The organism is Candidatus Competibacter denitrificans Run_A_D11, from assembly GCF_001051235.1.
Classification (GTDB): domain Bacteria; phylum Pseudomonadota; class Gammaproteobacteria; order Competibacterales; family Competibacteraceae; genus Competibacter_A; species Competibacter_A denitrificans.
This window is the reverse complement of the sequence record NZ_CBTJ020000024.1, coordinates 1-57,671: the sequence shown is the minus strand read 5'-3', so window position 1 is coordinate 57,671 and position 57,671 is coordinate 1. Positions and strand designations below refer to the sequence as shown.

Below are 57,671 nucleotides of genomic sequence, written 5' to 3'. Positions count from 1 at the left end.
TATGGGGAACTAGACTGATTGCTTACGCCGACGCAGCGCACCCAACCCAGCCAACCCTAATCCCAGCAGCGACATGGAAGCCGGTTCTGGCACGGCAGGGACAATCGTCGTTTTGGCATTATCGGTATCAAGGTTAAATTGGTATGCGTTTTGGGCCAATCCGTTGCCACCAAAATCTAGCTTAAACTTGGTGAACACATCACCAACAGGTGATGCGTTACCAATCGCTAACGCATCAAAGTAAGTTGCGGTAATAGCGATATTGGTGTTGCTGAATCCGCTGAAATTCAGCCCATTCGCCGAACCCGGTGTACCAGTGTTACCACCGCACCACTGATTATTATTACCACAGATATCGAATACGGTGTTACCAGGTACCCCATCAAAGAGCAGGCTTCTCAGAGATCCCCGGCCCGCCACATCAAAATTCAAGTTCCAAGCATTATTGAAAGAGTCGCCGAAAAGTTTGAGCGTAAAATCATTACCGTCTCCCCCTCCAGGCTGTGAGGCCAGGGTCACACCGCCGGAGCTGGCACCAATATCACTCCAGTTTCCACTGAGGGTTTGGAGCGCTGAGCCGTTAAAATAAGTGGCGGTGATCAACATTCCATCCATGTTGGCGCCGGTAGTTGTAAAACCTGTAAGACCACTTGTAGTCTGAATAGCGCCTAAGTTAGTGACCTGAGTGATAACAGCTGCGCTTGCAACGCCAGAGCCTAAGCCTAAGCCAAATATCGCAGCGAGCAGCACTGAATTTCTGATAGAAGTTGTCTGTTTCATAAAGTATCTCCTTACTCCAAACCCTAGTTAAAAACCCAAACCCTCTATAAATATCGAGGATGTACTTACATGAGCATTTTTTATGCCAAAAATTTAGATTAAAGAAGTATCTATTTTATTACAATAACTTAGATAATAAATTGCTTGTCGTTATTCTTCAAAATATGTAGGAACTGTAAAATTTCCTGACACCCTAACCGGCAGTGTTTTTCTTAAGATTACAAATTATGTTTTAGCTAAATTAAAATATGTTATTGATTTAAAATAAAATATACTGATATTAAGTAAAGAATTTAAGGGACGATTTACTTTAAATAACTGTAAAAAAAGCTGACACATCTTCCTGCCTATTATGTTATGTCGATGGCGCGGTCCGGATAGGTGGCATAAAGTTAGGAGTTACGCAGTTGGGTCTCTAACGCTCTGATTTTAAAAGAAATCGACCTGTGCAGCAGACAACAGAAATCTTCTATTAATCAATCACTTAGAATTTCAACTGCGTAACTCCTAAGCTGTAAAAAAAGCTGACAGTAATTTTATCCCTTGGGCTGGTTTGATAGCCGCAGAAGGATTCGCTGTATCAGCGCAGCGTGGCCACTAATAAAATCAAGATCACGCAAAACATCGGGGGCGGTCAAAGCCAGTGATAGGATTTGGACACCATCTGATTGAGTTAAGAAGCGTTTGACTGTGGAGCATTGACAGTATCGCCTAAGTCCGGCTCGCTGCAATGTTGCAGGATGCTAGCCCGTGCTGTATCGCGCAGCTGTATCACAGACTGCCAATCCTGACCTTCGGGGTATAGGGGGGGTTGTACGATCACCTCTAGCGGGTTGCAGCGTGGCAACCAGGAACCGGCGCGCAGCATGGAGCGGGTACCGCGAATGATCACCGGGATGACCGGTACTCCGGCTTGAGCAGCGGCCACGAAAGCGCCCAGGCGGAAACTGCGTAGACCCGGTATCCGAGTAAAGGTCCCTTCGGGAAAGAAGGCCAGTGATTGTCCTTTTTTTGCCGCTTCAGCGATCTGTAGCCCCTCCAGTGCGCTGCGCCGCGCGTCGAAACGTTCGACGAACAAAGTACCCATCCGCTGTAAGGGCTGGGCAAGCCAAGGATTATTCAATAATTCCCGCTTGGCGACGTAATGAAGGGAGCGCGGGATCATCGCGATCAGGACATAAGCATCCAGGTAACTGGCATGGTTAACGACCAGCACACAAGGTCCTGCGGGCAGATGAGCCAAACCGGAGATAGTCAGCGGCGTACCGGTCAGTCGTGCCAGGGTAAGAGCGATGAACCGGCTCAGTTTCCACCGCCACTCGCGCTTGGGCAGGGTCATGATCCCTAGCCAGGTGGCAGGCGCCAGCAGCCCAAATAGCAGCCAAGCATACGCGGCGTACAGATAAGCGCCTATGCGGTCTGCGCAGCGTCGCGCTTGTACCCAGCCGCTAGAGATCACCATGCGCGTGAGCTGCAACCACAGCGCTCGGCTACCATGATTGAGGGCGTTGCGCTCGTATAATTCTCGAACCCCAGAGCGACGAATTTTGCCGCTGGAGGTTTTCAAAACGGTATGGGGTCGAACCAGCGCGATATCATCTGGAGGTATGCCCAGTATCTCGACGCTGATGCCCTGGATCTTTTGGCGCAATTTGGCCAATTCATCCGCTTGGGTCACGCGAGTTTCAGCGACAACGATTAATCGTTCGCTGCCGATTTGTGGATCATTGCTGGCGAATGCGGCGACACAGCCTTTGCGAATGCCGTTGAGGTCGCCAACTGCCTGTTCCAGTTCGTAAGGATACAGATTACGCCCGCCACGGATAATCAAATCCTTCACTCGACCTGTCAGATACACGTCACCGCCCGCCACATAGGCGCGATCCCCCGAATCGAGCCAACCATCGCCATGGGGGAACAGCTTGCGGGTCGCGTCGGGGTTGCGGTAGTAGCCAGCCGTGGCCGAAGGCCCTTTAAACTCCAGTTGCCCTTCACATCGTTCCGGCAATTCTCGGCCCCGCTCGTCAACGATGCGGATTTGGTGGCCAGCAAGGGGTTGCCCACAGGCCGGAAACTGCAAGGCGGATGGATCGTCTGCACTTGCCAGTTCCGCCCGCCCATCGGTCAGCAACGCATCACGGCGTACCCGGTCGATCACCGGTCCCCGCCCCGGAGGCTGTAAGGCGAGTCCCACTGAGCATTCGGCCAAGCCATAGACTGGCGCCATGGCTTCCGGCCGGAAACCATAGGGGCCGAAGCGGGCGATGAACCGTTCGAGGGTGATGGGATTAACAGGTTCAGCGCCGTTGCACGCCATTCGCCAAGAGCTGAGATCAAGGCCGGCGATGTCGTGCTCCTCAATGGTGCGGGCACAAAGCTCGTAAGCGAAATTGGGCGCAGCCGATAAAGTGGCCCGATGGCGGTGGATGGCGCGCAGCCAATGTGCCGGCCGCGCTAGAAAGGTGAGCGGTGACATTACGATTAGCGGACAGCCGTGGTACAGGCTGCCCAGGCAGGCGCCGATCAAACCCATGTCGTGATACAGGGGCAACCAACTGACGAAGAGGTCGTTGGGGCTAACGGCGATATGTCGGCCCATGGCGCGCACGTTGGCCAGCAGATTGGCGTGACTAAGCATCACCCCTTTGGGATCGCCGGTACTGCCGGAGGTGTATTGTAGGAAAGCGAGGTCGTCGCTACCAATTGGCGGGGCATTCCAGGTGTCTTGGCTCTGCTGGAGTTCTGCCACCGTCACGACATGACGTAAGTCCTGGAGCTGTGTTTGCAACAGCCGCGCGACGATCTTCGCTTCTGGAACCGTGACCAGAATCATGGTTTGGGCATTGCCCAGTAGCCGGATATGGCGGCGCAAATGTTCCTCGATTTGCGTCGGGCGGGCCGGTGGGTAAATCGGTACCGGCACACCACCGGCCAGTAGGGTGCCGAAAAAACTCAAGAAGTAATCGCTGCCGGTGGGTAGCATGATCGCGGCGGTTTGTCGGGGTTGTAGCCCACGCTGACGCAGCCCAGCCGCCACGGCTTGCGCACCCTGCTGAAGTTCGGCATAGGTGAAGGCAGCCTCAATTTGCTCGTTGCTCCCCTGGATTTGAATTGCGCTCTGATTTGGGTGAGCCTGGGTGTGCCAGTCCAGCATATCAATGAGCGTTGCGACGCGCTCTGGGATACCAGCACTCGATAAACGCGGTACCACCTCCCGTTCCACCCTGGAATCCATACGCTCGGCTGGAGCGTCCTGCACGCCCGCTTCACTTTCGGCCTGGCGGATCAGCCTCACCAGATCGCGCGGGGTTTCCGCCAGAAGCAATCGCTCGCCCAAGACGATTTGAAAGGTCTGCTCAATCCGCCGCAGTAGCTCAGTCCGAGTTAGGCTATCTAGCGCCAAGTCTCGGTCGAGGTGGCTGTCGAGATCAATCGGGTCGGCTGTTCCACCTGATGGATGGGTTTCGCGCACTAGCTGCTGCAATAACGCCAATAGCCGCGCAGCCGTGCCGACAAGCGGTTCGATAGCTAGATTCGGCGGGCTGTCGGTTGGGTTAGGTGATGCATCCTGTTCGGCAATCATAGGGCTGATCCGGTGATTAGCGCGGGCGATGCCGTTCCTTTGAGAACGGCTAACGGGTGTTTGACCCGGCATTCTAGACACCCATTCGGCCTCACGTCATGCGAGCCAAAAGGGGGCTATAGTAAGATTTTGAAAAATATCGATATCGGTTTTTGCTGATCTGGTTGTAGCCAGGTCTCCGGCGGAAACTCCTGATAGACTATGGTTTCCAAAAGATACTGGTGGCGATAGAAGTGGTTTTTCTGTTCTTGATGCCTCCGCCTGATTCCGAGGGTCCGTTCATGTTCCGCAAACCGTTTCGCTTTTGGTTGATAACGCTGTTGTTGGGGCCGACATGCGCCCTGGCGCTGGAAATCGGCGAAATTCAGGTCCAATCCTCGCTTAATCAATTATTCGACGCGAGAATCCCTTTACCCAAGCTGACACCGGAGGATCTGGCTAAGGTTTCAGTCAAATTGGCGGCTTCGCCAATGTATAAGGAGTTTGGCCTCGACCGAACAGCGACTTTGGGCAAACTGGTATTTTCTATCGAATATAACGCAGCGGGAGAAGTTTACGTCAGAGTGGTTTCCACCGAGCCGATCCGTGAACCTTCCCTGGGTTTGTTGATGGAGTTTAGCTGGCCGCGCGGCAAAACCTTTCGGGAGTTCACCGTGTTTCTTGATCCTGTTCAGCGCTTGGCCAAGCGCCCGAATGACCGTACAAAAACGATTTTGGACGGACCTGCCCAGGCGGTACCACCTACTCCGGCTAGCGCTCCTGTGCCGGCTGTAGCGGCTGTTGCGGCTGAGCCGACACCCCTTCCGGTTTCACCGCTAGCGGCAGCTACGACTGTGGCGCCGCCGCCGGCCCCATCTGCCAGTGAGCCGGCCCCCACTCCTGCGCCGGTGGTTACTACCCCGGTATCGCCCGCCATGCCAGTACCCTCGCCAGCGCCTATGATAGCCTCGTCAACGCCAACGCCAACGCCAACGCCAACGCCAACGCCAGCGCCAGCGCCAGCGCCTATGATAGCCTCGCCACGCCAACGCCGAACGCCAACGCCAACGCCAACGCCAACGCCAACGCCAACGCCAACGCCAACGCCAACGCCAACGCCAACGCCAACGCCAACGCCAACGCCGGTTGCAGCCGTCACGCCGGCTGGCCCACTCCCGCCTCCTGTGCCGGTGGAAACGGTGGCTGCGCCCACTAAGGGTTATAAATCTGGAGGTACCTATGGCCCTGTAATGCCTGGTGAGAGACTTGGGAAAATCGCCCTTAAGGTGCGCCCCGATCCGAGCATTAGCTCAGAGCAGATGATGCAGGCCCTATTTAAAGCCAATCCCCAGGCATTCGCTAAATCTGGAATTAATGAACTTAAAGTTGGCTCTACGTTGCGTCTGCCCACTTTGCGGCAGATTGCCAAGTTTTCCGGTTCGGCGGCTGCTAGGAGCTTAGCGGAAGCGGAAGAGGCTCAAACTGCTGCTTTGGTTCAGGGTGGCAAACCGCCGCTGGATGTCTCAGTCACCAAGAGCAATGGGATAGGGTTGGCTGACGCTAGCGCCGGTGCTCCCCAAGCATTTGCCTTGGCACCACCTGATGTGTTGGAGCCGATGATGACAGAAGCGGCTCCTTCGCTCTCGGCGTTATTGGGGCCTAGCAAATCTGGGCTGGAGGCTGCCGACAAGTATGAACTACCAGGGCGTTCTCCTTCGGCTAAACGGGCAACAGTTACGCAGCCCACCAGTTCTGTGGGAAATGTTGCGCCCCCTATCTTGACGCCAGTTTCAGCAACACCACTGATGTATTTGGCGGTTGCCGAGGTGATCGGCGCAGCCGTTAAAATTCCAGGGTCTGTGATTCCAGCGCAAATCGCTCCTGGATCGATCATTGCCGATGCTTCATTAACCTCGGCTAGAAGAATCCCTAAACTAGGAACGATGCCAATCACCTTTACAGCGAAATCGGTTACAACGGCCGGTAATGGTTCTGGGGCGAGGACGATAGGGCCGGTCGTTGCAAACAAGTCAGTAAGGCTACCCAGCAGTGTTCCTTCGCCTTCATACTCTGTCAGCACCACGAATTTATTGGGTGTCTTGGAAGGACGGGTTGGCGAATTTACCGCCAGGCTGGATACAACGTCTGGCGTGACTGCGCCTGCCACAACACAGTCTGACAAGGTGGCCAAGGCGAAGGCGGAGCCGACCTACAAAGGAGGGGAGCAATACGGGCCGGTGGGTGCCAACGAGCGGCTTTGGGACATTGCGACGAAGGTGCGCCCCGATGCCGAGATTGGGAAGGATGTGATGATGAAGGCGTTATTCTTGGCCAACCCGCAGGCATTTTCCGGGCGGGAGATCGATCACATGAAGGAAGGGGCGCTGTTGCGGGTGCCGGCGCTGGAGGAAATCGTCAAATACACCGGTTCACCCGCCGCTAAAGAGCTGCTGGAACGACAGGTTGGATCTGTCACCTCTGCGGAAGTCAAACAGGAGACAGGCGCGCAATCGAATCGCCAGGAGGATACCAAGCTGGCGGTAAAGCCGACTCAATCCCCAACCCCGACACCGACCCCAACCCCGGCAACGAACGCGCAACCGGTCGGGGCTACGCCTTCAACGACCGTGGCGCCATCGACTGGAGAGGTTACTGCTCCTTCATCGGCTGATGCAGAGAAGAAGGCGAAGGCGGAGCCGACCTACAAAGGAGGGGAGCAATACGGGCCGGTGGGTGCCAACGAGCGGCTTTGGGACATTGCGACGAAGGTGCGCCCCGATGCCGAGATTGGGAAGGACGTGATGATGAAGGCGTTATTCTTGGCCAACCCGCAGGCATTTTCCGGGCGGGAGATCGATCACATGAAGGAAGGGGCGCTGTTGCGGGTGCCGACGCTGGAGGAAATCGTCAAATACACCGGTTCACCCGCCGCTAAAGAGCTGCTGGAGAAAGGGAGGAATGACACGGCTCAATCCGTTGATCCTCCTGCACCTGTCTCCAACCGTTAAACCAGGCGGTAAAGGCGGAGTAGCGATATCCCGCTTTTGCCCCCTGTTGACTGAGCAATAGGGGAACGAACAATCTGGTTAGCATTCACCTCAACGCCAGTAAAAATTTAACTGCGACTGGCGAGGGCCATCAATTCGGACGGATTGCTGTTGGGTGTGGTCAGCCGTGCTTACTGCGACGGTATAAGTGCCAGGTGGGATTTGAGCCAAGAAATATGGCCCTTTCGAGTTGGCGCTTAAAACCACTTCGCCGCGTGAATCGAGGATCTTCACCGCAGTATCCGCCAGATACTCGCCACCGCCTTGCATAGCAGACATTACACGCAAGTTGAATCGATCCGATATGGCGCGTAGCTCTTCACGTTCGCTCTCGCCAACGCCACCGGATGTATAGCGAATACCTTGATCAGTGGTTCTAACCTGAATCGAACCTCCCGGCGGTAGCCAGCCCTTGTCCTCCGATTCTGGTGGAGGCGGTGGCGGGGGTGGCGGATTACCGCTCGTTACCGTTCTTTCTTCGATCACCTCTTCTGTCTGCGAACGACCGAGGTAGACAGGTGCCAGTTGTTCAACTGGTGGCGATGAACGATAGAGTGGGGGAGGGGCTTGTTGGGCGACCACCGGGGTCGATAATGCGGTGCCGACTGCTAACCCCAAAGCGATTAAACTGAGGCGTGGGAAGTGTGCCATTGCTAAGGTCTCCTTACTAAGATGGATGAATGGGCGAGCCGATAACTTTTTTTCAGATGTCGGATCTCTTCCAGGTATCAAGAGCAAGTTTGATCTCCTGAACGCCCAATCATTTTATCCAATGACTGACAGAGCTTGCGCGTGCCGTTAGTCATGTTTTGCCAGGTGACTCTTAGTGAACTTTATCTTATTAAGATATTGAATTTAAAATAATTTTTAGAAATAACCGTTGTATGTCGTTCGTCATGTCGAGTCATTATCAACCGCCGGGATAATCACGCGATCTTCAGCCAGATGGGTTTCTCAGGCGGCATGTTGCGCGATAAACGCTTTGATCTGTGTCACATCCGCATCCATCAGGGTAAAACGCTGCGGCAGTGTTTCAAGCTGTTCGTAACCGGCTGGCCGCTCTGGCGCGCGATTCAGGGCTTGAAAGATCGATTCTTCAAACTTGGTTGGTAGGGCCGTCTCGGCGCAAATCAATGGGATGCCCTCCTCGCGAAACTCCAGCCCAACCTTGATGCCATCGGCGGTATGGGTGTCAACGATGATCCCAGAATCCTGATAAATCCGCCGGATGGTGGCAATCCGGTCTTGATGCGTGCTGGAGCCGGAGACGAATCCCGAATCGCGAATCGCTTGAAAGTGGACACTACCCGATAGGTCAAAGAAGCCCTGGGTCTCGATTTGCTGCCACAGCATCCGTACCCGCTCCGGATCGCGGTCAACCAGATCGAAAATGAAGCGCTCGAAGTTTGATGCTTTGGAAATATCCATGGATGGGCTGCTGGTATGCAGTACCTGGTCAGTGGCCCGCACCCGATAAATGCCGGTACGGAAGAATTCATCAAGGACGTTGTTTTCGTTGGTGGCCAGGATCAAGCGGTGGATCGGCAAGCCCATCCGCTTGGCGATATAACCGGCGCAGATATTGCCGAAATTTCCTGAGGGGATCGCAAACGAGACGGGTTGATCATCGCGGTCTGTAATCGCCAGCCAGCCTTTAAAGTAGTAGACGATCTGTGCGGCAACCCGTGCCCAGTTGATGGAATTGACCGTGCCGATACAGTAACGTGCTTTGAACTCAGCGTCGTTGCTGGCAGCCTTGACCGCATCCTGACAATCGTCAAACACCCCGCGTATCGCAATATTGAAGATGTTCGAATCCTGTAAGGAGAACATTTGTGCGGTCTGAAACCGGCTCATCTTCTGATGGGGCGACAACATAAACACGCGAATACCGCGTTTGCCGCGCATGGCGTATTCGGCGCTGGAGCCTGTATCGCCCGATGTCGCGCCGAGGATGTTGAGGTGGCCGCCGGTTTTCAGCAAAGCGTATTCGAAGAGATTGCCCAGCAATTGCAAGGCGATATCTTTGAACGCTAGGGTCGGGCCATTCGATAGTCCTAATAGCCATACCCCGTCTCCGAGAGAGGTAACGGGGGTGATGGCCTCACTGTGGAAAATATCGGCGGTGTAGGTTTTGTCGATGAGCGCGCGTAGATCGCCAGCTGGGATATCGTCGATGAACTTGCGCAAAATAGCCCAGGCCAAGCCCGCATAGGAAAGGCCACGCCAGCCGGCGAGTTCACCAGGTGCCAGTACCGGGTATGCGTCCGGAATGGTCAAGCCGCCATCGGGTGCCAAACCGCCTAGCAGAATGTCTGAAAACGGCGCGGGGGCCATGCCGCCTCGGGTGCTGATGTAGCGCATGAGAGGTCCTCGGCAATCGCACGGAAAATGAGATCAGTGAGAGATAACGACAGGTTAGGCTTGAGCCGGCCAAGTTGACGCGCCGGCTATCCCGCCTAGCGGTTGGTTTTATAGCTGTAGCGCCGTATCGTCGCTCGATACCGGGAGTAACCGGTTGGTGATTTCCTGCGCCCACGGGTTAATTTGACCGTACACTTTGACCAGCCGACCTTTTGAAGCACGAAATAGGAGCTTGGCGCGAGCGTTGTCGATGGAGTTATCGTACACGTAGGTTCGATCAGCGAGCCAGGCGACCACAGAGCAGTAGGCCAGTGACTTGGTGTAACGGCCGATGATCTTCGGAATGGGCACATCGTGGCCACCTTCCATGACCCGCATGGCGACCCGCTTGGCATTGATGGAGGGATCATCGGTACCGACGAAGAATAGCCGGATAAAAAACCCCGCCTCCCTGGCACGACGGAGAAAATCCATCTTATCGGGTGCAGACAGGACGGTTTCAAAAGCGAGGCTGCGACCTTCGACTAGGCAGCCTTCGCGGATTTCGGCCGCCCGGCGGGCTGCACGAAAAACCGCGTCAGGCGCGTTCCAGTCACCGAACTCATCGCGGGCGATAAAATCCGGGTTGACGTAAACACATCCGTCCATCCACTCGTGCATCAGAAGCTGCTGGGTAATCGAGGTTTTTCCGGAGCCGTTAGGTCCGGCGACCACGATCAAGCGCGGTTTTCCCCCCTCGCTCATGCCCGCACGCGCAACCCATCAACGGCCATAATCTCGGCACGTAAGCGATTCAATAAGTGTGTGCGAGCCGTTTCAGCGTGCTTGCGTGCTTCGGTGACGACGGCTTCCATCAAGGCGTCGAGCTGTTCGTCAGAGGGTTCGTGGGCGATGTCGTTTAAGTTGAACCGGGCGTGTGGCGTCATCAAGCAAATCCTCCAAGAACATGCAAAATCCGGCAAAAAATCGGCTAGAAAAAGAAAGCCGTTGTATTTTACACGCTGTTGCGGTCGATGCCCAATATGGCCAGTTTTATTGAGCTAATCGACGGCACGCCGCAGTCAATTGCAGCGTGCCGGTCGAGCCGCAAAACCAATGCTCAGTTAGGCTTGGGCTTGGAGAGGCAGGTTGATTGCTCTGATTTCAGCCCGCAACCGGACCATCAGTTGTTCGCGCGCTCGTTGGGCGTGCTTGCGCGCTTCGGTAGCTACCGCTTCCATCAAGGCGTCAAGCTGCTCGTCAGAGGGTTCGTGAATAATGTCGTTCAAGTCGAAGGATTGTAATTTCATTGTTGTATACCTCAACCTCTATAGTCCTCGTAGGCTGTCACCGGCCCACTGGTGGTCTTTATAGTTATTATAGCTCAAGCCGTTGCACAAAGGTTGCAGCTTGCGAGCAATTCGCGCCAGCCTATCGGCCACACCCAATGTTAATCGAGCAAACTTGGTGACTGGGTTGTTGTCTTTTAACGGCTCGCCTTAGCAATCTCCGTTGCAATGAGCTGTGTCCAGGCGCCGGAACCGGGTAAATTTTGGCCACCGTCGGCAACGATCACCGTGCCGGTGATATACGAGGCTAAAGGGGATGCCAGGAACACGCTCAATTGCCCGATGTCGTCGGGGGTACCGAACCGGCCTAGCGGAATTGCCTTGCGCAATAGGTCGCCGCTACCCTCTGGGACTAAGCGGCGCACACCTTCGGTACCTTCAATGGGGCCAGGCACGATGCTGTTGCAGCGGATACCAAACGGCCCCCATTCCAGCGCCAGGTTGCGCATGAGGTTGTCAATGCCTGCTTTGGCCGCGCCGACGTGGGCTTGGAAGGCATAAGGCATAAAAGCCATGCCAGCCGAGATGAAGATGATATTGCCCTGCGTCTCCCGCAGTTGCGCGAATCCGGCCCGACAGGCGTGGAAACTGCCCAGCAAATCGATATCAATAACCGATTTGAAACCATTCGGGCTAAGGTCTGCCGCTGGGCAAGGGAAATTGCCCGCCGCCCCGCAAATCAGGGTATGCACCGGTCCTAGCGCCGTGTTGGTCTCTTGCAGGGCTTTCTCCAGGGCTGGGTAGTCACGCACATCGGCGGAATGAGCCACTACATGGGCACCGATTGCCTTGAGTTCAGCAGTCGCCGCAGCCAATTTTTCCTGGGAGCGACCAACGATGCTGAGATTCGCGCCGAGTGCGGCGAAATTGCGGGCGATGCCGAGATTGATACCGCTGCTGCCGCCCGTGATGAACACGGTCTTACCCCGGAATAAATCTTTAGCGAAATAGGACGTGATGTGCATTAATCTCTCTTGGCATTAGGGTGGGCTATAGGATAAGCCTAGATAAAACTTGCCGATTTACCACTTAACGCTTTCGCTCTGAATTGGCCGATGTTGATATTTAAGGAGTTTTCGCCATGCCCGATGATGATTTATTGATCGTTGGTGCCGGTGTCGCCGGCCTAAGCATGGCGTGCTATGCGGCTGCGGCCGGCGTGAGAGTGCGGGTATTGGAACAGGAAAAACAACCGGGTGGCTGCCTGCATTCCCATCGATTCACCGGGGATCTGGACGGATTTTGGCTAGAACTCGGCGCGCACAGTTGTTTTAACTCCTACAGTGATCTATTGGCACTTTTGGAATTTAGCGACGTGCTTAAACAGTTGCGACGCCGAGAAAAGGTTGGGTTTCGGCTGTTCGCGGCTGAGGCGGTTCATACCATTCCTTCAAAGCTATCTATCGTGGAGTTGCTAGGGGCGCCATTTCGGTTGCTCGGCACCCGCAAAGCGGGCCACACAGTTGGCGACTACTATGGCCATATCGTTGGTCGCCGGAATTATTCGGCGGTGTTCGGGCCAGCCTTCGACGCGGTTGTTTGCCAGTCGGCGGCTAATTACCCGGCCGATCACCTGTTTCGGCCGCGACCGCGCCGTAAAGAGTTCCCGCGTGGCTTTACCTTCTCCGCCGGCTTGCAAACCATCGCTGATGTCTTGGCCAAACAGGCGGGTGTCGAGATCGAGTATGGCCGAACGGTGCAGTCGATTAGGCGCGATGGCCCAGATTTTATCGTACAGTTAGAAGGGGTTAGCTATTCCGCACACCGAGTTTGTTTGGCGACCCCGGTGGCGATAGCAGCCGATTTACTGCGGTCGGTTTTGCCTGCCTTAGCGGAACGATTGACGGAGATCGGCGTGGCAGTGGTGGAATCAGTTGGGGTTGGGTTACCGCGTGAACGAGTCAGTTTGCCGCCATTGGCGGGGTTGATCGGTTGCGGTGAGACGTTTTATTCGGCGGTATCGCGGGATACACTGCCTGATGCCCGATTTCGCGGATTCACGTTTCACTTCCGTCCTGGGGTTTTAACCGAGGAGGGAAAATTGCAGCGGATCGCCCAGGTTCTAGGGGTTGCACGAAGTGAGTTGAATTTAGAAAACGTGAAGGCCAAGCGCAATCAGTTACCGATGCTGCGAGCTAGCCATGGACAATGGACGGAGGCTGTGAATGCGTTATTGCCTGGAAGCGGTTTGGCTCTCACCGGGAATTATTTCGGTGGCGTCGCCATTGAAGACTGTGTGGCGCGTTCGAAAGCCGAGTTTGAGCGGTTGCAGCGTGAAGGCTGATGAGGAGCGACCGCCGGTTTGTGCCGGCGATCAGCACCGTTACAGCTTTGCTTCAAAAAGCGGGATAGAACGTCGTTGTTTCACCAAACGGCGTGTTCATGTTCTCACCGATAGACCAAACTTCGTCATTGATCAATAGCTTGAACCCAAGAACACCTTCGCGAGCTTCCGTGGTGGTCCATTGCCAAGTGTCGCCACCGACATTTTCCATCAAGGTTCCGCTTTCCCAGCTTAAGCTATGGCCATCACCGCGAATATAGAGGTTGTTGCCGGGGCCGACATCGAACTTGGCAACGATAACCGTAATAATCGGGTTTGCCTCAGTCGCCGGTTTTTCGGCTTTGGCAGGGGCTTTGGTGGCGGGTTTCGTAGCCTTGGCGGTGGTGGCTGGAGTACTTGAAGCTACCGAGGGTTTTTCCACTTTGGTAGCCGGTTTTGCCGTCTTAGGGGCAGCAGCAGGTTCAGGTTTGGCTGTCTTCGCTGGTGCCGCCGCAGCTGCGGTCTTGCCGGTTTGTGCGGCTGTCGTTTTGGTTTCCTTGGCGGCTGCTTCGGTCGGCTCTTTTTTCTTCGGCATCAGTTCAATCCTCTGAATGAGTTAGTGGATATTGCAGCATACAAAATGCCCTATCTTTATCGCTGTATCTTTCAGTCTAACCCAACCTTGGAGCAGTCTCCAAGTTGGGAACCGTGCGAATTTACGCGCCGACATAAATTTAGACCTTTTTACAGCGATGTCGCGCGATAAAATGCCGGCTGGCTTAAAAACATACTAAAAAACCCGGCGGCGCCGGGTTGAAAAAGTAGTGCAAATCGGTTCGCTTGTCAGGTAGATGGCGTATCGTGCTTGGTGATGGCCGCTTCCACTAGCCCCTTCAATTCACCATTCTGATAAAGCTCCAGGGTAATGTCGCAACCCCCGACCAGTTCACCATCTACGTAAATTTGTGGGAAGGTAGGCCAGTCGGCGTAGCGCGGCAAGTTGTCGAAAATCTCCGGGTCCTCTAAGACGTTGACGTAGGCAAATGGGAAACCGGTGGCAGCCAGCGCTTGCGATGCCCGCTGCGAAAAACCACAGCGTGGCATCTCCGGGGTGCCTTTCATATAGATGACCACCGGATTGGATTCAACTTGTTGTTTGATGCGTTCAAGAACGTCATCCATCGGAAACTCCTGAGATGTTAAAGGGTTGGGAAGTTGGAAAGTGTGCGCTATCGGATTCCGATAATCCGGTAGGTGAGATCAGACAACCAGGCGGAAAAGAGCGGTGGCTGTATCCTCCAAAGCAGGCCCGATAAACGAGGGAATCGAACATTAGACCGAACCGGCGGAGGAGGTTGCAACCCAAGGTTTTTTACTGCACGGGATCAGCTTGTGAAGTCGCTTTTAGGGGCGATGATCTACATTGATTTGTAGCCAGAGTTCCAGCAGCGCGACGTGCCATAATTTGCTGCCCAGTAGCCGGGTCATATACATCTCAGGCGCGGCTAATAGCTTCTCCAGGTAGGGCCGCTGGAACAATCCACGTTCTCGGCAGGCGCGCGAGGTGACGATCTCTTGCATGAACTCTAAAAATTGACCGCGCACGAATTTGAGTGCCGGCACCGGAAAATAGCCCTTCGGTCGATCAATCACCGAATCGGGTAGCAGGCCGCGCGCAATTTTTTTCAAGACAGCTTTGCCGCCGTCGCCGATTTTTAGCTCGGCAGGCAGTTGCATGGCCAGTTCGACCAACTCGTGATCCAAAAAAGGCACCCTGGCTTCCAGCCCCCAGGCCATGGTCATGTTATCTACCCGTTTAACCGGATCGTCTACGATGAGGCTGGTCACATCTAACCGCAACACCTTATCGAGATATTCCTCTGCTCCTGGTTCCGCGAGCCGCTCGGCGATCAGCCGGGCGGTATGATCGGAACCGTGATAAGCCGGTGCGACCGTTTCCAGCCATTCAGGGTGGTCACGATCAAAATAATGGTGACGGAATCGATCCAGATCATCCCCGGTTTCGGCAACCATGCGGGGATACCAGAAGTAGCCGCCGAATACCTCATCGGCGCCTTGACCGCTTTGCACCACTTTAACTGCTTGCGATACCCGCTCGGCCAAGAGGAAAAAAGCCACTGCATCCTGGCCTACCATCGGTTCGGCCATGCAGGAGACCGCTTCCGGGAGCCGGTTCAAGACCTGATCGTTGGGGATCAAGTATTGGTGATGTCGCGTTTGATAGCGAGCTACGACTTGATCGGAGTATTCGAACTCACTGCCTTTCTCTTCTGGCTGATCCTCGAAGCCGACCGAGAAAGTCCGCAAATCATGGGCGCCGGTTTCGGCCAGCAACGCCACTAACAGGCTCGAATCCAACCCGCCTGAGAGCAGCACCCCAACGGGTACGTCAGCGATATCGAGCCGGCGCCGTACAGCCAGCCGTAGCGCCGCATGGATTTCCTCGGTCCACTCCGCTGCATTGCGTGATTCGGTGGGTCGTGTGGCTTGCAGCCGCCAGTAAACTCGGCTGTGCTGTGCGCCGTCGGCGGCGATAGTGAGGGTCGTCGCGGGGGGCAGTTTACGGATACCCTGTAAGAGGGTGCGTGGCGCTGGGACGACAGCGTGGAGAGTCAATTGATGGTGCAAGGCCACCGGGTCGATAGTGGTATCGATGTCGGTTGCTGCCAGCAGCGCTTGGCTGTTGGAGGCGAAGCGAAATGCGTGAGGCATTTGCGCGTAGTAGAGCGGTTTGATACCGAGACGGTCACGCGCTAAAAACAGGCTGCGCTCACGGATATGCCAAATTGCGAAGGCGAACATCCCGATCAGGTGTTCGACGCAGCGTTCTCCCCATTCGGCATAGGCTTTAAGAATGACCTCGCTATCGCCCTCAGAAAAAAATGAGTATCCCTTCGCTAGCAGGTCCCGCCTTAATTCCCGATAGTTGTAGATTGCGCCGTTAAAAACCAGAGCTAAGCCAAGATCTGCATCGATCATCGGCTGGTTAGACCGGTCGCTGAGGTCGATCACCGAGAGGCGGCGATGGCCTAGCAGGATAGGGCCGTCTGCCCAGACCCCCTCATGATCGGGGCCGCGCCGTGCCAGGCGATCCAGCGCCCGCTTCATCAAAACCAAGTCGGGATTACTGCCGTCGAAACGCAATTCACCGCAGATTCCGCACATGAACGACGCCCCGGGATTGAGAAGGGTAGGGTGGTACTTAGCGGAATTTGAGGTCGGCGGCTCTGACTGGAGGACGTACACCGGGTACGTTACGCGCCAGGGAAATCGCCCGATTGTAAGTTTGTGCGTTAGGAAGATTACCGCTTAATGTGACGACGCCGTTATTAGAATTGATGCTTAAACCGGCGCCGGCGATTTCCGGGTCTTGTTTGAAGCTGTCTTTGATAGCGGTCACGATCTCAGAGTCGCTGACCTTGGGCGTGCCGGTGGCAGCGGTCGATGAATCGGTAGCCGTACTGTCGGTGGAGCTGCCACCTAGACCCAGGCTCGAACAGCCCGTAGCGGTCAAGGTGGCCAGCACGGCAAGCGCGAGATAAAACTTATGCATGGGTCGGTCTCCTTAGATTCGGGGTGATAAGGCAGCGATATCGGCAGGCCCTCATCGAGCACCTGTGTCTTTAGTAAGCATAACATACCCTGCTATTTGCGACCCGCGTTGCATCACCAGAGACCGGCGTCTAGACTAGCTAAGGTTTCGCCGGTAAGCGCTCTCAGACGTGGTAAAACCATCGGTTGGCGCGTGCGCTAACTGGCTTTTGCGGATTTTAACCCGCCAATTCCTTGCTCATCTAACCGGTTACTGCGGAGACAAAATGGTCCATCAACTGCCTGAACTTCCCTACGCCAAGAATGCCTTGGAACCCCATATTTCAGCGGAGACGCTCGAATATCATTATGGTAAGCACCATCAGACCTACGTCACCAACCTCAATAACCTGATCAAAGGGACAGAATTCGAAAATCTGTCGCTTGAGGACATTGTGCTGAAATCATCGGGTGGTATTTTCAATAACGCTGCCCAGGTGTGGAATCACACTTTTTATTGGAATTGCCTGAAACCTGCCGGTGGCGGAGAACCGACGGGTGCCTTGGCTCAGGCCATCAACCAGAAATTCGGCTCATTCGCGGCTTTCAAAGAGGAATTCACCAAAGTCACTGTCGGCACCTTTGGTTCTGGGTGGGGTTGGCTTGTCAAAAATCCTGACGGTTCCGTGGAACTGCTGAGTACTTCCAATGCTGGGACGCCGGCGACCGCTGGTAAGAAAGCATTGTTGACTTGTGATGTGTGGGAACACGCTTACTACATCGATTACCGTAACTTGCGACCCAAGTACGTCGAAGCGTTCTGGAATCTCGTGAATTGGGATTTTGTGGCTCATCAGTACGCTGGTTGAGCACGACGGTTGGGTCAAGCGGATCGCTTGCTTGCCCCAACCATGTGCCATTGGTATTTAGCGTGTCAATAAACGGTAAGCGTGAGGCTGGTTGCCAGGATTTCTGCGGTACTGAACCGGCCAAAAGTCGCAAATTTAATACGAAGATATAGATTTTTCGATTGGTTATGTCTATACTATAGAATATACGGTCTTCTGGCGTATGATTGATATATATATGTTTGAAAAATGAATCTATTTTAAAACTCACGACAAATTGCAATCGCATGGGTCACTACCACACGTATGCCACAAACACTTCGGCTTTTTTCAAGTCAATTATCTGTTAGTAATTTATTAACCCTAAAGATTTTTCTAGGGTTAACGAAGACAGATCGGGTTGCGGTGTGGGAGTACACCGATGATCCAGAAGCGGCTACCGCTGTCTTAATTGATACGGATACTCCTGAAGGTCGTTCTCAAGTAAAAGAATGGGTTGACAGAAAAAAATCTCAAGTGCTCATTGCATTTAGCGATAAAGGGATAGGTTTACCCAACGGCGTATTGCTTCTCTCTCGCCCCTTGCGTTCTGCGGATCTGCTCGCTGTTCTACAGGAGGCTGCTACCCACTGTACCAGTGGTTCTGCGGGTCAAGAAAGGGGCAAGTCTTCGGGTCCGGCTGCTCAGGTCAGTGCATTACTGGAAGAAACTAATACCTCAGCTTCTTTTACCGGAACCGGCCGGGTTCTAAATTTTTTATATAAAAATCACGATAAAGCTTTAAAAGCAATTGATAGGGTCGGCAGATCGGTCATCTTCGACGTATGGCGTAGGCGATATTACACTATTAACCTCACGCGAACCGAAGTAGAAGACTTGCTCGCTTCGCCGGTGAGGAGTGTGCAAATACAAGAAATGAGCAGCAATGATCTAGCTAAAGAGATTCAGAATATTAAGGCACAAGATTCAGATCCACTATTTTGGACAGCAGCACTCGCTATTTCTAATGGTCAGTTGATGCTTGGTTTATTATTGGAAGGGTTCTATAAATTGAATCGCTGGCCCGACCTCAAGAAGTTAGGTGCAGATCCTCTCCATATGAAACTTGCGGCGTTATTGCGCAGCGGTGGAACCATCGATCACTTAGCGCATTTTACTAAGGCTCCGGTGGAAAATATTATTGATTTTATTAATGCTTGCCAGGTTTTGCATTATCTAGAAAATCAGCAAAAATCGATGCCATCGGTTTCTCCGGTTGAGCAGAAAAAACCGAGTGAAGAGAAGCGTGGTCTGTTTGCCAGAATTCGTAGCCGGTTGGGAATCTAATGAAACAAATTAAATTCATTTTTACTGGCCCGCCTGGTGCGGGCAAAACCACTGCAATCGCTACGATCAGTGAGTTTCCCCCGGTTTCAACCGATGTGTTTTCGACCGATAGTTTGTCGAAATTGAAAGATACAACCACGGTAGCCATGGATTTTGGCCAAATTACTTTGGAGAATGGCCAGAAGATTGGCCTATATGGAACGCCTGGTCAGCGTCGTTTCAAGTTTATGTGGGATATCTTGATCCAGGGCGGCTTGGGCTTGATTGTATTAATCGATAATAGAAGACCAGAACCTTTTAAAGATCTGGCGATGTATTTGGATAATTTCTCTGAGTTTATTGAAAAAACTGATGCAGTTATCGGTATTACGTGTATAGATATTAAAGATACGCCTACACTTGATGATTATCAGGATTTTTTAAAAGAACGCGGTCAAATTTACCCATCTTTTGCGATTGATGCCCGGAATAAAGATGATGTGCTTTTTTTACTAAATACTCTACTGACCTGTTTGGAGACTTCGTAAATAAATCTACCTTTAGATTTTTAGCCTCCCATACCCTAATACCTGGTTAAATAGACTGGCCATGAAGATCAAAAAGGGTAAATTGGCTGCTTTTTTCGGTTTTAAAAGCCAAAATCAGGAAGAGTCTACCGAGCAAAAAAGCCTTCCTGTCACAGATAAACCAATAGATTTTGGTGAGGATATCCATACGGAACAACCGGCGGTTATCGATTCTGCAATCGCTGATTCCAAAGCTACCGAACCAGTGGCGATCAACTCAGAAAATCTCCTTGAGCCATCGACCGAGATTGAAGAGAAGACGGTTGAAGTTGAAGAAAAAGCAACAGTTGCTGATCCACTTGAGGTTGAAGCAACGAACACTGAATTTAAAATGGCAACACCGGAGCCTACGATGGACTATGAACACGAAGAAGAGCATCTTATTGTTAATTATAGCAAGGAGCAGCTAGCGGTTAGCGAAGAAAAGCTAGAGGAGTTTATGCGGGTTTGTCCTGGTGCTTATGGCGTATTGATTTCTACTGTGGATGGCCATGAGCTTTTATATTTGGTGAAACGTGATATTCCGGTCCATAAAATATCGACCATGAATAGCTCATTGCTGGCTCTGGGTGAAAGCATCGCGCGCGAATCATCCCAAAAGCTTTGCCAGTTTGTTATTTTGGAAAATAGCGATGGTCGCGTTGTTTCTTTGCGGATTAATGATATATTGATGTTAACTTGCATTTCTTCAAAAGACACTAATCTTGGGATGTTACTCAGTGTAGGGCGCAATACCGCCGGCGATTTGATGAAAATACTAAGCTGATTAAACCATTAACCTATGAAGTAAATTTTTTTATAACTAAAGGTAAAATATAGTTGTTGATCATTAAAAACGTAGATCGAAATTATATTGATCATTAATCTCATGTGCCAGGCTAATTATCTTAGGTTTATTATTAACGAATCTTTCAGATACCGATTACAGATCACTAATCGCCACCGTCGTAGTGATATAGTGGGAAGCCTACCGGCATGACTATATTGAGATTTGGCATTCCCCATTTATCTGACCCCGAGGTTAGGTTGGTAAAAGCATTCTTTCGTTTATATTCACAAGACCCTACCTTTCGGTGGACGATTGTTGAAGGCCCTCCCTATGATGTATTGCTAGTTGATGAAAGTGTTTCTGAGGATGTGGTAGCGGGCACTGTGTTGACATTGACACCGGTCAAGTCTGAGTTGCCCAATACGTTGGAGCGTCCCCTTCGTTCAGACCATCTTGAAGCGTGGTTGAAGAAGGCTGAATACGATCTGCGCAATGCTCGCTTGCAACCGCAGCCTCCCGAAGAACAGCCAATAGACGAACAACGAATAGATCCTACCAGCAGCTCGCATTTCAAGCTGCGGCGTTGGCCACCGCCGGCTTTGTTAGGGTCGAATCCAGTTCGCGTTCGCATGGCGACTCTGATATCGCGTCGTGCCTTGCGGCTTGATGAGATGGCGGCTATTACTGAGCAGCCGCTTGCAGAGTGCGCGGCAGTGGTCAATTTGCTGCGAGGTGCAGGGTTGATCGAGATCCAGGATTTACCGGACAAGCCAATGACAATGGGCCGAGCCGGGGGTAGATTTGCAGATCAATCCGTTAAGCAAAGCTTTGTCAGCGGTGTCCGTAACAAGCTCGGACTGTAATCAGTCAAGATGAACGAATACAAAATTCTATTTACTGGCACTATGGGAGCGGGTAAGACCACCGCAATCGGCAGCGTGAGTGAAGCCGCACCGATTGTCACGGATGTCGCCAATACTGATCTTTCACTGGGTAAGGAGCGCACGACCGTAGGTCTCGATTTCGGTTTGCTGACGCTGGCCAGCGGAGATCGTATTCGCCTCTTCGGTACTCCAGGACAACAACGCTTTGATTTTCTTTGGAAGATTTTGGCAAAGAGCGCTATTGGCTTGATCATTCTGGTCGATAACTCGCGGTCCGATCCATTGGCGGACTTGGTGGTTTATCTTGATGGTTTCGCAGAGGATCTCAGCGTTCTACCATGTGCTATCGGCATCGGCCGCTTGGATACACATCCTGTCCCCACGCTTGAGGATTACATTGATATTCTTGCCAACCGCAATCAGCTGGTTCCTATCATGAGCGTAGATGTCCGACGCCGCGAAGATGTGGTTTTGCTGATTGATACCTTATTAGCTCAGCTCGAAGCAAACACGTTTGGAGCGTGAAGATTGGATAATACAATCCGCCTTCCCGAAAATGTTTTGGCCTTCGCCCGTCTTGAACTTCAGAAGATTGCCGATGAGCTTGAGGGCATAAAAGTCGTGGTTTTGGCTACCGAGGATGGTTTTGATATCGTCTCGGCCGTTCGCGACGGGAGTGATCCCAGCCGCATTGCCGCTATGGCCAGCTCTATTTCAGCGATCAGTACGGTAGTCTCTGAGGAAGCCAACTTGGGTGACAGTAAAAACGTCATTATCAACACTGTCTCTGGTTTTGCAGTGATGCAGAGCATTATCCGTAATGACGCCCGTTTGGTACTTAACGCCATCGCTAATGAAAAAGCGGTATTGGCACATGTGATTTATCGCACGTCGCACTTTGCAAATAGCTTACTCACCTTATGAATGCACAACGCTTGCGGGAAGCACTGGATGCAATTGCCGCCATGCCGGGAATGGATGGTTGCGCTCTGGTGGAAATTGAAGCAGGTATGGTCTGGCATGCCGCCGGGCATATCGGTGATGTACAGCATTTTGCCGAGGCGGCGAGCGACTACTGGCGCCTCTACGGGCGGCTAAGCCACCATTTTACCGGTCTTGGTGATTTGCGTGCCTCGGTCATGATTCATACCAATGGCCGGATTACGATGTTGCCATGCGGGAAAGGGATGTTGCTGGTTGCTTTGACCCGCCAGGACAGCCCGGTCGAATGGAGCGAATGGCAAATCCGGGCCAGACAATTAGCGAAGCTGGTTGATCAATTGTGATTGCCGTTAAGCGGCAATTGTGGATAGGGCGTATTTGCGTGGCGCTCTGCTTTGTTAACACGCAACCTGAAATATGACTTTAAACTGAGTTAGGAGTGTTTTTATGGCTACGATCAAACAAACTTTAGACGAATTAATGGGCCAGGATGGCGCCATGTGCGCAGCTATCGTCGATTCGACGAGCGGCATGATTCTAGGGTCTACTGGCTCCGGAGTTGATATCGAAGTGGCCGCCGCCGGCAACACTGAAGTGGTGCGTTCCAAGATTAAGACGATGCGCGCTTTGGGGCTTAATGATGTGATTGAGGATATTTTGATTACGTTGGGTAAGCAGTATCACATCATCCGTCCGTCCTCGCGCAAGGACGGTGTGTTTATTTATTTTGTGCTGGATAAGGCACGCGCGAACCTAGCCATGGCTCGCCGCAAGACACAGGACGTTGATAAAGAACTCAATTTCTAAAGAATCAAGATTGCGCAGTTCGGTTTCAACTAAATGCAAACTGCGTAACCTTTTTTAGTCCTGGGCTGATGCCAGTATCGGTTTTGTTTGATCATGCCCAAACAGATTCGCCGAACCCGCTTAAAACGCAGGGTTCGGCTTTTTGATTGGAACCTGCTTGCTTAGATATAGGCGCGGTTTCAGTCTGGTACGCTAAAGCAAGCTCATTGGTGCTTGGACGGATTGAGGCGGGCTGTTGCCTCAGCCGCTGTCTCATAAATGTGCGGCGTAAGATCGTGCTCGCGCAGCGCATCGCCCAACCGGGCGCGCAGAAAAGCGCTGGTGGTGTAGCGGGTCACGCCGACGTAATAGTGTTCCACCAGATCGCCAACCAGCTCCATGTACTCCTGCACCAACTCCGGCACGATCGAAAAATTGTCGTAATTGACGATGGCAAAGACTTTTTTGCCGAGCGGGTTGAGCTTGTCGGTCACCGCCGTCTGGATGCGCTCGATATCCCCCCGCTGGCGGATCGCCAATCCCTCGAAATTGATAAAGAACAGGTTCTTGGCCGGATCGTAGGACAGGCGCTGGTCGAGCGGTTGCACCAACAGGATGTCGCGTAACCCCATCGGCCCCTCGCTGAAAATCCGCGCGTCCATGAGCCGAAGCTGCGGGCTGACATGCGGCTGGAAGGTCATCCGCGCCAGCACGTCTCGCTCCAAGTCGATGCCGGGAGCGATTTCGATCAGTTCCGGCCCGTCGGCGGTCAGGCGAAACACCGCCCGTTCGGTGACGTACAGCACTGGCTGGTTGCGCTGGCTGGCCACCACGCCGCTGAAAGTGCGGTGTTCGACCTGTTCGACGAACTTGGGGGTCTCACCCTCTTGCAGGATGCGCAACTGGCCCTGTTCCACCGCAATTTTCAGCTTTCCGGCAGTAAAGGTGCCGGCGAACACCACTTTCCGCGAGTTTTGGCTGATGTTGATGAAGCCGCCCGCTCCGGCGATCTTGGTCCCGAACTTCGAAACGTTCAGGTTGCCCTGCGCATCCACTTGCGCCAGCCCCAGCACCGTCAAATCCAGCCCGCCGCCATCGTAGAAATCAAATTGGTTGGGCTGATCGATGATGGCTTGCACGTTGGTCGAGGCGCCGAAGTCCAAGCCACCCGCCGGAATGCCGCCGACCACGCCCGGCTCGGCGGTCATGGTCAGCAGATCGATGATTTTTTCCTCGGCGGCGACATTGGCCACACTTTCCGGCATCCCGATTCCCAGATTGACGATGGCGTTCAGCGGTAATTCAAAGGCCGCGCGCCGGGCGATGATTTTGCGCTCGCTCATCGGGATCGATGGGATGGATGCCAGCGGCACTTTGATTTCGCCGGAGAACGCCGGGTTGTACGGCGTGGCGAAAGTCTGCCAGTGGTGTTCGGGTGGGGCGACCACGATGCAATCGACCAGGATTCCGGGAACGCGCACGTCTTTTGGTCTTAGGAAGCCGCGCTCGGCCACCCGCTCTACTTGGGCGATGACGATGCCGCCGGAGTTGCGCGCGGCGGTGGCGATCGCCAGCGACTCCAGCGTCAGCGCCTCTTTTTCCATGGTCAGGTTGCCGTCAATGTCGGCGGTCGTGGCGCGGATGATGCCGACGTTGATCGGAAAGGCCTTGTAGAACAAGTATTCCCACTCGCCAATCGTCATCACCTGTACCAAATCGTCCTGGGTGATGGTGTTGAGCTTGCCGCCGCCGTGGCGCGGATCGACGAAGGTGCCGAGTCCGACGTGAGTCAGCGTGCCCGGTTTGCCGGCGGCGATGTCACGATACAGATGGGTGATGACGCCTTGGGGCAGGTTGTACGCCTCGATTTTGTTGGCTACAGCCAACGCTTGCAGCTTCGGCACTAGGCCCCAATGGCCGCCGACCACCCGTTTGACCAAGCCTTCATGGCCCAGGTGGTTCAGTCCTCTGGTTTTACCGTCACCCTGACCGGCGGCGTACACCAGCGTCAAATCGCGGGGTTTGGCGAGGCCGGGGGTTTCCGTATCTTCTTCTGGCGCCAGATAGAGTTCCTCCAAGGCGCAGGCAATGTCCTCGGCGAAGCCGGTGCCGACGAAACCGCTGGTGGCGAGGGTATCGCCGGGGCGGATCAAGCTCACCGCCTCGCGGGCGCTGACCACTTTGCCGCGTTCGGGAATGTTCAGCAAAGCAAGCAGGGGATGCTGCATGGTGTTCTCTCTCCTTTGGGTGATGACTGGGCGCGGCCCATCGGCTGCGCCTCAGACGGAGCCGGATCAGTAAATCCCGGTCAAGTAGTAGAAAGCGATCACGACGAACACCGCGCTGGTTTTGATCACGGTAATGGCGAAGATGTCTTTGTAGGATTGCATGTGGGTCAAACCGGTCACCGCCAGCAAGGTAATCACCGCGCCGTTGTGCGGCAGGGTATCCATGCCGCCGCTGGCCATCGACGCGACCCGATGCAGCACCTCCAGCGGAATGCCGGCGGCGTTGGCGACCTCAATGAAATGCGTGGCCATGGTGGCTAGCGCGATACTCATACCGCCCGAAGCGGAGCCGGTGATGCCGGCCAAGGCGGTCACGGTAACTGCTTCGTTGATCAGCGGATTGGGAATCGCCCGCAGCGCGTCGGCCACCACAAGAAAGCCCGGCAGCGCGGCAATCACGCCGCCAAAGCCATATTCGGAAGCGGTGTTCATCGCCGCCAGCAGCGATCCGGCCACCGCCGACTTAGCCCCTTCGGCGAATTTTTCCCGAATCGGCCCCCAGGCGGTGATCACCACGAACAGAATCCCCATGAGTAGCGCTGCTTCGACCGCCCAGATCGCGGCCACTTTAGGGACTTCAAAGGGTACGGGTTTGGCGCCGATGCCGGTCATAGTTAGCTCATATTTCGTGCCATACAGCACCGGTACCAGTTGGGTAAAAACGTAGTTGAGGATGCCGACCAGGAACAGTGGAGTGATGGCCAGGATCGGATTGGGCAACTTTTCGTGCGAGAACGGTTCCGGTTCGTTGGCCAGGTTGATGCCATAATCCTCGCCAGTTGCTTCGGCGCGGCGGCGCTGCCAGTTGAGATATAGCATCCCGACTATGAAAATGAAAATGGCCCCAACTACCCCCAACCAAGGCGCAGCCCAGGTGCTGGTCTGGAAAAACGAAGTCGGAATGATGTTCTGAATCTGCGGGGTGCCGGGCAGCGAGTCCATGGTAAAGGTGAAAGCACCCAAGGCGATGGTGCCCGGAATCAGACGCTTCGGAATATGGGTTTGCCGGAACAGCTCCGCCGCGAACGGGTAGACCGCGAACACGACCACAAACAGCGAAACACCGCCATAGGTCAAAATCGCACACACCACGACGATGGCCAACATCGCGCGCTCATGGCCGATGGCGCCAACTACCGAGGAGACGATGGATTTTGAATAGCCCGATAACTCAATGACTTTGCCAAATACAGCCCCCAGCATGAAGACAGGGAAGTAGAGCTTCACGAAGTTGACCATCTTGTCCATGAACACGCCAAGATACATCGGCGCGACCAGGGTTGGATCGGTTAGCAATACCGCCAACAAGGCAGCAACCGGTGCGAATAGCACTACACTGTGGCCTTTATAGGCCACATACATGAGCAGGATAAGTGCTCCTAAAACGATTATGAAACTCACTGGAATGACCCCTTGGTGGAAATGTTCTCTTGATGTCCGGTGTTAGCCCGATGGCTCGAACCTGACACGCTCAATAGTAGTTGCCGAGAATAAGGTTTGAAAATTCGCAAAAAAATTTAAAAACCTGTGCGGAAATGCACAGAGTCGGCCACACTGAAGTTTAGGAATATGAAATGCTGGTAGGTCGCCGATGAAACACGAGATGGATTGGAGCGATTTACGCTACTTTTTGGCGGCGGCGCGTTTAGGTCGGCTGAGTCCGGCTGCCCGTCGTTTGCAGGTCGAGCACAGCACGGTATCACGTCGGATCGATAGCCTCGAGCGGACGATGGGGACGCGGCTGTTCGAGCGCCACCGCGATGGGTTGGTGCTCACGGAAGCCGGCCATGCCTTGCTGCCAATGGCGGAGCAGGTGGAAGCTACGGTTGCTGTCCTGTCGGAAGCCTTGTCAGGCCAAGACCTGTCCATTCGTGGCGAAGTGCGGCTCGGCACGCCCGAAGGGCTGGCGGTCTGTTTTCTCACCCCCAAGCTCAAGCCCTTGCTTGATGACTATCCCAATCTGACCGTTGAGTTGCTGGCGCTGCCGAGATTGGCGAATCTGGCCAGTCGCGAGGCCGATTTAGCGATCACGCTGGAACCGCCGCGCCGTGGCCCTTACGTGGTCGCCCGCTGGACTGATTACAGCTATTTTCTCTATGGATCGCGCGACTATTTGGATCAACACGGCCCGATTACAACGCGCGCCGATTTGGCGCGCCATCCCTTCGTTGCCTACATCGACGATTACTTGCTGATTCCAGAGCTGCGTTTTCTCGAAAAGCTCTGCGATAAACCAAATTTGCGTTTTAGCAGCACCAGCATGTTGGCACACAAGGAAGCCGTGCTGGCGGGAGTCGGATTGGCGGTGCTCACCCCTTACATTAGCGGGAATGATCAAAGGCTGATCAAAGTGTTACCGGATGAAGCTCAATTTCAGCACACGTTTTGGTTGGCGGCGCACGCGGATCGCTTGCGGCTCAAACGGGTGCGGCTGGTGTGGGATTACCTGATGGAGTTGATAACAACCCATCGCCCGCTTTTCCTTGGCGGATAGCTGGCTGAAGAGGGTTGCTTGAGATATCGTCCTCAAATTATGTAAGAGGAACCGACTACACGGGTTATCCCTTTTAGAAAAGATGCAGTGACCCCAACAAAACTTTTTGAATAACCCTATGCTAGAAACTCTACTGATATCGGGCGTTGATGAAGCCGGGCGTGGTCCTTTAGCGGGTCCGGTCGTTGCCGCCGCTGTTATTCTTGATCATGCCCGACCTATTCTGGGCTTGGCGGATTCTAAGAAACTGAGCGTGGCACAGCGTGAGCGTCTGGCCGGAGAAATTCGCGCTAAGTCATTAGCGTGGGCGCTCGGTCGTGCGAGTGTGGCTGAAATTGATCGGTTGAACATCCTGCAAGCATCCCTGTTGGCGATGCAGCGGGCGGTTGCCGCGTTGCCAATTGCTCCTGTCGAGGTCTTGGTGGACGGTAATCGTTGCCCGCAACTGGCTTGTCGCTGTCAAGCGATCATCAAGGGCGATGCCACAGTGCCGGTTATCAGCGCGGCGTCGATTCTGGCCAAGGTGGCCAGAGATGCCGAATTGATCGAGTTAGACTACCGTTATCCGCAATACGCCTTCGCCCGCCATAAGGGCTATCCGACTGCTGTGCATCTCGCAGCACTACGCCGTCACGGTCCTTGTCCTGAGCATCGTCGTTCCTTCGCACCGGTCGCTGCTGTTCTGCAAACGGCCATTGGGATATGAGCATGGCTGCTTCCTTCGTGCATTTGCGCCTCCATACCGAATACTCGCTGGTCGATGGACTGATCCGTATCAAAAGCCTGATTAAGCAAACTGTGACTGCCGGTATGCCTGCTGTAGCCGTCACCGATATGAGTAATCTGTTTGCGTTGATCAAGTTTTACAAAGCGGCGCTCGGATCGGGCGTTAAGCCCATCGTTGGCGTCGAAGCGTGGGTGCGGCACGGCGACGAACCCGCGCGTTTACTGCTGCTCTGTCAGAATTTAACTGGCTATCACAACCTGACCCGCTTGGTTAGCCGTGGCTTCCTGGAAGGCCAACAGCGAGGGGTGCCGATCATCGATTCTGCCTGGTTGGCTGGCAATACCGAGGGGTTGATTGCCCTGTCGGGCGGCCGCGAAGGCGAGCTGGGCCGAGCGTTGCTGAATGGGCAACCGGAACGTGCCAGCGCCTGGTTGGCAGATTGGCGTGAACTGTTCCCGGAGCGGTTTTATCTGGAAGTACAGCGTACCGGCAGACCTCAAGAAGAAGCCTATCTAGGCGCTGCCGTTGATCTGGCAGTCGCGGCCGGGGTGCCGGTCGTGGCGACCAACGAGGTGTGTTTTCTCCAACGCAGCGATTTCGAGGCCCATGAGGCCAGGGTATGCATTCATGACGGTATGACCCTGGATGATCCACGGCGACCACGCCGCTACAGCGATCAACAGTACTTAAAGACACCGGCGGAAATGGCCGATCTGTTCGCCGATTTGCCGGAAGCGCTAGAAAACAGCCTCGAAATCGCCCGGCGTTGCAATTTACGGTTAGAATTGGGCAAAAACGTGTTGCCGGATTTTCCGGTGCCAGCAGATATGACCGCCGAGGCTTATTTTTCAACCGAAGCGCGCGCTGGTTTAGAAGCGCGCCTACCACGTTTGCTCGACCTCGCCGCCACCGATTTCCTTGAGCGTCGCAAGATTTACGATGAGCGCTTGACGGAAGAACTCGGGGTCATCATCCAGATGGGATTCCCCGGTTATTTTCTGATTGTCGCCGACTTTATCCGTTGGGCGCGTGAACATGGCGTGCCAGTCGGGCCAGGGCGCGGTTCTGGCGCCGGTTCCCTGGTGGCCTACGCACTCGGCATCACCGATCTTGATCCACTGGCTTACGATCTGTTGTTCGAGCGCTTCCTCAATCCCGAACGGGTATCAATGCCGGATTTCGACATTGATTTCTGCATGGAAGGTCGGGATCGAGTGATCGACTATGTGGCGCAGCGCTACGGTCGTGACCGGGTTTCGCAGATCGCCACCCACGGTAGTATGGCGGCTAAGGCTGTCGTGCGCGATGTCGGTCGGGTGTTGGGCCATCCCTATGGATTCGTAGACCGCATTGCCAAGCTGATTCCCTTTGAAATCGGTATGACGCTTGAGAAGGCTATTGAGCAGGAAGCCGAGTTGCGGCGGTTGTATGAGGGGGATGAGGAAGTCCGTGCCCTGATTGAACTCGCACGCAAACTGGAAGGGTTGGCACGCAATGTTGGCAAACATGCCGGTGGCGTGGTCATCGCTCCGTCTAATCTGACAGACTTTTCGCCGCTTTATTGTGAAGAAGGCGGTCAGAACTTGGTCACCCAGTTCGACAAGGATGACGTAGAAGCAGCCGGGTTAGTCAAATTTGACTTTTTGGGTCTGCGCACCCTGACGATTATTGATTGGGCAGTGCAGACCATCAACCAGCAGCGTCTGATCACCGGTGAGGCACCGCTGGATATCACCACCATCCCGCTGGATGATGCAGAAACATTCGACCTGCTGAGACGCCATCAGACCACGGCGGTTTTCCAACTGGAATCCAGCGGCATGAAGGATCTGATTCGCCGTTTGCAGCCGGACTGTTTTGAGGACATCGTGGCATTGGTGGCGTTGTTTCGCCCAGGCCCTCTGCAATCGGGCATGGTGGATGACTTCATCGACCGCAAACATGGCCATGCTCGCATTGAATACCCCCATCCAGCACTCGCCAATGTTCTCAGGCCGACCTACGGCGTCATCCTTTATCAAGAGCAGGTCATGCAAATTGCTCAGGTGCTGGCCGGCTATACCTTGGGCGGTGCTGATTTGCTGCGGCGAGCAATGGGTAAGAAGAAAGCGGAGGAGATGGCCAAGCAGCGCGAGACCTTCGTCAAGGGTGCTGTTGAACGCCAGGTGGAAACAGAGACAGCTACTTATATTTTTGATTTGATGGAGAAATTTGCCGGATACGGCTTCAATAAATCGCATTCTGCGGCCTATGCTCTGGTTTCCTACCAGACTGCTTGGCTCAAGGCCCACTATCCGGCTGCTTTTATGGCGGCGGTATTGTCCTCGGACATGGACAAGACCGATAAGGTCGTTGTGTTTATTGAAGAATGCCGACGGTTGCAGCTCCAACTGACACCACCGGATATCAATCTCTCCGAATATCGATTTGCAGTGGGTGCGGCCAACGAGATCCGCTACGGTTTAGGTGCCATTAAGGGTGTCGGTGAAAGTGCGATTGAGACTCTACTGGAAGAGCGACAGCGGGGCGGGGCGTATCATGATTTATTCGATTTATGCCAGCGCGTGGAGCTACGTAAGCTGAATCGGCGCGTGCTGGAAGCCTTGATCCGTTCCGGTGCCATCGACGCTCTTGGCCCAAATCGAGCGACTTTAGCGGCGCAATTGCCGGAAGCGTTGCGGGAAGCCGAGCAGCTTTCGCGTAATGATGCGGCCGGGCAAGATGATCTATTCGGGTTAGTTGCTGCGACGAAAACAGCAAGGCAGCCGTTACGGATCGCTCAAGTGGTGGAATGGGCTGAGCAAGAGCGGCTGCGTGGCGAAAAGGAAGCATTAGGTATTTATCTGAGCGGTCATCCTGTCAATCGCGTGGCGATGGAACTGGTCGCGCTGGGCGCTGCTCCGCTGGAGAATTTACTCGAAAACGGCACTCCCAGAGCGCGGAGCGACAACCGTTCCGTATTGGTCGGTGGCCTCGTGGTCAGCCTGCGCACCCGCAACGCTAATCGAGGGGGACGCATCGCTTTCGTCACCTTGGAGAATGGGCGGGGTCGGCTAGAAATCCGCCTTTTCCCAGAAGTTTATGAGCGCCATCGCCAGAGTCTTGCTGAGGATGCGATTGTGTTGGTGGAGGGGACGCTCGGTTGGGATGAGTTCAACCAAACCACCCGCCTTAATGTGGAGCGGGTCCTGGATTTGGATGGTGCGCGTGCAGAGTATGCCCGCCGGCTGATGATACGGTTTGATGCTGGCCAATGCCAAGCGGGTCTGCTACGCCAGTTGCGGGATCTGCTGGCGGCGCATCGTGCGAATGGCTGTTGCGTGGTCTGGGTGGATTATCGCGGTGCTGAGGCCCGGGTCGCACTGACTTTCGGTGCAAGCTGGTGCGTCAAACCCAGTGAGACTCTGCTTGAGCAATTGCATACTTTGCTGGGTAGCAGGGAGGATGCGGTACTTCAATATGAGCCTCAATCGAGCGTGCGGCACAATCACATGGCTTAAATCAGCCTGAGTATGACTCTTGTCGGTGATCAGATTGCGCTCAGGGTACGTTAGACGACACCCTTATAGCCAGGTTAGGTATTCACTAAGGATCATAAGGTACTTAAGTCAAACTAGAGTTTGCTCATGGTGAATTTTTGTATATTTTCTATACTTGTGCATAATTTTTATCCATCTATCTTGCGGGTGTGTGGTGCGTTGCGACTAATTTTTCAGATTTAGAATGGTTTTTAGGCTCTTTTTAGATATTGTAAAATTCCTATTTTAGACTATAATAAATAAGATGTAACAATAATTATATATTTTTGCGATGTCAGCCTAGGGGATTAGGTGCTATAGGGAGACTATCCGCATGGTTGAATTTTATGGCTCAGGGTTTATCGATTCGGCCTCAATATCTAAATTTAGAGAGAGTGTGACAGGCAAGAACGTATTGTCTCAGGATAGCTTGAAACGACGTTTGGGGAGCGGGCATCGCTCTATGTACCTAAAGGGACCTACAATCAGGCTTGAATTTCAAGCAATTTGACATTCTCTGAAGTGGGGAATTAGTACGAATGGGCAAGAAAACTTTTCAAGTCGCCATGATTGGCATCTCTGAGTCCGAAAGGAATATATTGCGCAATATATTCAAATTGTCTCAATACCGTAATTATACCTATATCGTTGCTGTTCCCGGAGAGCTGACCGATATACTGATAGTGGATGCCGACGATCCACAAGCGATGGGTGAGTGGCGGCAGGCTAAGGGAGGTACAGCTACTGGTGGTAGTACCAGTTACCGGTCGAATATCCCAACGATCATGGTTACCCATGAAGAACCGCCAGATTCCATACTCCATTATATTCGTCGTCCTTTCGTTGCCAGCCGGGTTATCAACGTTCTCGATCACTTGGCAAACAAAGAATTACAAAGTGATCATGAGCGAATCATTGGAGTAGACCCCAACCAGAAATTAACTACCGAACCAGTAAAACCTGCCGCTGATAGCGTTGTAAAAGCCGATGCTCCCAATGCAGCGCCTACCTTAACCGCTTTAGTGGTTGATGACAGTGCGCCGGTAAGAAAGCAAATCGAACTGGAGCTAAAAATGTTTGGTATCCATGTGCATACGGCAGAGACTGGAGAACAGGCAATTGAATATATTAATAAGAATTACTATAACCTGGTCTTTCTAGACGTCGTTTTACCAGGCATAGACGGGTATCAGCTTTGTAAGATGTTTAAGAAAGATAAAGCAAAAAAGAAGATTCCGGTGATTATGTTAACCAGTAAATCTTCTCCTTTCGACCGCGTAAAGGGAGCATTGGCGGGCTGTGATACTTATTTGACAAAGCCTGTTAAACAGGAAACTTTTCAGAAAACAGTGAAAAAATACTTAAAGTAATTTATAAGAATTTTTGCAGCTTAGATATTTAATAGTCTTATAGAGAACAGTTTTCAATGATGACTCTAGTAATAGGCTCTTGGCCGAATTAGAGTCGTGTTCATTTAATCATTTTACTGGGCTTGATGCAGAGGCAAGAAGCGATGATCAATAAGATATTGGTAGTGGATGATTCGCCGGCTGATCTGAAGAATATTACCAATATTCTTTCAGAGGCTGGTTTTGTTGTGGTTTCCGCCTCTGATGGGAAAGAGGCGATTCAAAAAGCTAAAGCGGAAAAGCCGAGTATCATTTTCATGGACATCATCATGCCCAGCATGGATGGTTTTGCGACGTGCCGTGCTTTAACTGCTGACGAAGAGACCAAGGCGATTCCGGTCATTTTTGTAACGAGCAAAAATCAGAAAGCGGATCGTCTCTGGGCACAGATGCAAGGCGCTAAAGGGTATGTGACAAAACCATATTCAGCAGATGAAATTATTGATCAGCTAAAAGCTTTTCGCTAAATGATGATGGCTGCGAAGCTCTTAGTTTTTAGACGGGAAGATTATTAAGTTGGCTTGGAACTTGGGGAAAGTGAGCGATGGCAAGGGAAGAGACGACGGAAAATCCGCGTTTGTTAGCCCCCAGTGCGGCTCTTAATCGCTTTAATCCGGCAAGAGGGGCGATTGTAGGGCTTAAACCGGTATTGCGCCAGCGGATACGTTACGGTTTCCGGATGGGGAATATGGGGTTTCTTATTGACATTGATACAGTGAGTGAAGTGGTTGAGCGGGCGACGGTCTATCCCGTGCCGCAAACACCGCCATGGCTGGTCGGCCTTCTCAATCTTCGTGGCAACCTGGTACCGGTTTTTAACTTCAAAGCATCGTTGGGCTTAGACAATGTAGCCCCCGACAACCATTATTTGTTGTTGCTCGGTGAGGGGGGCGATATGGTTGGTTTCTTCGTGGAGAGCCTGCCGCAGACGGTCGATACCAGTCATAAATTAGCTCATCCACCACCATTACCGGCCGCGCTGCGGGGGTATGCCGGTGATATTTACAGTTTCGATAAAATCGTTTGGGTGGAATTCGACCATCGTAATTTCTTCCAATCTTTGGCGGCGTCGGCCGTAACGGCTGATTTTTATCGCTCATAGGCTAATGAGATGGAATAGGCCCGGCGAAGCTTGCTTTTTGAATTTAAGGGTTTATACAGAGATTACCTTCATGACAAAATTTTCTTTTATTTCTGCGATTCTCATCTTTTCTTTTTCTTTGGTCGGTTTTTCTTCTTATGCCAATACTTTGGAAGGCATCAAGAAAAATGGCACCTTGAAAGTCTGTACCGAATCCAAATATATGCCGTTTGCAATGCTCGATAAGCAAAATCAAATTATCGGTTTTGATGCAGATATGGCTGGCCTCATCGCCAAGGAGTTGGGTGTTCAGCTTCAATTATCAGATACACCTTGGGCCGACATCATTACTGCTTTGCTTGATGGCAAGTGCGAAATTATTATGGGTGGCATGACTATCACCGATGAACGTCGTAAAAAGATTGATTTCTCTGATTCTTATATCTCGATTGGCCAGACCGTGCTAATCCGTAAGGAGCTTTCCGATAAGATTAAGTCATATCGTGATTTAAATGATTCGAAATATAAGGTGGCTTCAAAGGCGGAAACCACCGGTGAAGCGGCGGTAAAACAAAACATCCCTAATGCGACTTACAGTTCCTTCAAAGCAGAGCAGGATGGGGTGGCGGCCCTTATCGAGGGGAAGATTGATGCTTTTGTTTACGATTCGCCATCAAATGCAGTCGCCATTGCTCGGCAGGGTAGTGAAAAACTAGTTTTCTTAGATCAACCTTTTACACTCGAACGCTTAGGCTGGGGAGTGCGTAAGGGGGATGCAGCCTTTGTTGAGTGGTTAAATGGCTTTGTGAAAAAAATCAATAAAGATGGTATTAAATACAAATTATACCAAAAATGGTTTAAAAATTCTGACTGGTTCAACACTGTCAAACAGTGAGCCTCAAGTGAATCGCACCCTTTCTTGGCTTGGAATCAAGCGGCTTAACTATCGGTAAATTAAAGACTGAATGACGATCAGCCTTTGCCAGAATTCAAATATGTTCAAACTAGTGTGGTGAAAGACAGCCATGAATAATCTCAAAATTAGTGCGCGATTGTTGGTTTTGATTACTGCCCTGCTATTGGCGGTGTTGATTATTGGTTTTACCGGCTATCTCGGATTAAATCAGGCCAATAATGCGTTCAACAATGCTGCCCAAGCGGTAGAAGACCAGAAAGCCTCGGCGGATTTGACCCATGTCATTGCTATCGAATTTACCGATCTGATTCATAACACGAATTTGGGTCTGATCAGTTGGGCGCAGGCTGTAAAAAACCTGTCTGATCTCAGGGTGGAATACGATGCGGCTTGGGAAAAATATCTAAAACAAATTCCTGTCGGTGCACAGAAGGAAGAGGTTTTGAGTGCCAAGGAATCGATGGACAGCACGTTCGCGGAAGCAACAACGCTAATGCAAGCACAGGACCGAACTAAATTTAATCTATTCGTGGCTAACTCTCTGGCGAGCGCTGTAGAACCGGTCCATGGAAAGATTCTGCATCCGCGCGAGCAAAAGATGGCAGGTGATACCGTGAGCGCGATGCAAAAAGCAATTCAAACCAGCCGGAATTTCAGCGCGATCATGATCGTGATTGGCTTGCTCGCGGCTCTCGTGGCGGTTGGCTTGGGTGTCGTGACTTACAATTCCATCGCCAAGCCGGTCGAAAAGATAGCAACGACCGTGCAACAGGTTGCGGAGGGTGATTTCTCCGTGCGTACCGATCTCACGGGGACTGACGAATTAGCTGATCTGGGTCGCGGATTTGATCGTTTGCTGAACGAGCGCGTGTCTACCTTGGTGGAAGCTGAACAGGCGAATGATAACTTGAATAGTTCGATCATTTTGCTGCTGCAAGCGGTCTCCCAACTGAGCCAACGCGATCTTACCGTTAAAGTACCGGTGAACGAAGACGTGACTGGCCCGATGGCCGATGCGCTCAATCTACTGACCACCGAGACGGCTAAGGTGTTGGGCGAGGTGACTCAGCTTTCAGAAGAAGTCGCCAATGCATCCGGCCAGGTTAAGTCACAGGCCGATGCCGTGATGGCCGTGGCCAGCGATGAGCGCCAGGAAGTGGAACGCGCTGCCACCGAACTGGCTGCCGCCGCTACGGACATGAACCATATCGCTGTTTTGGCAAACGAATGCAACCAAACCGCTGCCCATGCCATTGAAACCACGGGTAAAGCTTTAGAGACGGTGGTCAGCACGGTCAACGGTATTACCAGCACGCGCGATACCATCCGCGAAACGGAAAAACGTATCAAGCGTTTGGGTGAACGCTCGCAAGAGATTAGCGGCGTGGTTAACTTAATCAACACTATCGCTGAGCGCACGCATATCCTGGCGCTGAATGCGAGTATGCACGCCGCCTCGGCGGGTGAAGCGGGTCGCGGTTTCGCGGTGGTGGCCGACGAAGTGCAGCGATTGGCGGAAAACGCTCGTGAGGCCACCTCGCAAATCGCCACCTTGGTAAGCAGTATTCAGGTTGAAACGGCTGATACCGCCAATGCCATGAACCAAGCGATTTCGCAGGTCGTCGAGGGTAGCCGCTTGGCCGAGCAAGCGGGTGAGCAGATGAGGAAAACGCAGCAGACCACAGCCGATCTGGTGTCTTCGGTACAGCAAATCGCCGTCCGTTCTCAAGAACAGGCGCGTGTCAGTAATGCGTTGCTGGAAAGGGCCAGGCAAATTCAAAGCAGTACGGTGCAAACGGGTCAGCGCTTGGTCGAGCAAAGCCAGTACACCAACAACCTGGTGGATTTCGCCGGTAGCTTGCTGACTTCGGTTCGGGTGTTCAAGTTACCCGTACAAGGTGTTTAAGCGCTTATTTACTCCGCGCCTTTATTCCAGGGTGTCCCGATCAGCGCCGCGAGCAGGTCTTGAAAGCCAATGACCCTATCCAACGAGATATCTTCCGCGCTGGAAGCGGAAATTGCCGCCGTCGTTGACGTGCTTATGGAAGGGCTAGCCGATCCAGAGGCGGCCGGAGATGTTGCTGTTGTCGCCGATGGCCTTGGCCGCTATGGCGAGCACGTCAGCCAGATCGGTGTTTTGGCCGAGCAGGGTGGCTTAGTGGGATTAGGGCAAGTATGTGCCCAATTTCATGAGCGATTGCTGGCTTTAGCCAACCAGGAAGGCGTCTGGGTTGATGCGCATCGAGAAGCGCTAGAGGAATGGCCGGCATTGATCATGGGCTACCTGGAGTCGGGTGAAACCGATTCCAGTGCCGGTGAAGCCCTGCTGGAGCACTTGCAACGTCCGATTTGGTCCAGATCTCTGCCGGAAGCTGATGCCCTGCGCCTACAGGAATGGCTAACCCATCCGGCGGCTGTTGATCCAATAAAGGAGGCGGTGCAAACAGTTAGCGACAATCTGGCGGCGGTGTCTGTAGCAGGGGCTACCCAAGAGGAAGCGTCGGCTACCCTGGAGCAAGCGCTAGCGGATGAAGCTATACAGCCGGTGCCGGAGGATTTCCCTCTAAGCGATTCTTTGAACACTATCGATGCAGAGAACGTCTTCTCTGGCCGTGTGGAAGAAGATGTATTGGCTCCTGCCTCAGCAAGCGTTGTGGAAGTAGCAGCGATTGGGGAGGCTACCCAGCCGGAAACAACCACCTTCGCACTGGAACCGGAGGTATTGGCGGTCGGTACTCCGCCGATAGCGACTCTACCAAGTGATGCTGGACATTTTCAGGAAATCACCACAGCCAAGCCGGTCGAGACCAATCCGCAAGTCGTCAAGGCTGCAAGCGAACCGACGGAAATCGATAGACCTTTATCGGAGACCGAGAGTGATCTTCTTGATCTGACCGTAGATTTCATGGGAATGGAGTCTGAGTCCACAGCCAGCGTCGAGACAGCAACAGCGTTTACGACAGAAAGCCGAGCAATTGAACCTGTCTTAGCAAGTGACGAGAAAATAGCCCCTTCCTTGACTGGATTCAATCAAGCGATGGAGGAATCCATAGCAGCGAAAGGCGTTGAGGCGGTAGCGGCGGTTTCGGGATTCGATCTAGCGGCCGAATCAGCAGCGACGATTGAAGATGAGACAGACATAGAGGCGGTCGCGTCGGAAGCGACGATTGAAGATGAAACGGAGCTAGCAGCGGTCGCGTCGGAAGCGACGATTGAAGATGAGACAGACATAGAGGCGGTCGCGCCGGAAGCGGCGATTGAAGATGAAACGGAACTAGAAGCGGCCGGAGACTTGGCGGGTTTTGATCAAGAGCTAGTAGATCTACTCCTAGCTGAAGCCGGTTCGATCACCGAAACTGTCGAGGATATGAAAGTTGTTGCGGTCGATGCCGGGGCTGATGCTGATGCGCGCTCGGAAGCTTTGCTGGCTTGTGCTGAGCAAATCGCGCGTTTGGCTGATGCCTCGGAAGCGCTGGGTCTGAGCGGCTTGCAGCAGGCCTGTGGCTTTTTAAACGGTAACGTGATGGCGTTTGCCGGCCTCCCTCGTCCGCTGGCCGAAAGAGAATACGATCTGATCGCGGCTTGGCCAGAGCGAGCCATACATTACTTGCAAACGCTGCCGAATCGCAAAGCCAGCCACGCACTGGTTGAGGGCTTTAGTGATCCAATTTGGCCTAGCCCGCTGCCGACGGAAGAGGTACATGCGCTGGTAGAGTTGTTGGCTACGCCGACCTTTGCAATACCGGAAGCGATGGCGGTCGAGCCACGGCCACAGGAAGCCTTGCCGGAGCATGTTTCACTGGCGCTGCCAGGAGACGTGAACCCTGAATTACTGGATAGCTTGTTACAAGAGTTGCCTAGCCAGACGGCGGAATTATCGGCTGCTATCCAGCGCTTAGCGGCAGGTAACGGTGTTTTGCGCGATGTCGAGGTAGCCCAGCGTATCGCTCACACCGTCAAGGGTGCCGGCAATACGGTGGGTGTGCGCGGCATCGCCAATCTCACTCATCACATGGAAGATATCCTGCAAGCTTTCTCCAAGCATCAGACCTTACCGAACCGCCGCTTGGCAGACACGTTGCTATCGGCGGTCGATTGTTTGGAAAACATGAGTGAGGCCTTGGTTGGCTTAGGCGATCCACCGCCGCAAGCGCAGGAGGTTTTACAAGGAATTCTTGATTGGGCCAACCAAATCGATAAACAGGGCTTGCCTAAGGAGGATGACGTTGCACTGCCGTCTACTCCGAAACGGCCTGCCATGGCCGCATCCAGACTTGAATCAGTCGATCACTTCGCAACTGCTGAGCCAAGCGATACGGCTGAAGCCGCTGAGACGGTTACGGCGGCGACTGGTGCTCAGGCGACAGTCCCGATGCTGCGGGTACCAGCGACTTTGGTCGATGATCTTCTGCGCTTGGTAGGGGAATCGATCATTCTGACTGGGCAGGTTCAGGAGCGGACGCACAAAGCATTGCGCCAGATGCGGGCAGTACAGAGCCAGCACCAGGTTTTCCAGCAATTGACAGCCGACCTGGAGCAGTTGGTGGAAATTCGTGGTATCGCACCGTTTCGCGATCAAGTGGCCGCTAAGGGCGATTTTGACCCACTGGAACTGGAGCAGTACAACGAACTCAACACGGTGACCCATCGCTTGTTGGAGGCCTCCGCCGACAGTCGTGCGTTAGGGCAAGATATCCGGGATGATCTAAGCGCTCTGGATGATTTGCTGGTCACACAAGGGCGCCTGCATCGGCAAAGCCAGGAGGCGGTATTGCGCACGCGCATGGTGCCGGTGAAGACTATCGTACCCCGCTTGCAGCGTAGTGTGCGTCAGACCTGCCGCCTGACGGATAAGGAAGTGAAGTTCCTGGTCATCGGCGATGAGACGATGATGGACAGTAATTTGCTGGCCGATATCACCGATCCGTTGATGCATATCTTGCGTAACGCCGTCGATCACGGGATCGAAGCACCGGAGCAGCGTGAGGCGCGGGGCAAAGATCCGGTCGGTCGGATTGATCTATCGTTCGTGCGCGAAGGCAGCACTATCGTTGTGCGTTGCCGGGACGATGGCGCTGGGTTGGATTTTGCTGCCATTCGCCGAGTGGCTCAGGAGAGAGGCTTCATCGCACCGGATGCTACGCCCGGAGAGGCCGAGCTAAGTCAAATCATTTTGACTTCAGGATTTTCCACGCGCTCCGAAGCGACGCAAACATCGGGGCGGGGCGTGGGGCTGGACGCGGTGCATAGCCGTTTGCGGGAACTGAAAGGCTCATTTCAGATTCGTTCCGAGGCGGGCCGGGGATGCTTGATGGAACTTCGGCTCCCAGTCACTCTGATCGCTGTCCATGCTTTATTGGTTCGTGTGCATGAACAGCGATTTGCGATCTCCAGCCGTGGTGTTGAGCAGGTTCTCTACTCCGGGTTGGGAGAAATCCACCGGTTGGGCGAGAAGACGGTTTATCGGATGGGAGACGATTTTTATGAGATGACCTCGCTAGAGGCGATGCTCCATCTCTCCCATGATCGTCGTGGTGCTGAACGCCAGACGCCAGCGCTGATGTTGGTGCGGGATGCTACGGGTGTGGTCCGTGCAGTTCTGACTCAGGAGGTGCTGGATAGCCGGGATCTCGTGGTCAAACCGCTGGGGCGCTATTTCCCCAAGCTACGCGGCATCGTCGGCGCCACCATTTTGGGTGATGGCAGCGTCGTTCCCGTGCTGGATTTGCCCGAATTGTTGAGCGCTCCGTTATCACAGTTGGAAGGCACCGCTCGCCGAGAAATAAAATCAGCTCCGGTGGCTACGGCCCAGACCCGTCAGCGGATGGCGCTTGTGGTTGATGACTCACTGAGTGCGCGCCGGGCGTTGGCCCAGGCAGTCTCAGATGCGGGATTCGAAGTGCGCATGGCCCGCGATGGTTTAGAGGCGGTTAGTATGATTGAGGCGCGTCAACCGGATTTATTGCTGGTCGATTTGGAAATGCCGCGGATGAACGGTTTGGAACTCACTGCTCACGTTCGGGGCCGTGAAGCAACCCGTACCTTGCCGGTCATTATGGTGACATCCCGGTCCACGGCCAAACATCGCCAGGAAGCGGAAAAGGTTGGCGTCAATTTCTATATGACCAAACCCTTCACTGATGACGAGTTGCTGGAAAATGTTGAATTGGCGCTGCGGACTGGCGTACGCCAAATCCGGGCATGAATAAAATGGAAAAAGCGGTTGAAACTGTCGCACATAAAGTCTCTGCATTGGTCGTCGCGCAGATCGACGGCCAGCGATTGCTGCTGCCGCAACGCGAGGTGGTTTCCCTGGAATCGGTGATGGATATCCGGCAAGAGGGAGCACGGTTCCCAGCCGCTGGGTTGATTCCCTGGGCGGGCCAAGAGTGGCCGGTTTATTGTCTGCAAGGCGATCTATTGGCGGTCACTCTCGATCTACCGCCGCAGCGCCGCATCTGTGTTTTGCTCCACGATGGCTATTATGGTCTCGCTATGGTCTGCGATCAGGTTGAAATGCTGGTACGCCCACCGCGCGCACGTTATCCGCTGCCTCCTTGCATGGCGAAATCGGATAGCCTAATCGAATGGCTGGTTGTCCATGAAGAAACCGTCAGTTGTGTGACTACAGCCGCTCGTTTAGTGGCTTATTGCCAGCGTGCTATCAACCAGGAGCCAGGCAATGGCTGATGCATCTGCCTGGTTACTGCTATTGAGTTCCGGGCAACATGTGGCCGTCGGCGAGCGCCAAATGGTCCATTTGGTCCAATCTCCGAAGCTTTTCGAGGTTTTGGACGCCCCGCCTTATTGTCGGCAGGTGCTGCTTTGGCAGGAAGAATTGGTGCCGCTCTTCGATTTGGCAGCTTGGCTTCATGGTAAGCCAGCCCAGTCGGCACCCGATACTGTGGGGATTTTTGCCTACGAAACGGCCAATCTCATCACGTATGGGGCATTGCCGCTGGCTGTGGTTCCTGCTCGTCGGCCAGTAAGTGACCGGCAAGCTTGCCGGTTGCCGGATCAACCAGTAGGGGCGTGGCAGCGCATTGCTTTTTCTTGTTTTCGCGATGGCGAGAAGAAAGTACCCATCCTGGATTTACAACGCCTTTTTTCAGATACCTTGCTGTAAGCCGCTGCCGCTGCGCATCTAATCCCATCTGAGCATTAAAAGCTCAGAGCGAGTAAAGCTGGCCTCAATCCGGGTAATGAACGCCAGTCCCGCCCAAGCCACAGTAACCGCCAGGGTTCTTGGCTAAATACTGTTGATGATAAGCTTCCGCATAGTAGAAAGCTGGCCTCTCGGCGATTTCCGTGGTGATCTCCCGCTGGCCGGCGCTGGTTAACGCGCGTTGATAAGCCTCTCGGCTGGCAAGGGCCGCAGCGCGTTGGGTTTCGTCGTGAACGTAGATCGCCGACCGGTACTGACTGCCCACATCGTTACCTTGACGCATTTCCTGGGTTGGATCGTGTGATTCCCAGAAGATTTCGAGTAGCTTGGGATACGCTATCACGGTCGGATCGTACACGACCAGTACCGCTTCGGTGTGGCCGGTTAGCCCGCTGCAAACCTCCTCATAGGTCGGGTTTGGGGTAAACCCACCGGCGTAGCCGACGGCGGTGCTATAGACCCCAGCTTGCTGCCAAAACTTTCGTTCAGCGCCCCAGAAACAGCCCAAGCCAAACAAAGCCTGCTGCATCTCGGCCGGGAAGGGTGGTTGCAAAGGCCGGTCATTCACATAATGCCGGCTCGGTACAGTCATCGGGGTGGAGCGGCCAGGGAGGGCATTCTCTGGACGGACAAGCTGGATTTCGCGTTGCAGCCACGGCATGGTTTTTATCCTGGTCAAGCGGGGATCACCGATTTATGACCCTTGTCAGGCCCAATCATTCCCAACGAAACAGCCAAGCGCTGATCGCCAAGGCTCCGGCGCTCATTGCGGTTAAGGCGAGCAAATGGCCTGAGATATCCATTAGACCGGCCCCGTCAAACATGATCGCGCGCGCCGCATCGATGATATGTGTTAGCGGTGCGAACTGCGCGGCCTTTTGCAGGATAGGGCGGACTCCCTCCAAGGAAAACCAGACGCCCGATAAGAACGTCATCGGCCAACTAAGCACGTTGAGCAAGCCGGCGGCCAGCTCTTCACTGGTGGTACGAGCAGCCACCAGCATTCCCAGACTGATCAGGCTCAGCGCGCCGACCGCGAAAACGACGAATAAGGCAAAATAGGAACCAAACATCGGAAACCCGATGATTTGATCGGTACCGATAAAGACCAATGCGGTTGAAACGAGGATCAACCAGAGCCGTGAGGTAATCTGGGCAGCTAAAAATTCCAACGATGTCAAAGGGGTGGCTTTTAACCGCTTGAGCATACCGTTTTTGCGGTAGCGGACGATGACATAACCGACGCCAAATAGGCAGCTAAACATCATGTTCATAGCCAGCACTCCCGGCATCACCCAATCGACGTAGCGAATGGCCTGGCCACTGACCGTTTGCTTACTGAGCGGTAACCCCTCGGCCGTGCCGCGCAAAACCCGCTCTAGGATATAGCCTTTAGGCGATTCCTCATTGATCCAGTAGCGCCGCCCGCCAGGGTCGAGCAGCAAGTCCAATTGATGACGTTGGATCTTGGCTACCGCAAGGGGAAGATCGGTAACTGGCACAAAGCGGATATAGCGTAGCTGACAGAATTCACCGGCCTCACAGGCCCTGTCCTCACTGGATTCCCCTAAGACACCGACTTTGTAAGAATCCAATCCCGGCCCGGAAAAGGCGAAGGCGAAACCGGCGATCAGGGACAGCGGAAACAGGAGATTCCAGGTTAGCGCGGAGCGGTCACGCAGAAATTCCAGATTGCGGCAGAGAAACAAAGCCCAGAACCGTTTAAAATTCATGCCCGTAACTCGTGGCCAGTCAATTCCAAAAACAAATCCTCCAAGGTCCGCGGGCGAATTTGCAGATGGGCCAGTGAGATGTTATACGCGATCAGTTCACGGATGGCCGCATTGACATCGCAGGTGAGGATTTCCACCGTCTCTGCACCCTGCATGACGGTCAGCCAAGCCGGGAGCGGCGGGTTGGGAAAATCTGTCTGCGGTAGTTGCAGGACTACATCACCAAAGTGTGCTGCCAAGAGTTCGCGAGGCGTCCCTTGGGCGATGATCCGACCATGATCCATGATGGCAATAATGTCGCACAGATGATAAGCCTCTTCCATGTAATGGGTGGTCAGCAACAAGGTTTTGCCGCGTGCCTTGATCCGATGGACCAACTCCCAAAAGTTGCGGCGTGCCTGCGGGTCAAGGCCAGTGGTCGGTTCATCCAGAAAAATCAACTCCGGGTCGTTGACCAAGGCAATCGCCAACAGCAACCGTTGCCGTTGGCCACCCGACAGCTTGCGGGTGTCGCGATCCAGAAATTCCCCCAGGGCACAACTGGCAATGAGATCAGGTAAAGGCAAGGTTCGTTGATAGAACCTGCTGAACATCTTTAAGTTTTCATAGCCGGTGATGTAGTCTTGCAAAGCGGTGGACTGAAACATAATCCCGATGTTCTGGCGGAAGCCGGCACCAAGAGGTTCACCACGGTAGAGAATGGTGCCGCTGGTGGGCCGCTGGATGCCCTCTAGGATTTCCACCGTCGTGGTTTTACCCGCGCCATTCGGGCCGAGTAAGCCAAAGCAACAGCCGGCCGGAATGTTTAGATCAAGGCCATCCACCGCTTTGACCCCACGGAAGTGTTTTACCAAGTGCTGGGCTACCAATAAAGCGGCCATACCGTAGGCGACGCCTCAAGCAGGGTTGAGTGTTAGAAAGCCAAAAAGAAAGGCGGGCAACGTCAGTCGGTGCCCGCCTTTGGCCATCATTTGAGAGCCGGCTATGCGGTGATGTCTTTAGCGCCCGGCTCGTTATCGTCGCTTTCTTCTTCGATCAGCCCCGTCTTTAGTTCCGATTCGCTGCTTTCGAAGACATGACCAGCGCTTGTGGTCGGACGGCTGGGAATCCAGTTACGCCGTCTTTGCAGGTGATAGGCCAGCCCCGTGCCTGCCGGGATTAAGCGGCCGACGATGACGTTTTCTTTCAGACCCCGCAAATCGTCGCGCAGCCCCCGCACGGCGGCTTCCGTCAACACACGGGTGGTTTCCTGGAACGAGGCGGCCGAGATAAACGATTCGGTCGCCAGGGATGCCTTGGTAATGCCAAGCAGCATGGGTTGCCAGCGGGCGGGTGCCCGATCTTCACTGACGGCCCGATCATTTTCTTCCAGTACCCGAGTCCGCTCGACTTGCTCGCCCTTGATGAAGCTGGTTTCGCCAGGATCGACGATTTCCACCTTGCGCAGCATCTGGCGGACGATCACCTCAATGTGTTTGTCGTTGATCTTGACGCCCTGTACCCGATAGACATCCTGAATTTCCTTGCTCAGATAAGCCGCCAATTCCTGGACGCCGAGCAGCCGGAGGATGTCATGTGGGTTAGGCTCACCGTCTGCGATCATTTCGCCTTGTTCAACGTACTCACCGTCGAATACGCCGACATGGCGCCATTTCGGGATCAATTCCTCGTAGAGGATCTCGCCGCTCTTGTCCCTGATGACCAAACGCTGTTTGCCCTTCGTTTCCTTGCCAAATTCGATGATGCCCGATTTTTCGGCCAGGATCGCCGGTTCCTTGGGCTTACGAGCCTCGAAAAGATCTGCCACTCGCGGCAAACCACCGGTAATGTCACGGGTTTTTGATGATTCTTGCGGGATGCGGGCGATGACATCGCCTACCGCCACTTCAGCGTGATCAGCCAGGTTGACGATGGCGCCAGCCGGGAGCGGGTATTGCGCCAGCGTGCTAGTACCCGGAATAAAGATATCGTTGCTGTATTCATCGACCAAGCGGACCATCGGGCGCTTGTCCTTGCCCAATGCGCCGCGTTGCTTCGGGTCCATCACGATCAAGCTGGACAAGCCGGTCATTTCGTCGGTTTGCCGCTGAACGGTGATACCCTCCTCAAATTCGGCAAAGCGTACCAACCCAGCCACCTCGGTGATGATCGGGTGCGTGTACGGGTCCCAGCGGGCGATCACCTGGCCGGCTTCGATTGGGCTGCCTTCCTCGAAGGACAGTTCGGCGCCATAGGGCACCTTGTAGCGTTCGCGCTCACGGCCTTGCTCATCGACCAGGGTGATTTCTCCTGAGCGCGACACGGCAACCCAGTGGCCGTCCCGACGCTGGACGACTTTCATTTTATGCAGGCGCAGCAAACCCTTGGATTTACTCTGGACCTGACTGGTGACCGTGGTGCGGGAGGCGGCGCCACCGATATGGAAGGTGCGCATGGTGAGCTGTGTGCCGGGTTCACCGATGGATTGCGCGGCAATCACTCCGACCGCTTCGCCGATGTTGACCCGATGGCCCCGTGCCAGATCGCGGCCATAGCAGGCGGCACAGACGCCGTAACGGGTCTGGCAAGCGATGGCTGAACGCACCATGATGTTATCGATACCGATTTCGTCGAGTTGCATCACCCATTTTTCATCCAGTAGCGTCCCGGCGGGGATCGCCACCTCATCGCCACTGGGCTGGAAGACATCTCTGGCCACAGTGCGGCCGAGCACCCGGTCGCGCAACGGTTCCTTGACATCGCCTTCCTCAACGACTGGGGTCATCCAGACGCCCTCGTGAGTTCCGCAGTCCGGCTCCGTCACCACCAAATCTTGCGCCACATCCACCAAACGCCGGGTGAGATAACCGGAATTGGCAGTCTTCAATGCGGTATCGGCCAAACCTTTGCGGGCGCCGTGCGTTGAGATGAAATACTCCAGCACGCTTAAACCTTCGCGGAAATTGGCTTTGATCGGCGTTTCGATGATCGAACCGTCGGGCTTAGCCATCAAGCCACGCATACCGGCTAACTGACGGATCTGGGCGGCTGAACCACGCGCGCCCGAATCGGCCATCATGAAGACCGAATTGAACGAGTTCTGCTCGACGAGTTCGTCTTTGCGGTTGCGAATCTTCTCCTTGCCGAGGTTGCGCATCATGGCGCTGGCCACTTGGTCGTTGGTACGCGACCAAATATCCACCACTTTGTTATAGCGCTCGCCTTTGGTCACCAGACCAGAGGTGTATTGCGAGTCGATTTCTTTGACTTCCTGCTCGGCTTTGTCCAGCAAGGCCGTTTTCTCGGTAGGAATCTTGAAATCCTCGAAACCGATGGACGAGCCGGATCGCGTGGCGTAATAAAAGCCGGTGTACATCAACTGATCGGCGAAGATCACGGTCTGTTTGAGACCGAGCCACCGGTAACATTCGTTGATCAGCCGAGAGACGGTTTTCTTGGTCAGCACCTGATTGACCAGGAAAAACGGCAGACCCTCCGGCAAAATTTCCGATAACAAGACCCGGCCGACCGTGGTTTTGACGCGAGTCGATCCGTTGGTAACGGTTGGGTCTTCGCCGATTTTCTCCGGCGGCAGGCGCACTTCGATGCGCGCGTGCAGCTCAATCTGGCGGTTTTCGTAAGCACGGTGGACTTCCCGCACATCGGCGAACATCATGCCTTCACCCCCCGCGTTGATGCGTTCGCGGGTCAAGTAATACAAGCCGAGCACCACATCCTGTGACGGGACGATGATCGGCTCGCCATTGGCCGGGCTGAGGATGTTGTTGGTGGACATCATCATGGCGCGGGCTTCCAACTGCGCCTCAATCGACAGGGGAACGTGTACCGCCATCTGGTCGCCGTCGAAGTCGGCGTTGAACGCGGTACAGACCAGCGGGTGGAGCTGGATCGCTTTGCCTTCGATCAACACCGGCTCGAAGGCTTGGATGCCTAAGCGATGCAGAGTCGGGGCGCGGTTGAGCATGACCGGATGTTCGCGGATTACCTCTTCCAGAATATCCCAGACCGCCGGCTCCTCACGCTCGACCATCTTCTTGGCGGCTTTGATGGTGGTTGACATGTTGCGATACTGCAACTTGCTGAAGATAAATGGCTTAAACAATTCCAAGGCCATTTTTTTCGGCAAGCCGCACTGGTGTAAGCGCAAGGTCGGGCCAACCACGATGACCGAACGGCCGGAGTAATCCACCCGCTTACCGAGCAGGTTCTGCCGGAAGCGGCCTTGTTTGCCCTTGATCATGTCAGCCAGCGATTTGAGCGGGCGCTTGTTGGTGCCGGTGATGGCCCGGCCCCGCCGACCGTTATCGAGCAGCGAGTCTACTGCTTCTTGCAGCATCCGTTTTTCGTTGCGGACGATGATATCCGGGGCGCTCAATTCCAATAACCGCTTGAGCCGGTTATTACGGTTGATCACGCGCCGGTAGAGGTCATTCAAGTCAGAGGTGGCGAAGCGGCCGCCATCGAGCGGAACCAACGGCCGCAGGTCCGGCGGCAGTACGGGCAGCACCGTCAGCACCATCCACTCCGGTTTGTTACCGGAGTTCAGGAACGATTCCACCAGCTTCAACCGCTTCGACAGTCGCTTGAGCTTGGTTTCAGAACTGCATTCCAGTATTTCCTGGCGCAGTTGTCCGACGAGTTGCTTTAGATCCAAACCATGCAGTAATTCGCGCACCGCCTCCGCGCCCATCCGGGCATCGAATTCGTCACCGTACTGCTCAACGGCATCCAGATAAGTTTCATCAGTCAGCAGTTGGCCTTTCTCCAACGGCGTCATGCCGGCGTCGATGACCACGAAGGATTCGAAATAGAGCACCCGTTCGATATCCCGCAAAGTCATGTCCAATAACAGACCGATGCGAGAGGGCAGCGACTTCAAAAACCAGATATGCGCCACCGGTGAGGCCAGTTCGATGTGGCCCATACGCTCGCGCCGAACCTTGGCCAGGGTGACTTCCACCCCGCATTTTTCGCAGACCACGCCTCGGTGCTTGAGCCGCTTGTATTTACCGCACAGGCATTCGTAATCTTTGGTGGGTCCAAAGATTTTGGCGCAGAACAGGCCATCACGCTCCGGCTTGAAGGTCCGGTAATTGATGGTTTCGGGTTTTTTTACTTCGCCGCGACTCCAGGCGCGGATCATCTCCGGCGAGGCTAGCCCGATGCGGATGGCGTCGAAATCCTCGATTTCGTCGAACGTCTTGAAAGGATTTAGCAGGTCTTTCATCGTCTCTCACTCACGGGATTGCGGTGCTGGCCCGCCAAGGCGGGCACATCGACCTCACTCATCGCGCGGCAATGGCAGCGCATCATTTTCCAGCTCCATGTTGATCCCCAGCGACCGAATTTCCTTGACCAGCACGTTGAACGATTCGGGCATACCGGCTTCCATCCGATGGTTGCCGTCTACGATGTTTTTGTACACCTTGGTGCGGCCGTTCACGTCATCGGATTTAACGGTCAGCATTTCCTGAAGGGTGTAAGAGGCACCGTAAGCTTCCAGCGCCCAGACTTCCATCTCGCCAAAACGCTGACCACCGAACTGCGCCTTGCCACCCAACGGCTGTTGGGTGACCAGGCTATACGGGCCAGTGGAGCGCGCGTGCATCTTGTCGTCCACCAGGTGGTTCAACTTGAGCATGTACATGTAACCGACGGTGACCGGCCTATCGAAAGGCTCGCCGGTTCGACCATCATAGAGGATGGTCTGGCCGCTCTCAGGCAGCTCAGCCATTTGCAGCAATTCTCGCAGTTCCTGTTCGGTGGCCCCGTCAAAGACCGGAGTGGCGATGGGTACGCCATCCCGCAGATTGCGACACAGCGTGATCAATTCAGCATGATTGAATTGGCTAAGATCAACATTCTGATCGCCGACGGTGTTGTAAATTTTATTGAGAAAGGCCCGTAGCTCCTCAATCCGGGAGTGGGCGTCCAATAAGCGGCCGATCTTCAGACCCAAGCCTTTGGCAGCCCAACCGAGATGAGTTTCGAGTACTTGGCCGACGTTCATCCGCGACGGTACGCCCAGCGGATTCAAAACGATATCGACTGGGGTGCCGTCTTCCAAATAAGGAATATCCTCTTGCGGCACGATCATCGAAACCACACCCTTATTGCCGTGCCGACCGGCCATCTTGTCGCCGGGCTGGATGCGGCGCTTGACCGCCAAGTAAACCTTGACCATCTTCAACACGCCAGGGGCTAGATCGTCACCCTGTATCAACTTGCGGCGCTTCTCATCGAATTTCTTGTCGAACGCTTTACGTTGCTGATCCAGTTGCCGAGCGATTTTTTCCAACTGATCGTTGAGATCATCGGCTTGCATCCGAATTTCGAACCAGCGCTCGCGCGGTAGCCGCTTGAGGTAGTCGATGCTGACCGCCTCATGACCATGCAGGCCGTTGGGGCCGCCTTCGGCGGGCTTATCGAGCAGCATTTGCTCCATGCGTTGATACAGGTCGTCTTCCAGAATTCGCAATTGATCGTTCAAATCCTTGCGGATGCGCTTCAGTTCGGTTTCTTCAATTTGCCGAGCGCGCGAATCCTTTTCGACGCCATCGCGCGTGAAGACCCGCACGTCGATGACCGTACCGTCCATGCCGGAAGGCACCCGCAGCGAGGTATCTTTCACATCGGACGCTTTCTCACCGAAAATCGCCCGTAGCAGCTTTTCTTCCGGGGTCAGTTGGGTTTCGCCTTTGGGGGTGACCTTACCGACCAGAATATCGCCGGCTTTGACCTCAGCACCGATATAAACGATACCGGCTTCATCCAGGCGGGCGAGGGCGTTTTCACCGACATTGGGAATGTCCGCGGTGATTTCCTCGGGTCCCAGTTTCGTGTCGCGGGCGACGCAGGATAGCTCCTCAATATGGATGGTAGTGAAGCGATCTGCTTGCACCACCCGCTCCGAAATCAGGATCGAATCCTCGAAGTTGTAGCCGTTCCAGGGCATGAACGCGACTAACAGATTCTGGCCGAGCGCCAATTCGCCCATGTCGGTCGAGGGACCATCGGCCAGGACGTCACCCCGCACCACTTGATCGCCCACTTGCACCAGTGGGCGCTGGTTGATGCAAGTATTCTGATTAGAACGGGTGTATTTGGTGAGATTGTAAATATCGACGCCCGGCTCACCGGTTTCAGTTTCGGCATCGTTGACCCGTACCACAATGCGGCCAGCATCCACCGAATCGACCAAGCCACCGCGCTTGGCGATCACACAGACTCCAGAATCACGCGCGACGATGCGTTCCATGCCGGTTCCCACCAGCGGCTTTTCCGAACGCAAAGTCGGTACCGCCTGGCGCTGCATGTTCGATCCCATCAGCGCGCGGTTGGCATCGTCATGCTCCAGGAAGGGAATCAAGGCGGCCGCCACCGAGACGATCTGTTTCGGCGAGACATCCATATATTGAGTGCGATCCGGCGTGGCCAGCATGAATTCGTTCTGATAGCGACACGACACCATCTCATCGGTCAAGCGGCCGTCGCTATCCAGCGCCGCGTTAGCCTGAGCGATGACGAATTGGCCTTCCTCAATCGCCGAAAGATAATCAATGGCATCGGTCACCCGGCCGTCGGTCACGCGCCGGTAAGGCGTTTCCAGAAAGCCGTATTGGTTAGTACGCGCATAGACCGCCAAGGAGTTGATCAAGCCAATATTCGGGCCTTCTGGCGTCTCAATCGGGCACACTCGGCCGTAATGAGTGGCGTGTACATCGCGCACTTCAAAGCCCGCCCGCTCACGAGTCAAACCGCCAGGGCCTAAGGCCGAAATCCGGCGCTTATGGGTGACTTCCGACAGCGGGTTGTTCTGATCCATGAACTGCGACAGTTGCGAAGAGCCGAAGAATTCCTTGATGGCGGCTGCGACGGGTTTGGCGTTGATCAAATCTTGCGGCGTCAGCCCTTCGGATTCGGCCAGACTCAAGCGTTCCTTGACTGCGCGCTCGACGCGCACCAAACCGATACGGAACACGTTTTCGGTCATTTCGCCGACGCAGCGGATGCGGCGGTTGCCGAGATGGTCAATATCATCAACCTGACCATTGCCGTTGCGAATGTCGATCAATACCTTGAGTACCGCCAAAATGTCTTCCATCGACAGCACACCGGCAGGACGATCTTTGGTCGTTATACCCGGAATCGGTGCGCGACGGTGGCCGACTCGACTGTCGAATTTCATCCGACCGACATCCGACAGATCGTAACGCTCCGCTGAGAAGAACAAATCGTGCAACAGGCGCTGCGCGGCATCCTTAGTCGGCGGCTCACCAGGACGCATCATCCGGTAGATCTCGACCTGGGCTTCCCATTGACTGCGGGTGGGATCGGCGCGCAGGGTATTGGCGAGATAGGGGCCGCGGTTGACATCGTTGACGTAAAGCGTTGGAAATTCACTGACGCCTGACGCCTGGATTTTTTCAAGCTTTTCCAGAGTTAGCTCATCGTTCGCTTGTGCCAACAATTCGCCGGTTTGGGGGTCGCGCAAATCGCGCGCCAGAATCTTGCCGATCAGGTATTCGCTCGGTACCCGCAGACTCTGTACCCCAGCCTTGACCAGATCCTTGACATGTTTGGCTTTCACCCGCTGACCAGCTTTCAAAAGCTCGCGGTCATCAATCATGATGTCGAAGCTGGCGGTTTCACCCTGCAAGCGTTCGGGGATCAGATCCAGGGTGAAATGTTCGCCATCGACACGAATGAGGTTGGTTTCGAAGAATAAATCCAGAATCTGCTCGTTTACCGAGCGCGCGGCAGGGTCGTTCGGGTTTGGTTCATCGAACAAGGCGCGCAGCAAGATGGTAACCGGCAATTTGCGACGGCGGTCGATGCGGGCGTAGACGATATCCTTGACATCGAATTCAAAGTCCAGCCAGGAGCCGCGATAGGGGATGATGCGCGCCGAAAACAGCAGCTTGCCGGAGGAGTGGGTCTTGCCTTTATCGTGGTCGAAGAATACACCCGGAGAGCGGTGCAATTGGGAAACGATGACCCGTTCAGTACCGTTGATGACGAAAGTACCATTATCGGTCATCAGCGGCAATTCGCCCATGTAGACTTCGTTTTCCTTGATGTCTTTTATCTTTTGCGTGCCGGCCTCAGCGTCCTTGTCCATCAGCACGAGTCGCAGCCGAACCCGCAGCGGCGCGGCATAGGTTAAGCCCCGCAACTGGCATTCGCGGACATCGAACACCGGTTCGCCCATCCGGTAGCTGACATATTCCAAGCGCGCGTTGCCGGAGTAGCTGACAATGGGAAATACCGAGCGAAACGCGGCATGGAGTCCCGCTTCTCGGCGTTCGCCGGGCGCGGTCTCGGCTTGCAGAAACTCACGATACGAATCCAACTGAATCGCCAGCAGGTAGGGCACCTCCAGGATGCTGGGACGCCGGCCGAAATCTTTACGAATGCGTCTTTTTTCAGTAAAAGTGTACGACATCAGGATTCCTCTCATCGGGAGTGCAGCCAGGGGCAAAATCGCTGGATTCCATCATCGGCCCCGACCCAGGGTTCCGCAGGCTTGAATCTGGGTGTTTACTAAGCAATTCAAATAGAAACGGGCCGGCGACCGGAGATCGCCAGCCGTTTCTGAGCCTACTTGATCCGCGCCGACTGGCGGCGTGGTAAATATCCCACAACTGGGAAAACTCCCCAGTTTACTTGATATCGACCTTGGCGCCGGCTTCTTCAAGCTTCTTCTTGATATCTTCGGCTTCGGCCTTGGGAATACCTTCCTTGATGGTAGAGGGCACGCCTTCTACCGCGTCTTTGGCTTCCTTCAAGCCCAAACCGGTCAACGCCCGGACTACCTTGATCACTTCGACTTTCTTTTCACCGAAGCTGGTCATCACTACGTCGAATTCAGTCTTCTCCTCGACCGGTGCAGCGGCCACGGCAGCCACTGGAGCGGCCGCTACAGCGGCGGCGGCGCTGACGCCGAACTTGGCTTCCATGGCGGAAATCAACTCAACGATTTCCATCACCGTCATATTGGCGATGGTATCCAGAATGTCTTCTTTCGAAACAGCCATTACAGATTTACTCCTGAATAAATGCTGAAAATACTATTCAATTTAAGCTGTTGGTCGCCAAAATAATCAGGCCGCTTCTTTCTGCTGCCGGATCGCTTCGACGGTGCGCACCAATTTGCCGGGAATTTCGTTGAGGGTTCGCGCGAATTTATCGAGCGGTGCCTTCATACAAGCCATGAGCAAGCTGATCGCTTGATCGCGAGTCGGCAAGCTCGCCAGTCGTTCCAGCTCGCTGGCTGGGAACGCCTGACCGCCGACCGCCAATGCCTTGACGATCAGTTTGTCGTTGGCTTTTTCCTTGAGAAATTCCTTGATCAGCCGCGCCGCTGCGCCTGGGTCCTCCTGGGAGAACGCTAGGATCAGCGGTCCGACCAGACTGGATTGCAAGCACTCGAACTCAGTACCCTGCACGGCACGCCGTGCCAGGGTGTTCTTAACGACGCGCACATAGACGCCGGTTTCCCGCGCTTTGACTCGCAGACTGGTGATCTGAGCGACGCTCAGGCCACGGTACTCAGCGGCAATCGCGGAGTGCGCACTGGCAGCCACTTTGGCGACTTCGGCCACCACAGCCTGTTTTTCTGCCAGATTGAGACTCATTGACTTACCTCGCGGTGTTTTCTCCATGAATGGAGAGCGAAAACGGTGGCCTTGCCAGAAAAAATCCGGAAGGGCCTTACCCGTCTGCGCGGGCTGCTCCGGTGTTTGGCCGGAAACGGATTAAGCTGAAGGGCGCCCGCGGTCTTTGACGCTGGCCGAAAGTTCCGGCCGGCCCAAAGTTCTTATTGCCCTGGCAATCAACGACCCAGGGCATCTGAATTTAGAATGCTAATGTCGCTTGATCGACGGCCAAGCCGGGTCCCATGGTCGTGGAGACAGTGACCCGCCGAATGTAGATACCCTTCGACGTGGCTGGCTTGATCTTTTGCAGGTCATGCAGCAGAGCTTGCAGATTTTCTTGCAACTGGTTTGGCGCAAAATCCACCTTGCCGATTGTGCAATGGATAATACCGGCCTTATCAGTCCGATAGCGGACTTGACCCGCCTTAGCGTTGTGGATTGCGCCCACTACGTCAGGGGTTACGGTGCCGACCTTGGGATTCGGCATCAAGCCACGAGGACCCAGAATCTTGCCCAGTTGACCGACCACTCGCATGGCGTCCGGGGCAGCGATAACCACGTCAAAATCAAGATTGCCCGCCTTGACCGATTCAGCAAGATCCTCGAAGCCGACCACATCGGCGCCGGCATCGCGTGCAGCGTCGGCGTTGGCACCTTGCGCGAATACTGCGACCCGAACCGTCTTGCCAGTGCCGTGCGGCAACAGAGTGGCACTGCGCACCACTTGATCGGATTTACGAGGATCGACACCCAGATTGACCGCCACGTCCACCGATTCACGAAATTTAACGGTGGATAGTTCCTTCAGCAGCACAAATGCTTCTCCAATCGGGTAAAACTTGCCGGGAGTCAGTTTGCTGCGCACGGCCTGTAGGCGTTTGGATAGTTTCGCCATCGCTTAGACTCCTTGCACATCAAGGCCCATGGAACGGGCGCTGCCGGCGATAGTCCGAACGGCGGCATCAAGATCGGCGGCGGTTAGATCGGGCATCTTGGCCTTAGCGACGTCTTCAAGCTGAGCGCGGGTTACCGTGCCAACTTTCTTGGTATTGGGATTGGAACTGCCTTTGTCCAGACCCAGCGCTTTCCTCAGCAAGACGGAAGCGGGTGGGGTCTTCATGATGAAGGTAAAGCTACGGTCACTGTAGACCGTAATCACCACGGGAATGGGCAGACCCGGCTCCAAGTGTTGGGTTTGGGCGTTGAATGTCTTACAAAATTCCATGATGTTCACGCCGTGCTGCCCCAGAGCGGGACCCACGGGAGGGCTAGGGTTGGCCTTGGCGGCCGCGACCTGTAGCTTGACGTATGCGGTAACTTTCTTTGCCATTGCGTCTCCTGTTGGGTGCGAACGCCTTGCGGCTCCCCGATAAGCCGCTCAGTGGTGAGCGGCGGACCCCTGACCGTAGGATGAATGGTCAGCGGGAAACTTTTTCAACCTGGCTGAATTCCAGTTCCACCGGCGTCGTGCGACCAAAAATCATGACGCCCACCCGCAGCCGGCTTTTTTCGTAATTCACTTCCTCGACGACGCCCTCAAAATCGTTAAATGGGCCATCAGTGACCCGCACCATTTCGCCTGGCTCGTAGAGCACCTTCGGCTTAGGACGGTCTACGCCTTCCTGAACCCGTTGCAGGATGGTTTGCGCCTCTTTTTCCGAGATCGGTGCCGGCTTGTCACTGGTGCCGCCGATAAAGCCCAAGACTTTTGGGACATTACGGACGAGATGCCAGGTGTCGTTATCCATCTCCATCTGTACTAAGACGTAGCCCGGAAAAAACTTACGGTCGCTCTTGCGCTTTTGGCCGTCACGCATTTCCACGACTTCCTCAGTCGGTACCAGGACTTGCCCAAAGCGGTCCTTAAGCCCTTCGCGACTGATTCTTTCCAACAAGGAGCGTTTAACGTGCTGCTCAAAGCCGGAATACGCTTGCACCACGTACCATCGCATGACCATGGTTATTATCGCCTTGCTAACCAGTAATGAGCCGGATTAGCCAGAACAGTAAGACATCGAGTAACCACAGCAATAAGCCCATAATGACTACCATGGCGATGACGATTAAGGTCGTTTGGGTGGTTTCCGCACGGGTGGGCCAAACGATCTTGCGGACTTCTAGGCGCGATCCACGGATAAATTCCAGCGTTTCCGCACCGATTTCAGTCTTTAAGGCAATCGCTACGGCTGCACCCATTGCCAGCAATAAGCCGATGACGCGCGCCAACAACGAGTGATTGGCAAGTGCGTAAAAGATCACTAAAGCCAGTAAAACGATGGCGCCAGCGGCTAAGAGCTTATAAGTATCGCTACGGTTGTTAACGGTTTGCGTTTCAGGCTTGGTCAAATTCATGCTGATTTCAGCTTTGCGAGTCCAAGGAGAGTTCTCCTTGCAACCCGAGCGGACGAAATTTGGGGTCTGCCACAGAAAAGGTGGCAGGCCAGGAGGGAATCGAACCCCCAACCTGCGGTTTTGGAGACCGCTGCTCTGCCAATTGAGCTACTGGCCTGTAACTAAACTTGCAAGGTGGGACGAGGACAAACGTCCCACCTCTTTTCTATGCTGAAGCTCACTCAATAATTTTAGCGACGACGCCGGCGCCGACGGTGCGACCACCCTCACGGATGGCGAAGCGCAGGCCCTCATCCATGGCAATGGGCGCAAT

At 54.2% G+C, this 57,671-nt stretch carries 48 protein-coding genes and 1 tRNA gene; 22 read left to right on the top strand and 27 right to left on the bottom strand.

Annotated features, from left to right (window positions below; genetic code table 11):
• Positions 1-9: 9 nt before the first annotated feature.
• Together BN873_RS19855 and BN873_RS04280 are read right to left on the bottom strand one after the other, a co-directional pair.
• Positions 10-780 (bottom strand): PEP-CTERM sorting domain-containing protein, encoded by a 771-nt coding sequence (locus BN873_RS19855; RefSeq protein ID WP_102046992.1) that lies wholly within the window; start codon positions 778-780, stop codon positions 10-12.
• Between the two features lie 673 nt (positions 781-1,453).
• Complete coding sequence (locus tag BN873_RS04280; RefSeq protein WP_102046991.1) at positions 1,454-4,363, bottom strand: AMP-binding protein; 2,910 nt, start codon at positions 4,361-4,363, stop codon at positions 1,454-1,456.
• 281 nt (positions 4,364-4,644) lie between these two features.
• Here BN873_RS04280 and BN873_RS20030 point away from each other — a divergent pair, with 281 nt between their 5' ends.
• Positions 4,645-7,350, top strand: a complete 2,706-nt coding sequence (locus tag BN873_RS20030; protein WP_139031643.1) for a FimV/HubP family polar landmark protein — start codon at positions 4,645-4,647, stop codon at positions 7,348-7,350.
• Positions 7,351-7,440: 90 nt separating this feature from the next.
• On the opposite strand, the gene BN873_RS04260 is transcribed toward BN873_RS20030, so the two are convergent.
• The 6 genes from BN873_RS04260 to BN873_RS04235 form a co-directional block, all read right to left on the bottom strand.
• Positions 7,441-8,040, bottom strand: coding sequence for a hypothetical protein (locus BN873_RS04260; protein WP_048670980.1), 600 nt, complete (start codon positions 8,038-8,040; stop codon positions 7,441-7,443).
• Between the two features lie 303 nt (positions 8,041-8,343).
• Positions 8,344-9,753, bottom strand: coding sequence for a threonine synthase (gene thrC, locus BN873_RS04255; protein ID WP_048670978.1), 1,410 nt, complete (start codon positions 9,751-9,753; stop codon positions 8,344-8,346).
• 108 nt (positions 9,754-9,861) lie between these two features.
• On the bottom strand, positions 9,862-10,497 hold the full coding sequence (locus BN873_RS04250; protein WP_048670976.1) for an ATPase: 636 nt from the start codon (positions 10,495-10,497) through the stop codon (positions 9,862-9,864).
• A complete protein-coding gene (locus BN873_RS04245; protein WP_048670975.1) occupies positions 10,494-10,679 on the bottom strand; it encodes a hypothetical protein in 186 nt (61 codons plus the stop codon). Before BN873_RS04245 ends, BN873_RS04250 begins: the two co-directional genes overlap by 4 nt.
• Before the next feature lie 177 nt (positions 10,680-10,856).
• Complete coding sequence (locus BN873_RS04240; protein ID WP_048670973.1) at positions 10,857-11,042, bottom strand: hypothetical protein; 186 nt, start codon at positions 11,040-11,042, stop codon at positions 10,857-10,859.
• A gap of 176 nt (positions 11,043-11,218) precedes the next feature.
• Positions 11,219-12,046, bottom strand: a complete 828-nt coding sequence (locus BN873_RS04235) for an SDR family oxidoreductase (protein WP_048670971.1) — start codon at positions 12,044-12,046, stop codon at positions 11,219-11,221.
• A 116-nt stretch (positions 12,047-12,162) separates the two neighbouring features.
• Between BN873_RS04235 and BN873_RS04230 the strand changes: the two genes are divergently transcribed.
• Positions 12,163-13,365, top strand: coding sequence for a protoporphyrinogen/coproporphyrinogen oxidase (locus tag BN873_RS04230; protein WP_048670969.1), 1,203 nt, complete (start codon positions 12,163-12,165; stop codon positions 13,363-13,365).
• Between the two features lie 52 nt (positions 13,366-13,417).
• Here BN873_RS04230 and BN873_RS04225 read toward each other — a convergent pair whose 3' ends face one another.
• The 4 genes from BN873_RS04225 to BN873_RS04210 form a co-directional block, all read right to left on the bottom strand.
• The gene (locus BN873_RS04225) at positions 13,418-13,939 is read right to left on the bottom strand and encodes a hypothetical protein (RefSeq protein WP_048670967.1); all 522 of its coding nucleotides are present in this window, start codon (positions 13,937-13,939) and stop codon (positions 13,418-13,420) included.
• A gap of 248 nt (positions 13,940-14,187) precedes the next feature.
• On the bottom strand, positions 14,188-14,526 hold the full coding sequence (gene grxD, locus BN873_RS04220) for a Grx4 family monothiol glutaredoxin (protein WP_048670965.1): 339 nt from the start codon (positions 14,524-14,526) through the stop codon (positions 14,188-14,190).
• A 222-nt stretch (positions 14,527-14,748) separates the two neighbouring features.
• Positions 14,749-16,530 (bottom strand): N-acetylglutaminylglutamine amidotransferase, encoded by a 1,782-nt coding sequence (locus BN873_RS04215; RefSeq protein ID WP_048670963.1) that lies wholly within the window; start codon positions 16,528-16,530, stop codon positions 14,749-14,751.
• A gap of 37 nt (positions 16,531-16,567) precedes the next feature.
• Positions 16,568-16,918 carry a BON domain-containing protein gene (locus tag BN873_RS04210; RefSeq protein ID WP_048670960.1) on the bottom strand — a complete coding sequence of 117 codons (351 nt, stop codon included), beginning with the start codon at positions 16,916-16,918 and terminating at the stop codon, positions 16,568-16,570.
• A gap of 265 nt (positions 16,919-17,183) precedes the next feature.
• On the opposite strand from BN873_RS04210, the gene BN873_RS04205 reads away from it, so the two are divergent.
• The 9 genes from BN873_RS04205 (at position 17,184) to BN873_RS04165 (ending at position 23,038) form a co-directional block, all read left to right on the top strand.
• Positions 17,184-17,765: a superoxide dismutase gene (locus BN873_RS04205; protein WP_048670958.1), complete on the top strand. Its 582-nt coding sequence runs from the start codon at positions 17,184-17,186 to the stop codon at positions 17,763-17,765.
• A gap of 285 nt (positions 17,766-18,050) precedes the next feature.
• Positions 18,051-19,070: a hypothetical protein gene (locus BN873_RS20025; protein ID WP_139031642.1), complete on the top strand. Its 1,020-nt coding sequence runs from the start codon at positions 18,051-18,053 to the stop codon at positions 19,068-19,070.
• A complete protein-coding gene (locus tag BN873_RS04195) occupies positions 19,070-19,597 on the top strand; it encodes a GTP-binding protein (protein WP_048670955.1) in 528 nt (175 codons plus the stop codon). Before BN873_RS20025 ends, BN873_RS04195 begins: the two co-directional genes overlap by 1 nt.
• Before the next feature lie 61 nt (positions 19,598-19,658).
• On the top strand, positions 19,659-20,402 hold the full coding sequence (locus tag BN873_RS04190) for a roadblock/LC7 domain-containing protein (protein WP_048670953.1): 744 nt from the start codon (positions 19,659-19,661) through the stop codon (positions 20,400-20,402).
• 209 nt (positions 20,403-20,611) lie between these two features.
• A complete protein-coding gene (locus tag BN873_RS04185) occupies positions 20,612-21,268 on the top strand; it encodes a hypothetical protein (RefSeq protein WP_048670951.1) in 657 nt (218 codons plus the stop codon).
• Positions 21,269-21,277: 9 nt separating this feature from the next.
• The gene (locus tag BN873_RS04180) at positions 21,278-21,814 is read left to right on the top strand and encodes a GTP-binding protein (protein ID WP_048670949.1); all 537 of its coding nucleotides are present in this window, start codon (positions 21,278-21,280) and stop codon (positions 21,812-21,814) included.
• 3 nt (positions 21,815-21,817) lie between these two features.
• The gene (locus tag BN873_RS04175; protein ID WP_048670947.1) at positions 21,818-22,213 is read left to right on the top strand and encodes a roadblock/LC7 domain-containing protein; all 396 of its coding nucleotides are present in this window, start codon (positions 21,818-21,820) and stop codon (positions 22,211-22,213) included.
• Entirely contained in the window at positions 22,210-22,575 is a 366-nt protein-coding gene (locus BN873_RS04170) for a roadblock/LC7 domain-containing protein (protein ID WP_048670946.1), read from the top strand. The genes BN873_RS04175 and BN873_RS04170 overlap by 4 nt, the downstream gene beginning before the upstream one ends.
• A 103-nt stretch (positions 22,576-22,678) precedes the next feature.
• A complete protein-coding gene (locus tag BN873_RS04165) occupies positions 22,679-23,038 on the top strand; it encodes a hypothetical protein (RefSeq protein ID WP_048670944.1) in 360 nt (119 codons plus the stop codon).
• 203 nt (positions 23,039-23,241) lie between these two features.
• On the opposite strand, the gene BN873_RS04160 is transcribed toward BN873_RS04165, so the two are convergent.
• A complete protein-coding gene (locus BN873_RS04160) occupies positions 23,242-25,245 on the bottom strand; it encodes an acyl CoA:acetate/3-ketoacid CoA transferase (protein ID WP_048670941.1) in 2,004 nt (667 codons plus the stop codon).
• 66 nt (positions 25,246-25,311) lie between these two features.
• Positions 25,312-26,706: a GntP family permease gene (locus BN873_RS04155; RefSeq protein ID WP_048670939.1), complete on the bottom strand. Its 1,395-nt coding sequence runs from the start codon at positions 26,704-26,706 to the stop codon at positions 25,312-25,314.
• A gap of 190 nt (positions 26,707-26,896) precedes the next feature.
• Between BN873_RS04155 and BN873_RS04150 the strand changes: the two genes are divergently transcribed.
• From BN873_RS04150 to BN873_RS04100, 11 genes are all read left to right on the top strand, one after another.
• Positions 26,897-27,799, top strand: coding sequence for a LysR family transcriptional regulator (locus BN873_RS04150; protein WP_048670937.1), 903 nt, complete (start codon positions 26,897-26,899; stop codon positions 27,797-27,799).
• 118 nt (positions 27,800-27,917) lie between these two features.
• Positions 27,918-28,505, top strand: a complete 588-nt coding sequence (rnhB, locus tag BN873_RS04145; protein ID WP_048670935.1) for a ribonuclease HII — start codon at positions 27,918-27,920, stop codon at positions 28,503-28,505.
• 2 nt (positions 28,506-28,507) lie between these two features.
• The gene (gene dnaE / locus BN873_RS04140) at positions 28,508-32,026 is read left to right on the top strand and encodes a DNA polymerase III subunit alpha (RefSeq protein ID WP_048670933.1); all 3,519 of its coding nucleotides are present in this window, start codon (positions 28,508-28,510) and stop codon (positions 32,024-32,026) included.
• Positions 32,027-32,583: 557 nt separating this feature from the next.
• Complete coding sequence (locus BN873_RS19300) at positions 32,584-33,414, top strand: response regulator (RefSeq protein WP_048670930.1); 831 nt, start codon at positions 32,584-32,586, stop codon at positions 33,412-33,414.
• A gap of 143 nt (positions 33,415-33,557) precedes the next feature.
• Positions 33,558-33,920, top strand: coding sequence for a response regulator (locus tag BN873_RS04130; protein WP_048670928.1), 363 nt, complete (start codon positions 33,558-33,560; stop codon positions 33,918-33,920).
• A 77-nt stretch (positions 33,921-33,997) separates the two neighbouring features.
• A complete protein-coding gene (locus BN873_RS04125; RefSeq protein ID WP_082161086.1) occupies positions 33,998-34,555 on the top strand; it encodes a chemotaxis protein CheW in 558 nt (185 codons plus the stop codon).
• 70 nt (positions 34,556-34,625) lie between these two features.
• Positions 34,626-35,429: a transporter substrate-binding domain-containing protein gene (locus BN873_RS04120; protein WP_053085233.1), complete on the top strand. Its 804-nt coding sequence runs from the start codon at positions 34,626-34,628 to the stop codon at positions 35,427-35,429.
• A gap of 130 nt (positions 35,430-35,559) precedes the next feature.
• Positions 35,560-37,356, top strand: a complete 1,797-nt coding sequence (locus BN873_RS04115) for a methyl-accepting chemotaxis protein (protein ID WP_053085232.1) — start codon at positions 35,560-35,562, stop codon at positions 37,354-37,356.
• Between the two features lie 69 nt (positions 37,357-37,425).
• On the top strand, positions 37,426-41,655 hold the full coding sequence (locus tag BN873_RS04110) for a hybrid sensor histidine kinase/response regulator (protein WP_048670922.1): 4,230 nt from the start codon (positions 37,426-37,428) through the stop codon (positions 41,653-41,655).
• The gene (locus BN873_RS04105) at positions 41,652-42,140 is read left to right on the top strand and encodes a hypothetical protein (RefSeq protein ID WP_048670920.1); all 489 of its coding nucleotides are present in this window, start codon (positions 41,652-41,654) and stop codon (positions 42,138-42,140) included. The genes BN873_RS04110 and BN873_RS04105 overlap by 4 nt, the downstream gene beginning before the upstream one ends.
• Complete coding sequence (locus BN873_RS04100) at positions 42,133-42,576, top strand: chemotaxis protein CheW (RefSeq protein ID WP_048670918.1); 444 nt, start codon at positions 42,133-42,135, stop codon at positions 42,574-42,576. The genes BN873_RS04105 and BN873_RS04100 overlap by 8 nt, the downstream gene beginning before the upstream one ends.
• Positions 42,577-42,640: 64 nt before the next feature.
• Here BN873_RS04100 and msrA read toward each other — a convergent pair whose 3' ends face one another.
• The 13 genes from msrA to BN873_RS19295 form a co-directional block, all read right to left on the bottom strand.
• The gene (gene msrA, locus BN873_RS04095) at positions 42,641-43,276 is read right to left on the bottom strand and encodes a peptide-methionine (S)-S-oxide reductase MsrA (RefSeq protein WP_048670917.1); all 636 of its coding nucleotides are present in this window, start codon (positions 43,274-43,276) and stop codon (positions 42,641-42,643) included.
• 55 nt (positions 43,277-43,331) lie between these two features.
• Positions 43,332-44,348: an ABC transporter permease gene (locus BN873_RS04090; RefSeq protein ID WP_048670915.1), complete on the bottom strand. Its 1,017-nt coding sequence runs from the start codon at positions 44,346-44,348 to the stop codon at positions 43,332-43,334.
• A complete protein-coding gene (locus BN873_RS04085; RefSeq protein WP_048670913.1) occupies positions 44,345-45,229 on the bottom strand; it encodes an ABC transporter ATP-binding protein in 885 nt (294 codons plus the stop codon). The genes BN873_RS04090 and BN873_RS04085 overlap by 4 nt, the downstream gene beginning before the upstream one ends.
• A gap of 101 nt (positions 45,230-45,330) precedes the next feature.
• Positions 45,331-49,575 (bottom strand): DNA-directed RNA polymerase subunit beta', encoded by a 4,245-nt coding sequence (gene rpoC / locus BN873_RS04080; protein ID WP_048670911.1) that lies wholly within the window; start codon positions 49,573-49,575, stop codon positions 45,331-45,333.
• Between the two features lie 54 nt (positions 49,576-49,629).
• Positions 49,630-53,793, bottom strand: coding sequence for a DNA-directed RNA polymerase subunit beta (gene rpoB, locus BN873_RS04075; protein WP_048670908.1), 4,164 nt, complete (start codon positions 53,791-53,793; stop codon positions 49,630-49,632).
• Between the two features lie 217 nt (positions 53,794-54,010).
• Complete coding sequence (gene rplL, locus BN873_RS04070) at positions 54,011-54,385, bottom strand: 50S ribosomal protein L7/L12 (protein ID WP_048670906.1); 375 nt, start codon at positions 54,383-54,385, stop codon at positions 54,011-54,013.
• A 66-nt stretch (positions 54,386-54,451) separates the two neighbouring features.
• Positions 54,452-54,985, bottom strand: a complete 534-nt coding sequence (gene rplJ / locus BN873_RS04065; protein ID WP_048670905.1) for a 50S ribosomal protein L10 — start codon at positions 54,983-54,985, stop codon at positions 54,452-54,454.
• A 220-nt stretch (positions 54,986-55,205) separates the two neighbouring features.
• On the bottom strand, positions 55,206-55,901 hold the full coding sequence (gene rplA, locus BN873_RS04060; RefSeq protein WP_048670903.1) for a 50S ribosomal protein L1: 696 nt from the start codon (positions 55,899-55,901) through the stop codon (positions 55,206-55,208).
• Between the two features lie 3 nt (positions 55,902-55,904).
• On the bottom strand, positions 55,905-56,336 hold the full coding sequence (gene rplK, locus BN873_RS04055) for a 50S ribosomal protein L11 (RefSeq protein WP_048670901.1): 432 nt from the start codon (positions 56,334-56,336) through the stop codon (positions 55,905-55,907).
• Between the two features lie 88 nt (positions 56,337-56,424).
• Positions 56,425-56,964, bottom strand: coding sequence for a transcription termination/antitermination protein NusG (gene nusG / locus BN873_RS04050; protein ID WP_048670899.1), 540 nt, complete (start codon positions 56,962-56,964; stop codon positions 56,425-56,427).
• 16 nt (positions 56,965-56,980) lie between these two features.
• Positions 56,981-57,358, bottom strand: coding sequence for a preprotein translocase subunit SecE (gene secE / locus BN873_RS04045; protein WP_048670897.1), 378 nt, complete (start codon positions 57,356-57,358; stop codon positions 56,981-56,983).
• Between the two features lie 81 nt (positions 57,359-57,439).
• Positions 57,440-57,515: transfer RNA gene (locus BN873_RS04040), tRNA-Trp, on the bottom strand.
• A 60-nt stretch (positions 57,516-57,575) separates the two neighbouring features.
• Positions 57,576-57,671, bottom strand: a 96-nt coding sequence (locus tag BN873_RS19295; protein WP_297122208.1) for an EF-Tu C-terminal domain-related protein, incomplete at its 5' end; no start/stop codon positions are given.

Bases quoted from the DNA above. Each gene is read 5' to 3' on its own strand.
- BN873_RS04180 (WP_048670949.1), top strand. From the start codon at position 21,278: ATGAACGAATACAAAATTCTATTTACTGGCACTATGGGAGCGGGTAAG.
- BN873_RS04170 (WP_048670946.1), top strand. From the start codon at position 22,210: ATGAATGCACAACGCTTGCGGGAAGCACTGGATGCAATTGCCGCCATG.
- BN873_RS04110 (WP_048670922.1), top strand. From the start codon at position 37,426: ATGACCCTATCCAACGAGATATCTTCCGCGCTGGAAGCGGAAATTGCC.
- rplA (WP_048670903.1), bottom strand. From the start codon at position 55,901: ATGGCGAAACTATCCAAACGCCTACAGGCCGTGCGCAGCAAACTGACT.
- BN873_RS04235 (WP_048670971.1), bottom strand. From the start codon at position 12,046: ATGCACATCACGTCCTATTTCGCTAAAGATTTATTCCGGGGTAAGACC.
- BN873_RS04090 (WP_048670915.1), bottom strand. From the start codon at position 44,348: ATGAATTTTAAACGGTTCTGGGCTTTGTTTCTCTGCCGCAATCTGGAA.
- BN873_RS04225 (WP_048670967.1), bottom strand. From the start codon at position 13,939: ATGCCGAAGAAAAAAGAGCCGACCGAAGCAGCCGCCAAGGAAACCAAA.
- BN873_RS04280 (WP_102046991.1), bottom strand. From the start codon at position 4,363: ATGATTGCCGAACAGGATGCATCACCTAACCCAACCGACAGCCCGCCG.
- BN873_RS04100 (WP_048670918.1), top strand. From the start codon at position 42,133: ATGGCTGATGCATCTGCCTGGTTACTGCTATTGAGTTCCGGGCAACAT.
- BN873_RS19300 (WP_048670930.1), top strand. From the start codon at position 32,584: ATGGGCAAGAAAACTTTTCAAGTCGCCATGATTGGCATCTCTGAGTCC.
- BN873_RS04250 (WP_048670976.1), bottom strand. From the start codon at position 10,497: ATGAGCGAGGGGGGAAAACCGCGCTTGATCGTGGTCGCCGGACCTAAC.
- BN873_RS20025 (WP_139031642.1), top strand. From the start codon at position 18,051: ATGCCACAAACACTTCGGCTTTTTTCAAGTCAATTATCTGTTAGTAAT.
- BN873_RS04190 (WP_048670953.1), top strand. From the start codon at position 19,659: ATGAAGATCAAAAAGGGTAAATTGGCTGCTTTTTTCGGTTTTAAAAGC.
- dnaE (WP_048670933.1), top strand. From the start codon at position 28,508: ATGGCTGCTTCCTTCGTGCATTTGCGCCTCCATACCGAATACTCGCTG.
- BN873_RS04210 (WP_048670960.1), bottom strand. From the start codon at position 16,918: ATGCATAAGTTTTATCTCGCGCTTGCCGTGCTGGCCACCTTGACCGCT.
- grxD (WP_048670965.1), bottom strand. From the start codon at position 14,526: ATGGATGACGTTCTTGAACGCATCAAACAACAAGTTGAATCCAATCCG.
- BN873_RS19855 (WP_102046992.1), bottom strand. From the start codon at position 780: ATGAAACAGACAACTTCTATCAGAAATTCAGTGCTGCTCGCTGCGATA.
- thrC (WP_048670978.1), bottom strand. From the start codon at position 9,753: ATGCGCTACATCAGCACCCGAGGCGGCATGGCCCCCGCGCCGTTTTCA.
- rplL (WP_048670906.1), bottom strand. From the start codon at position 54,385: ATGGCTGTTTCGAAAGAAGACATTCTGGATACCATCGCCAATATGACG.
- rpoB (WP_048670908.1), bottom strand. From the start codon at position 53,793: ATGTCGTACACTTTTACTGAAAAAAGACGCATTCGTAAAGATTTCGGC.
- BN873_RS04115 (WP_053085232.1), top strand. From the start codon at position 35,560: ATGAATAATCTCAAAATTAGTGCGCGATTGTTGGTTTTGATTACTGCC.
- BN873_RS04165 (WP_048670944.1), top strand. From the start codon at position 22,679: ATGGCTACGATCAAACAAACTTTAGACGAATTAATGGGCCAGGATGGC.
- BN873_RS04245 (WP_048670975.1), bottom strand. From the start codon at position 10,679: ATGACGCCACACGCCCGGTTCAACTTAAACGACATCGCCCACGAACCC.
- BN873_RS04085 (WP_048670913.1), bottom strand. From the start codon at position 45,229: ATGGCCGCTTTATTGGTAGCCCAGCACTTGGTAAAACACTTCCGTGGG.
- BN873_RS04215 (WP_048670963.1), bottom strand. From the start codon at position 16,530: ATGTGCGGAATCTGCGGTGAATTGCGTTTCGACGGCAGTAATCCCGAC.
- BN873_RS04130 (WP_048670928.1), top strand. From the start codon at position 33,558: ATGATCAATAAGATATTGGTAGTGGATGATTCGCCGGCTGATCTGAAG.
- BN873_RS04185 (WP_048670951.1), top strand. From the start codon at position 20,612: ATGACTATATTGAGATTTGGCATTCCCCATTTATCTGACCCCGAGGTT.
- rpoC (WP_048670911.1), bottom strand. From the start codon at position 49,575: ATGAAAGACCTGCTAAATCCTTTCAAGACGTTCGACGAAATCGAGGAT.
- rplK (WP_048670901.1), bottom strand. From the start codon at position 56,336: ATGGCAAAGAAAGTTACCGCATACGTCAAGCTACAGGTCGCGGCCGCC.
- BN873_RS04150 (WP_048670937.1), top strand. From the start codon at position 26,897: ATGAAACACGAGATGGATTGGAGCGATTTACGCTACTTTTTGGCGGCG.
- rplJ (WP_048670905.1), bottom strand. From the start codon at position 54,985: ATGAGTCTCAATCTGGCAGAAAAACAGGCTGTGGTGGCCGAAGTCGCC.
- nusG (WP_048670899.1), bottom strand. From the start codon at position 56,964: ATGGTCATGCGATGGTACGTGGTGCAAGCGTATTCCGGCTTTGAGCAG.
- secE (WP_048670897.1), bottom strand. From the start codon at position 57,358: ATGAATTTGACCAAGCCTGAAACGCAAACCGTTAACAACCGTAGCGAT.
- BN873_RS04240 (WP_048670973.1), bottom strand. From the start codon at position 11,042: ATGAAATTACAATCCTTCGACTTGAACGACATTATTCACGAACCCTCT.
- BN873_RS04120 (WP_053085233.1), top strand. From the start codon at position 34,626: ATGACAAAATTTTCTTTTATTTCTGCGATTCTCATCTTTTCTTTTTCT.
- BN873_RS04260 (WP_048670980.1), bottom strand. From the start codon at position 8,040: ATGGCACACTTCCCACGCCTCAGTTTAATCGCTTTGGGGTTAGCAGTC.
- BN873_RS04195 (WP_048670955.1), top strand. From the start codon at position 19,070: ATGAAACAAATTAAATTCATTTTTACTGGCCCGCCTGGTGCGGGCAAA.
- msrA (WP_048670917.1), bottom strand. From the start codon at position 43,276: ATGCCGTGGCTGCAACGCGAAATCCAGCTTGTCCGTCCAGAGAATGCC.
- BN873_RS04125 (WP_082161086.1), top strand. From the start codon at position 33,998: ATGGCAAGGGAAGAGACGACGGAAAATCCGCGTTTGTTAGCCCCCAGT.
- BN873_RS04205 (WP_048670958.1), top strand. From the start codon at position 17,184: ATGGTCCATCAACTGCCTGAACTTCCCTACGCCAAGAATGCCTTGGAA.
- rnhB (WP_048670935.1), top strand. From the start codon at position 27,918: ATGCTAGAAACTCTACTGATATCGGGCGTTGATGAAGCCGGGCGTGGT.
- BN873_RS04160 (WP_048670941.1), bottom strand. From the start codon at position 25,245: ATGCAGCATCCCCTGCTTGCTTTGCTGAACATTCCCGAACGCGGCAAA.
- BN873_RS04230 (WP_048670969.1), top strand. From the start codon at position 12,163: ATGCCCGATGATGATTTATTGATCGTTGGTGCCGGTGTCGCCGGCCTA.
- BN873_RS04105 (WP_048670920.1), top strand. From the start codon at position 41,652: ATGAATAAAATGGAAAAAGCGGTTGAAACTGTCGCACATAAAGTCTCT.
- BN873_RS20030 (WP_139031643.1), top strand. From the start codon at position 4,645: ATGTTCCGCAAACCGTTTCGCTTTTGGTTGATAACGCTGTTGTTGGGG.